The sequence below is a fragment of the Marinobacter vulgaris genome (genome assembly GCF_003344045.1).
GTDB classification, from domain to species: domain Bacteria; phylum Pseudomonadota; class Gammaproteobacteria; order Pseudomonadales; family Oleiphilaceae; genus Marinobacter; species Marinobacter vulgaris.
Map to the genome: position 1 here is coordinate 1 of NZ_QFWX01000008.1, position 57,671 is coordinate 57,671.

Annotated in this window: 52 protein-coding genes (1 of these 52 running past the window's edge); 14 read left to right on the forward strand and 38 right to left on the reverse strand. The window is 56.7% G+C overall.

The window, feature by feature from the left end; all coding sequences use genetic code 11:
* Positions 1-62: 62 nt before the first annotated feature.
* The 11 genes from DIT71_RS15985 to urtA form a co-directional block, all read right to left on the reverse strand.
* The gene (locus DIT71_RS15985; protein ID WP_114614236.1) at positions 63-1,259 is read right to left on the reverse strand and encodes a tyrosine-type recombinase/integrase; all 1,197 of its coding nucleotides are present in this window, start codon (positions 1,257-1,259) and stop codon (positions 63-65) included.
* A gap of 525 nt (positions 1,260-1,784) precedes the next feature.
* On the reverse strand, positions 1,785-2,741 hold the full coding sequence (locus DIT71_RS15990; RefSeq protein ID WP_158538980.1) for an SGNH/GDSL hydrolase family protein: 957 nt from the start codon (positions 2,739-2,741) through the stop codon (positions 1,785-1,787).
* Positions 2,742-3,210: 469 nt separating this feature from the next.
* Entirely contained in the window at positions 3,211-3,564 is a 354-nt protein-coding gene (locus DIT71_RS15995) for a zinc ribbon domain-containing protein (RefSeq protein WP_114614238.1), read from the reverse strand.
* A 5-nt stretch (positions 3,565-3,569) separates the two neighbouring features.
* On the reverse strand, positions 3,570-4,802 hold the full coding sequence (gene fmdA, locus DIT71_RS16000) for a formamidase (protein WP_114614239.1): 1,233 nt from the start codon (positions 4,800-4,802) through the stop codon (positions 3,570-3,572).
* 100 nt (positions 4,803-4,902) lie between these two features.
* On the reverse strand, positions 4,903-5,946 hold the full coding sequence (locus DIT71_RS16005) for an AAA family ATPase (protein WP_114614240.1): 1,044 nt from the start codon (positions 5,944-5,946) through the stop codon (positions 4,903-4,905).
* Between the two features lie 17 nt (positions 5,947-5,963).
* Entirely contained in the window at positions 5,964-7,010 is a 1,047-nt protein-coding gene (locus DIT71_RS16010; RefSeq protein ID WP_114614241.1) for an aliphatic amidase, read from the reverse strand.
* A gap of 14 nt (positions 7,011-7,024) precedes the next feature.
* Entirely contained in the window at positions 7,025-7,714 is a 690-nt protein-coding gene (urtE, locus tag DIT71_RS16015; protein ID WP_114614242.1) for an urea ABC transporter ATP-binding subunit UrtE, read from the reverse strand.
* A gap of 2 nt (positions 7,715-7,716) precedes the next feature.
* A complete protein-coding gene (urtD, locus tag DIT71_RS16020; protein ID WP_167507476.1) occupies positions 7,717-8,475 on the reverse strand; it encodes an urea ABC transporter ATP-binding protein UrtD in 759 nt (252 codons plus the stop codon).
* The gene (urtC, locus tag DIT71_RS16025) at positions 8,475-9,674 is read right to left on the reverse strand and encodes an urea ABC transporter permease subunit UrtC (protein WP_114614244.1); all 1,200 of its coding nucleotides are present in this window, start codon (positions 9,672-9,674) and stop codon (positions 8,475-8,477) included. The genes urtD and urtC overlap by 1 nt, the downstream gene beginning before the upstream one ends.
* 9 nt (positions 9,675-9,683) lie before the next feature.
* Positions 9,684-10,610 (reverse strand): urea ABC transporter permease subunit UrtB, encoded by a 927-nt coding sequence (gene urtB, locus DIT71_RS16030; RefSeq protein WP_114614245.1) that lies wholly within the window; start codon positions 10,608-10,610, stop codon positions 9,684-9,686.
* Positions 10,611-10,689: 79 nt separating this feature from the next.
* Positions 10,690-11,949, reverse strand: a complete 1,260-nt coding sequence (gene urtA / locus DIT71_RS16035) for an urea ABC transporter substrate-binding protein (protein WP_227538181.1) — start codon at positions 11,947-11,949, stop codon at positions 10,690-10,692.
* A gap of 275 nt (positions 11,950-12,224) precedes the next feature.
* Between urtA and DIT71_RS16040 the strand changes: the two genes are divergently transcribed.
* Both DIT71_RS16040 and DIT71_RS16045 read left to right on the forward strand, forming a co-directional pair.
* Positions 12,225-15,605 carry a hybrid sensor histidine kinase/response regulator gene (locus DIT71_RS16040; RefSeq protein WP_114614246.1) on the forward strand — a complete coding sequence of 1,127 codons (3,381 nt, stop codon included), beginning with the start codon at positions 12,225-12,227 and terminating at the stop codon, positions 15,603-15,605.
* Positions 15,592-16,497: a response regulator transcription factor gene (locus DIT71_RS16045; protein WP_114614247.1), complete on the forward strand. Its 906-nt coding sequence runs from the start codon at positions 15,592-15,594 to the stop codon at positions 16,495-16,497. Before DIT71_RS16040 ends, DIT71_RS16045 begins: the two co-directional genes overlap by 14 nt.
* A gap of 27 nt (positions 16,498-16,524) precedes the next feature.
* On the opposite strand, the gene DIT71_RS16050 is transcribed toward DIT71_RS16045, so the two are convergent.
* From DIT71_RS16050 to DIT71_RS16075, 6 genes are read right to left on the reverse strand one after another with little or no spacing between them, the layout of a single operon-like run.
* Positions 16,525-17,271 (reverse strand): TonB-dependent receptor, encoded by a 747-nt coding sequence (locus DIT71_RS16050; RefSeq protein WP_114614248.1) that lies wholly within the window; start codon positions 17,269-17,271, stop codon positions 16,525-16,527.
* 28 nt (positions 17,272-17,299) lie between these two features.
* Positions 17,300-17,920, reverse strand: a complete 621-nt coding sequence (locus tag DIT71_RS16055) for a LysE family translocator (protein WP_114614249.1) — start codon at positions 17,918-17,920, stop codon at positions 17,300-17,302.
* A 30-nt stretch (positions 17,921-17,950) separates the two neighbouring features.
* Positions 17,951-18,820 carry an ABC transporter permease gene (locus tag DIT71_RS16060; RefSeq protein WP_114614250.1) on the reverse strand — a complete coding sequence of 290 codons (870 nt, stop codon included), beginning with the start codon at positions 18,818-18,820 and terminating at the stop codon, positions 17,951-17,953.
* A 4-nt stretch (positions 18,821-18,824) separates the two neighbouring features.
* A complete protein-coding gene (locus tag DIT71_RS16065; protein WP_114614251.1) occupies positions 18,825-19,685 on the reverse strand; it encodes an ABC transporter permease in 861 nt (286 codons plus the stop codon).
* A complete protein-coding gene (locus DIT71_RS16070; protein WP_167507475.1) occupies positions 19,682-20,770 on the reverse strand; it encodes an ABC transporter ATP-binding protein in 1,089 nt (362 codons plus the stop codon). The genes DIT71_RS16065 and DIT71_RS16070 overlap by 4 nt, the downstream gene beginning before the upstream one ends.
* 11 nt (positions 20,771-20,781) lie before the next feature.
* The gene (locus tag DIT71_RS16075) at positions 20,782-21,858 is read right to left on the reverse strand and encodes an extracellular solute-binding protein (protein WP_114614253.1); all 1,077 of its coding nucleotides are present in this window, start codon (positions 21,856-21,858) and stop codon (positions 20,782-20,784) included.
* Positions 21,859-22,092: 234 nt separating this feature from the next.
* Here DIT71_RS16075 and DIT71_RS16080 point away from each other — a divergent pair, with 234 nt between their 5' ends.
* Positions 22,093-22,986 (forward strand): patatin-like phospholipase family protein, encoded by an 894-nt coding sequence (locus DIT71_RS16080; RefSeq protein WP_114614254.1) that lies wholly within the window; start codon positions 22,093-22,095, stop codon positions 22,984-22,986.
* A 9-nt stretch (positions 22,987-22,995) separates the two neighbouring features.
* Here DIT71_RS16080 and cfa read toward each other — a convergent pair whose 3' ends face one another.
* A complete protein-coding gene (gene cfa / locus DIT71_RS16085) occupies positions 22,996-24,078 on the reverse strand; it encodes a cyclopropane fatty acyl phospholipid synthase (protein WP_406565113.1) in 1,083 nt (360 codons plus the stop codon).
* Between the two features lie 212 nt (positions 24,079-24,290).
* On the opposite strand from cfa, the gene DIT71_RS16090 reads away from it, so the two are divergent.
* Positions 24,291-24,803 (forward strand): DNA polymerase ligase N-terminal domain-containing protein, encoded by a 513-nt coding sequence (locus DIT71_RS16090; protein ID WP_114614256.1) that lies wholly within the window; start codon positions 24,291-24,293, stop codon positions 24,801-24,803.
* Positions 24,800-25,720, forward strand: coding sequence for a non-homologous end-joining DNA ligase (gene ligD, locus DIT71_RS16095; RefSeq protein WP_114614257.1), 921 nt, complete (start codon positions 24,800-24,802; stop codon positions 25,718-25,720). The genes DIT71_RS16090 and ligD overlap by 4 nt, the downstream gene beginning before the upstream one ends.
* Before the next feature lie 59 nt (positions 25,721-25,779).
* On the opposite strand, the gene DIT71_RS18440 is transcribed toward ligD, so the two are convergent.
* Positions 25,780-25,908 carry a CBS domain-containing protein gene (locus DIT71_RS18440; protein ID WP_144114509.1) on the reverse strand — a complete coding sequence of 43 codons (129 nt, stop codon included), beginning with the start codon at positions 25,906-25,908 and terminating at the stop codon, positions 25,780-25,782.
* A gap of 87 nt (positions 25,909-25,995) precedes the next feature.
* Entirely contained in the window at positions 25,996-26,298 is a 303-nt protein-coding gene (locus DIT71_RS16100; RefSeq protein ID WP_114614258.1) for a monooxygenase, read from the reverse strand.
* Between the two features lie 124 nt (positions 26,299-26,422).
* On the opposite strand from DIT71_RS16100, the gene DIT71_RS16105 reads away from it, so the two are divergent.
* A complete protein-coding gene (locus tag DIT71_RS16105; protein ID WP_114614259.1) occupies positions 26,423-27,001 on the forward strand; it encodes a Tll0287-like domain-containing protein in 579 nt (192 codons plus the stop codon).
* Between the two features lie 5 nt (positions 27,002-27,006).
* Here DIT71_RS16105 and DIT71_RS16110 read toward each other — a convergent pair whose 3' ends face one another.
* Positions 27,007-28,623 carry a methyl-accepting chemotaxis protein gene (locus DIT71_RS16110; protein ID WP_114614260.1) on the reverse strand — a complete coding sequence of 539 codons (1,617 nt, stop codon included), beginning with the start codon at positions 28,621-28,623 and terminating at the stop codon, positions 27,007-27,009.
* Between the two features lie 205 nt (positions 28,624-28,828).
* On the opposite strand from DIT71_RS16110, the gene DIT71_RS16115 reads away from it, so the two are divergent.
* Positions 28,829-29,482 carry a hypothetical protein gene (locus DIT71_RS16115; protein WP_114614261.1) on the forward strand — a complete coding sequence of 218 codons (654 nt, stop codon included), beginning with the start codon at positions 28,829-28,831 and terminating at the stop codon, positions 29,480-29,482.
* Between the two features lie 5 nt (positions 29,483-29,487).
* On the opposite strand, the gene DIT71_RS16120 is transcribed toward DIT71_RS16115, so the two are convergent.
* Together DIT71_RS16120 and DIT71_RS16125 are read right to left on the reverse strand one after the other, a co-directional pair.
* Positions 29,488-30,111 (reverse strand): L-threonylcarbamoyladenylate synthase, encoded by a 624-nt coding sequence (locus tag DIT71_RS16120; protein ID WP_114614262.1) that lies wholly within the window; start codon positions 30,109-30,111, stop codon positions 29,488-29,490.
* Positions 30,108-30,452, reverse strand: coding sequence for a BolA family protein (locus DIT71_RS16125; protein ID WP_114614263.1), 345 nt, complete (start codon positions 30,450-30,452; stop codon positions 30,108-30,110). Before DIT71_RS16125 ends, DIT71_RS16120 begins: the two co-directional genes overlap by 4 nt.
* Before the next feature lie 123 nt (positions 30,453-30,575).
* Between DIT71_RS16125 and DIT71_RS16130 the strand changes: the two genes are divergently transcribed.
* The 4 genes from DIT71_RS16130 (at position 30,576) to DIT71_RS16145 (ending at position 37,854) form a co-directional block, all read left to right on the forward strand.
* Positions 30,576-32,741, forward strand: a complete 2,166-nt coding sequence (locus DIT71_RS16130; protein WP_114614264.1) for a DNA topoisomerase III — start codon at positions 30,576-30,578, stop codon at positions 32,739-32,741.
* A 114-nt stretch (positions 32,742-32,855) separates the two neighbouring features.
* On the forward strand, positions 32,856-33,581 hold the full coding sequence (locus DIT71_RS16135) for a response regulator transcription factor (RefSeq protein WP_114614265.1): 726 nt from the start codon (positions 32,856-32,858) through the stop codon (positions 33,579-33,581).
* A 1-nt stretch (position 33,582) separates the two neighbouring features.
* A complete protein-coding gene (locus tag DIT71_RS16140) occupies positions 33,583-35,220 on the forward strand; it encodes a FecR domain-containing protein (RefSeq protein ID WP_114614266.1) in 1,638 nt (545 codons plus the stop codon).
* Positions 35,221-35,277: 57 nt separating this feature from the next.
* A complete protein-coding gene (locus DIT71_RS16145) occupies positions 35,278-37,854 on the forward strand; it encodes a CHASE2 domain-containing protein (protein ID WP_114614267.1) in 2,577 nt (858 codons plus the stop codon).
* A gap of 42 nt (positions 37,855-37,896) precedes the next feature.
* Here DIT71_RS16145 and DIT71_RS16150 read toward each other — a convergent pair whose 3' ends face one another.
* Complete coding sequence (locus DIT71_RS16150; RefSeq protein ID WP_114614268.1) at positions 37,897-38,532, reverse strand: Crp/Fnr family transcriptional regulator; 636 nt, start codon at positions 38,530-38,532, stop codon at positions 37,897-37,899.
* A gap of 117 nt (positions 38,533-38,649) precedes the next feature.
* On the opposite strand from DIT71_RS16150, the gene DIT71_RS16155 reads away from it, so the two are divergent.
* Positions 38,650-38,838, forward strand: coding sequence for a YgaP family membrane protein (locus DIT71_RS16155; protein WP_114614269.1), 189 nt, complete (start codon positions 38,650-38,652; stop codon positions 38,836-38,838).
* A gap of 69 nt (positions 38,839-38,907) precedes the next feature.
* A complete protein-coding gene (locus DIT71_RS16160) occupies positions 38,908-39,837 on the forward strand; it encodes a TerB family tellurite resistance protein (RefSeq protein WP_114614270.1) in 930 nt (309 codons plus the stop codon).
* Positions 39,838-39,858: 21 nt separating this feature from the next.
* Here DIT71_RS16160 and DIT71_RS16165 read toward each other — a convergent pair whose 3' ends face one another.
* The 6 genes from DIT71_RS16165 to DIT71_RS16190 form a co-directional block, all read right to left on the reverse strand.
* A complete protein-coding gene (locus DIT71_RS16165; RefSeq protein ID WP_114614271.1) occupies positions 39,859-40,290 on the reverse strand; it encodes a PAS domain-containing protein in 432 nt (143 codons plus the stop codon).
* Positions 40,291-40,298: 8 nt separating this feature from the next.
* On the reverse strand, positions 40,299-42,968 hold the full coding sequence (locus DIT71_RS16170) for an AAA family ATPase (protein ID WP_114614272.1): 2,670 nt from the start codon (positions 42,966-42,968) through the stop codon (positions 40,299-40,301).
* Positions 42,965-44,086, reverse strand: a complete 1,122-nt coding sequence (locus tag DIT71_RS16175) for a metallophosphoesterase family protein (RefSeq protein ID WP_114614273.1) — start codon at positions 44,084-44,086, stop codon at positions 42,965-42,967. Before DIT71_RS16175 ends, DIT71_RS16170 begins: the two co-directional genes overlap by 4 nt.
* Before the next feature lie 38 nt (positions 44,087-44,124).
* Complete coding sequence (locus DIT71_RS16180) at positions 44,125-44,874, reverse strand: CLCA_X family protein (protein ID WP_114614274.1); 750 nt, start codon at positions 44,872-44,874, stop codon at positions 44,125-44,127.
* A 149-nt stretch (positions 44,875-45,023) separates the two neighbouring features.
* Positions 45,024-46,937 (reverse strand): PHA/PHB synthase family protein, encoded by a 1,914-nt coding sequence (locus tag DIT71_RS16185; protein WP_114614275.1) that lies wholly within the window; start codon positions 46,935-46,937, stop codon positions 45,024-45,026.
* Between the two features lie 101 nt (positions 46,938-47,038).
* Positions 47,039-48,256 (reverse strand): polyhydroxyalkanoate depolymerase, encoded by a 1,218-nt coding sequence (locus DIT71_RS16190; RefSeq protein WP_114614276.1) that lies wholly within the window; start codon positions 48,254-48,256, stop codon positions 47,039-47,041.
* Positions 48,257-48,507: 251 nt separating this feature from the next.
* On the opposite strand from DIT71_RS16190, the gene DIT71_RS16195 reads away from it, so the two are divergent.
* Positions 48,508-49,041, forward strand: a complete 534-nt coding sequence (locus DIT71_RS16195; protein ID WP_114614328.1) for a CIA30 family protein — start codon at positions 48,508-48,510, stop codon at positions 49,039-49,041.
* 89 nt (positions 49,042-49,130) lie between these two features.
* Here DIT71_RS16195 and DIT71_RS16200 read toward each other — a convergent pair whose 3' ends face one another.
* From DIT71_RS16200 to DIT71_RS16235, 8 genes are all read right to left on the reverse strand, one after another.
* On the reverse strand, positions 49,131-50,897 hold the full coding sequence (locus DIT71_RS16200) for an ABC transporter ATP-binding protein (protein WP_114614277.1): 1,767 nt from the start codon (positions 50,895-50,897) through the stop codon (positions 49,131-49,133).
* A gap of 10 nt (positions 50,898-50,907) precedes the next feature.
* On the reverse strand, positions 50,908-51,855 hold the full coding sequence (locus tag DIT71_RS16205) for an acetamidase/formamidase family protein (protein WP_114614278.1): 948 nt from the start codon (positions 51,853-51,855) through the stop codon (positions 50,908-50,910).
* Positions 51,855-53,474: an ABC transporter substrate-binding protein gene (locus DIT71_RS16210; protein WP_114614279.1), complete on the reverse strand. Its 1,620-nt coding sequence runs from the start codon at positions 53,472-53,474 to the stop codon at positions 51,855-51,857. The genes DIT71_RS16205 and DIT71_RS16210 overlap by 1 nt, the downstream gene beginning before the upstream one ends.
* A 24-nt stretch (positions 53,475-53,498) precedes the next feature.
* Positions 53,499-54,428: an ABC transporter permease gene (locus DIT71_RS16215; RefSeq protein WP_227538177.1), complete on the reverse strand. Its 930-nt coding sequence runs from the start codon at positions 54,426-54,428 to the stop codon at positions 53,499-53,501.
* Positions 54,425-55,282, reverse strand: a complete 858-nt coding sequence (locus DIT71_RS16220; RefSeq protein WP_114614281.1) for an ABC transporter permease — start codon at positions 55,280-55,282, stop codon at positions 54,425-54,427. Before DIT71_RS16220 ends, DIT71_RS16215 begins: the two co-directional genes overlap by 4 nt.
* A gap of 2 nt (positions 55,283-55,284) precedes the next feature.
* On the reverse strand, positions 55,285-55,875 hold the full coding sequence (locus DIT71_RS16225; RefSeq protein ID WP_114614282.1) for an ANTAR domain-containing response regulator: 591 nt from the start codon (positions 55,873-55,875) through the stop codon (positions 55,285-55,287).
* On the reverse strand, positions 55,872-57,014 hold the full coding sequence (locus DIT71_RS16230; RefSeq protein ID WP_114614283.1) for a transporter substrate-binding protein: 1,143 nt from the start codon (positions 57,012-57,014) through the stop codon (positions 55,872-55,874). The genes DIT71_RS16225 and DIT71_RS16230 overlap by 4 nt, the downstream gene beginning before the upstream one ends.
* Positions 57,015-57,462: 448 nt before the next feature.
* On the reverse strand, positions 57,463-57,671 hold the final stretch of the coding sequence (locus DIT71_RS16235; RefSeq protein WP_114614284.1) for a GMC family oxidoreductase. It continues 1,414 nt past the right edge of the window; the window shows 209 of its 1,623 coding nt (coding positions 1,415-1,623); its start codon lies beyond the right edge, outside the window; the stop codon is at positions 57,463-57,465.

The following is a 57,671-nucleotide window of genomic DNA, read 5'->3' on the forward strand; positions in this document are numbered from 1 at the left end:
CCAATGCAGCAGAGCTGGCCTATTGGAAAGCTCAAAAGACGGTGGCCTAAAACACTTGACCACTACACATCGAATTCGGTCTTTGATGCCGAAAAATTCTTAAAGCAGCTTCTCATCCCATGAGCACATGCGATCAGATTGTACCGTGGGTCGACAAACCCCTTACCCCCAGATTTCAAAGACGCCCGATGGATTGCTTTGACAGTGTTGTTCAGAGCATTCTCGCTTATCTGCTCATTCTCTCCGTACCCCGGAAACACATAACGACCAGACTTCGGCATGCTCCGCAAGATCTCTATTGCTCTCGGCACCAAGGGCACTGTGTGTGCCTCGTTGGGGTCGCGATTCTTAACTTTATCGCCAGGGAGCGTCCAGACCCCCTCTTCAAAGTTGATTTCCGACCATTCAGCAAACTGGACCTCTGTCGGCCGAGCGACAGTTAGAATTTGAAACTCCAATGCGCGGGCAAAGACAGTATCTCGCTTCAAAAGAAGCTTCATGAAATCAGGCAGCTCTTGGTGCCTCATCGCGGGCTTATGCTTAGTCTTGTGAATACGTTTTGCCGGTGCTAACCACCCATCCAAGTTATCATTCCAGTCGGCAGGGTTTTTCCCGGAAACCAGGTTCCGAGAGTCCGCCATCTTCCAGATTTGGGCAATAGTTTGACGGATTCTGGTGGCGGTTGGTGTTTTTATAGTCCACAAGGGGCTAAGTACGCGCACGACGTCCTCAACGGTCAGATCGCCGATTTGGGTATCACCAATTTCCACCATGCATCGGTCTATGGCCTTCCTCAACCTGTTTCGCTGCCTTTGCGGCTTCTTACCACGGAAGGTCACTTCTTTTATTTTGTAATACTCCTCCGCGAGTTCACCAAAGGTGATTTTCTTACGCTGGCGCTCAATTTCTCTGGCCTTTCGCTCTTGGTTTTGCTCAACAGGATCTATGCCATTACGGATTTGCTCCTTTTTTTGGCGGGCCAGCTCTCGCGCCTCTCCAAGGCTCACATCCGGATATCCCCCCAGGCCGATCTCGCGACGACGAAGGCCTACAGTGGTAATCAACACCCACGAACGGGAGCCTATTTCCTGTCCAGCCGTTGGCGGCCGGCATTGCAGTGCGAGACCGTCGACCCCGCCCACTCTGTGGTAGGCGACACACAGCTCTCCAGCTATTCGCTTCTTCCCACCTTCTTTCACCACCCCATGGCGTAAATTACGCACTTGAGCAGGCCCCATTTCTGGTACTTTTTTCGGCATCGTCTAGCTCCACAATTCTTAATACCCATCAACCTACCCCTCATAATACCTGTCGTTGAATGGGCATATTTGTTACTCAACGATACCATTAAAATCAAAGGTCACAATTATTTTTATTTAAAACCAATAGTTTAGTTACCCACTGAGACATTCTGAGACTAACTGGGCCATCAGTGTGGAACCTGCCGGGGGCACCATATGGTCTTCCTCACCGATCTACGATCCTGCCCTGCAACAGCAGTGGCACGTTTCCATCGCCAATTAAAATTACCAAACCATCAATGGCCGGCTGTTCCTTTCTGAATGGAGTCTCATCGCTGGACATTTCAATGCCACACCATGGACTGCGCTTTGCAATTTATCTGAGTATTCGGGAGGCGGATACAGTTGGACGATGGCAACGGCCATCCAGGAAGCAACAACTACGGGTTAGCACTTTATCAATTCTAGTTCTGGGCACAGCTGGCAAACATCTGTGCCAGCTGTGCCAAGGTCGAACTGCAAATTATCGTTAATTAGCTGAGGCTAGGGCTTTAGAAGCTGCAAAAGATCCTGCCCTGCACGCTGGTGTACCAACGTTGTGGGATGGACGTTGTCGAAAAAGACATAGCCCGTGCAGGCTGGTAGCCGACCGTCGGCGATGCAGGAGTCATCCACGTTGGTGAAACCTACGGTTTCGGCGTCTTCAATCTGATTTGAAAGGAACTCGGCAAGGTCCCACTCCAGAATGTCTATGCTGGCCAGGGCCTCGACTCGGGCTACCGCTGCAGCCAGCTCTTTATTAAAGGTTGCAGTCAAACGTGAGGTACGCTTGTTCAGCTTTTCCGCACGTCTTTCCTCCGGCCGAGTTTGAGTGACCGCCAGCAGATTTTCCGCCACAACGTCTGTTTGAGGCGTCAGAGCCACATCCGGGGCATTGCCGACGAGGATGTTCCTAGCACCTGCCATATAAAGCTTAATCACCTGCGCTTCAATCGAAGCGACTGCATCGGAAACCCGATCAAGAGCTTCCTTACGGATGGCCTGACGCTCACGCCCGAAGGACTCAGTTACCGAGCCAGCACGAATTGCCTGAGCGTCGAAGATATCGTTGCCGCCAATAATTACAACGTAAAGTGCGGCAGGGTCGGCGTTAGATCCTGTGAACTGCAAGTATGAGTTCACCTGACTGGGTAAATTGGTGTCAAACTCGCTGTCACTTCCAAGCGCCCGGGCACCACCAATTGCGTAGTTGGTTCCTCCTCCAAAGTTCGGAATCGCCTGCAGGTCGAAGCTGCTGGCCAGGATATCAACCGCAACAGGACCATTAGAGAACCGTTCAGGAGCCACGCCACCGGTCAAAATTGCGGCGTTGCCAGTATCAGAAAGGCTGTCACCAAAAATATAAATGGAGTCAAATGCGTTTGCGCCAGTTGCAGCAAACGCCATACCGAACGTCAGACACAGCTGCTTAAAAAAACGACCGATTCGTGAATTCTTCATAGTTGTTACTCTTTTTGTCATTTTAACTGACCAGAGCTAGCCATTAGGCTTTCACTGGCATCCGGCTTGAGGATCGTTTTGTGATGCTCTATCAACAAGCATAGAAAAAAGATACGCGACCTTACATTTCGAAACAATATGGCTCATCACTCCTTTTCCCGGCGGCATCAGCGGTAATAAGCACTGCGCACCCGCCGAGTCGCGTCATTTAGGTCTATTAGGGTTTCAGTAACCCTTGTAATCCTGAGCTCGAGGGCAAATATTGGTTCGAGCCGCTGCGGTCGGTCCAGAATCGACAGCGAGGTGGCCGACCGACCAATCGCAAGTTATTCGATCTAAGGCACGGCCACTATGTCAAAGTGTCTTGAGAAGATTACACGACTGGTGCTAAAGCTGTGTTCCGGGCCTGGTCGCAAAAAAAGCCCCCGAAAACGGAGGCAAACATCACGTGACATTTCACGGCTACCAATTAGTGACTGATCATCCACGGCCTCATAGAAGGGAACATTTTCTTGCCATCGGCAGTGTAGAACAGCATTGACTTACCGGGCTTCGGGGAACCACAGCCGCAGGCGCGGCTGTGTTCCTTGTCGTGGGCCCGTCGGTCGGCGGTGGAAAACACAGGCTCGTGCCGGGATTTCTCGTTCCGGTCCTGCGCGGCCCGATCCGCTGCATTCAGGGCCACAATTTCCGGCGGCAACACAATCACCCTTGGTGAAAGTACCTTGCAGGTGGGGCATTCCACCGGTTTCGCGCTGTCTGCCATGGTCGCCAGCGTATTAAACAGGCCATGTTCGCGGCATTTGTAGTCATACACGGGCATGGTGTTTACTCCTTATCTTTTGACAGTGGCACATCCATTCCTCCACTGGTCATCTTCTTCGGCCCATCAGCCGAAGGGTTGATGTCGAAGTCGAAGATGTCCGTGGGCAACCACAGGGTGGCGCACGCATTAGGGATATCTACCACCCCGCTGATATGGCCTTCGACCGGTGCGCAGCCAAGGATCGCGTAGGCCTGGGCTCTGGTGTATCCGAACTTGGTCATGTATTCGATGGCGTTCAGGCAGGCCTGGCGATAGGCCACGTGTACGTCCAGGTAGTGCTGACCGCCTTGCTCATCTACCGATATGCCCTCGAAGATCACGTAATCGTCATAACGTGGTTTGATAACGCTGGGTTTGAACACGGGGTTCTTGATGCCGTACTTCTTGATGCCATCCTTGATCAGGTTCACTCGCAGGTGAATCCAGCCTGCCATCTCTATGGCGCCACAGAAGGTGATTTCGCCGTCGCCCTGGCTGAAGTGCAGGTCTCCAACGGATAGGCCAGCGCCATCTACGTAAACTGGGAAGTAAATCTTGGATCCGCGGGAGAGGTCTTTAATGTCGCAGTTACCGCCGTGCTCCCGGGGCGGTACGGTCCGAGCAGCTTCGGCACCCGCCTTTTTAGCGTCCTCCGGTTTCATCTGACCCATATGGGCAGTATCAGCCTGTGGCAGGGTTGCCAGTTCCGGTACCCGGTCAGGATCGGTGGCAACCAGCGCTTTTTCTCGGGTATTCCACTCTTCCAGCATGGACTTCGAAGGCAACGTTCCGATCAGGCCGGGGTGAATCAGGCCGGCGAATTCGACGTTGGGAATGTGACGGGATTTGGTGAACATGCCGCTGAAGTCCCAGATGCTTTTCTGCGCTTCGGGGAAGTGTTCGGTCAGGAAGCCACCGCCGTTCTGTTTGGAGAAGAACCCGTTAAAACCCCACTGGCTGTTATCAAAGGTGCCAATGTCCATAATGTCCACTTCCAGGAGGTCGCCAGGCTCTGCACCTTCCACGGCGATGGGGCCGGACAGGAAGTGAACCTGACTTAGGTCAACATCGCGGACGTCGTCGGCGCTGTCGTCGTTCTTAATCTGGCCACCGGTCCAGTCGTAGCACTCCACAATGAAATCATCACCGGGCTTTACTTTGGCCACCATAGGAATATCCGGGTGCCAGCGGTTATGAATCTTGTCGTTGTCGTAAGCGGACTTGTTCAGGTCAATCTTGATGATGGTTTCAGCCATGGCAGGGGCTCCTTGTTATTGGCTTACTCATTAAATTACGCCCCTACTATCCAAAATCTGGCACCGGCAGTGTATTCGCGAAATGCCCCCGGTACCTACGTCATTCAACGTATTGGTAAACCCTCACCTCTTCATTGTGCATATCTGCTTCGAATCGCTGGCATTCAGGAAATGCCAGCAACGCCTTTGCAACTGCTGGCTCCAGCCGCTGACGAAAAGCACGCAGAATTTCTCGGGCGCCATACCGGCTGTCGTATCCCTGACAGAGTTCGGTCCGTAATAGCGGCGATAACGTCAGTTCCGCATGCTTGCGGGCCAGGCGTTTATTCAGGCCGGCCAGCTCGATATCCAGCAGCGCGCCCAGCCAGTTCTCGGTGAGGTTGTTGAAGGTAAGGATCTGATCGATCCGGTTAAGGAACTCCGGGTCAAAATGGCGGCGTAGGGCGATATCCCGAATCGCCTCGCCATCTCCCGTCGTGAGCCCCAACCATCGGCGCCAGCCGCGCTGGTACTTTTGATGGCTGGCTTCGGCCTCCAGGGCTCCGGCATTGCTAGTCATGAATATCAGGGTGTTGCGGAAGTCAATTTCCCGATTGCCGGAAGGAAATACCAGCCGGCCGGTGTCCAACACGTTCAGCAGGGTGCGAACCACCTCTTTGCTGGCTTTTTCAATCTCGTCGAACAGCACAATACCGGGCTTGCTGAAAGATCCCTGCACCTTCTCCAGATCAAACAGGCTGTGGCCTTCCTTGCTGCCTACGTAGCCCGGTGGTGCACCGGTGAGCGCGGCGGCGTAGTGCTCCTGGGCCAGGGTGTTCATGTCAATACGGCAGAGCCCATCGCGACTTCCGTGAATGGCCTCAGCTATCAGCCGCACGGTTTCAGTTTTGCCGACGCCCGTGGGACCCAAGAACATGTGCACTGCCAGCGGCCGGTTTTCTTCGCCAATGTCGGCTTTCACCCGTACCAGCATTGATTCCATGGCTGCCAGGGCATCGTCCTGGCCCACTATTTTTTCCCGCAGGCGGGACATCACCACATCTGGCTCGAAACGGAACCGGGAAGCACGAACCGGGCCTGAGGCGGCCCGGTTCTGTTCAATGGTTTCCCGGTTTGCTTCCAGCCGTTCATTGATAAACGGCATGAACGCCTCCCGGGTCTTTAGGCCCCCGCCGAATTTTCTTTGCCCTCGAACGGCAAGTCGCCCACCGGGCACTCGGCGGTACCCACGGTCCTGCGCGTCATGGCTTCCACATTCTCCTGCGCCTTCTGGGCGTCCATAACCCAGGTACGGTAGAACTCGAACGGGCAGTCAGCGACGCCCTTGTCACCATCACCGGAGGCATGAACCCCGGAATAACCCCTGTGCAGCAACTTGAACAGGTGGTTCTGGGACTGGTCGTTCTGGCGGGCGTCGCGGATCTGGCTTACCGAGAGCTGAGCGTACTGAATGCCCATGTCTTCCTCGCCGCACTCGCCCAGCGTCCGGCCATCAAAACCAATAATGGCGGAGTGTCCGAAGTAGGAATAGACGCCGTCAAAACCGGCCGCATTGGCGACCGCCACGTAGCAGTTATTGGCCCAGGCCATACTCTTGGACATCATCACCTGCTGTTCCTTGGCCGGGTACATGTAGCCCTGGCAGCGCACGATAAGCTCAGCGCCCTTCATGGCGCAGTCCCGCCAGATTTCCGGGTAGTTGCCGTCATCGCAGATGATCAGGCTGATTTTCATGCCCTTGGGGCCTTCCGTGACATAGGTAGAATCGCCGGGATACCAACCCTCGATCGGGCACCAGGGAATGCACTTCCGGTATTTTTGAACGATTTCACCCTCGTTATTGATCAGAACCAGTGTGTTGTAGGGTGCCTTGTTCGGATGATCCTCATGTCGCTCGCCGGTAAGGGAAAATATCCCCCAGGTATTGGCCTCGCGGCATGCGGCCGAAAAAATAGCGGTTTCATCGCCGGGAACGCTGGCGGCGGTTTCCATCATCTCGTCGTTGTCGTACATGATGCCCATGGTGCTGTATTCCGGAAACACCACAAGATCCATGCCCGGCAGGCCCACTTTCATGCCCTTGATCATTTCTGCAATATTGCGGGCATTGTCCAGGACCTCGGCCCTTGTGTGCAGGCGCGGCATTTTATAGTTCACCACCGCCACGCCGACGGTATCGTTACTGCTGGAAATATCACCGTGTCTCATTGGTCTGCTCCTCGTTAGACTGCCAGATAACTTGCAATTTTGTCCTGATCTGCCTCTTCCCGGCTCTCTTCATGCACAATCGAGCCCTTCTCTATCACCAGGATCCGATCGGCCGCATCCATCACAAAGCTAAGAACCTGTTCCGACACCACAATCGACAAGCCACGCTCATCGCGGATCCGCCGAAGTGTTTGTGCGATTTCCTTGATGATGTTGGGCTGAATACCCTCTGTCGGCTCATCGAGCAGTAGCACCTTGGGCCGGGTGGCCAGGGCGCGAGCAATAGCCAGCTGCTGCTGCTGGCCCCCGGACAGGTTGCCGCCTGGCCGGTTCTGCATTTCTTTCAGCACTGGAAATAGCTCGTAAAGATCTTCAGGCACCTTCTTTTCACCGATTGCGGCCAGGGCCGTTTCAATGTTTTCCCGCACCGTCAGAGTGGGAAAAATCATCCGCCCCTGAGGCACAAAACCGATCCCGGCGCGAACCCGCTGGAAGCTCTTCAAATTGGAAATGTTGGTTCCGCCAAGGCTGACTTCACCACCTTTGGTGGGGGTCATACCCACCAGGGATTTCATCAGCGTAGTCTTGCCCATACCGTTGCGGCCCACCACGGCTACAATCTCGTTTTCTTTCACATCAAGATTGAGATCATCAATGATGGTGCTCTGGCCATAGGCCACCGAATGATGTTTTATGCTCAGCATGATCAGTGCCCCAGGTAGACTTCGATGACTTTCGGGTCCGCTTTCACCTTCTCAATAGACCCCTCGGACAACACCCTGCCCTGATGCATCACCGTGACCCGGTCAGCAATATCTCCGACAAACTGCATGTCATGCTCAACCACCAGCACCGTGTGGTCCCTGGTAATCACTCTGAGCAGTTCGGCAGTTTTCTTGCGTTCCGCCACAGACATGCCAGCAACTGGCTCGTCCAGCATCAGCAGATCCGGTTTCTGGATCAGCAACATGCCGATTTCCAACCATTGTTTCTGGCCATGACTGAGCGAGGCTGCCGGCTCGTACAGTGCATCCGTCAGGAAGATGGTTTCTGCCACCTCCTCCACCGCCTCGATCACTGCTCTGTCCCGTTTGAAGGCCAGTGCCCCCATCACGCTATGGCCCTGTGGGTAGGACACTTCAAGGTTCTCGAATACGGTCAGATCCTCGAACACCGATGGGGTCTGGAATTTCCGGCCCACGCCGGAATGCACGATCTGGTGTTCCTTCAGCCTGGTCAGCTCCTTGCCGGCAAACTTGATGGAGCCAGACGACGCTTTGGTTTTACCGCAGATCAAGTCCAGCACCGTGGTTTTACCGGCGCCATTGGGGCCAATGATGACCCGGATCTCCTTCGGATCGAGATAGAAAGACAGGTCGTCAACGGCCTTGAAGCCGTCAAAAGAAACAGTCAGGCCTTCTACCGCCAGCAGGAAGTCTCCGCTTTTGCGCTTGGCTGCATTCATCACGATTTCTCCGGGCTGTAGTTATCGATCACCGGCTCGTCATCATTCTCATTCGCAGCGGCCGGCTTGCTGGCCGCTGTGCCAGCCACAGGTGCCCCCTTATCCTTGTCACGCCTAAACAGACGGTCTTCCAGCGGCATGACATAACTCCGGTAAAGGCCTGCCAAACCATCCGGAAAAGCCAGCACTACACCGATAAACAAGGCACCCATGGCAAAAGGCCAGAGTTCCGGGAAGGATTCCGAGAAGCCACTTTTTGCGGCGTTAACAATCAACGCCCCGTAGACGGCGCCAAGGATTGACAGGCGACCGCCAAGAGCACAGAAAATGACCATTTCAATGGAAGCGACAATGCCGATGAACGACGGTGACATGAAGCCCACCAGCAGCGTAAACATGGCCCCTCCGACGCCGGCAAACGCAGCTGCCAGACAGAACACAAAGATCTTGAAGGCAGCCACGTCATAGCCGGAAAAACGGACCCGGTTTTCCTGGGCATTCATAGCCATCAGGATACGGCCCAGTTTTCGGTTCTGGACAAGCCGAGCCACAAACAGGCACAGGAAGAGCATGCCAACACAGATGAAATACAGCGTTGTCCGCGCCTCATCTGTGCGAATGTCCCAGCCATTCAGGGTCTGGAGATCGGTGATGCCGTTGATGCCGCCGGTAAAACCCTGCTGGCCGATAATCAGGATGGTCAGGATTGCTGCAATAGCCTGAGTGATGATGGCGAAGTACACGCCACCTACCCGGCGGGTGAACATCGCAAAGCCAATAATGAAGGCCAACAGCACCGGCACACCGATCACCGCCAGCAGTGTAAAGGAGAAGCTGTGGAACGGTTCCCAGAACCAGGGCAGCTCAGTTAGCTGGTTCCAGTCCATGAAGTCCGGAATACCAGGTGTGCTCTGGATCGCTGTGTTCTCCGGCGACGATGCCTCCAGCTTCAGGAACATGGCCATGCAATAACCGCCAAGGCCGAAAAACACGCCCTGACCCAGGCTCAGGATGCCTGCCTTGCCCCAACACATAACAAGACCGAGTGCGACAAAGGCGTAAGTCAGGTACTTGCCCACCATGTTCAGGCGGAACGGGTCCAGAACCAGTGGCAGAATGACTACCAGCAGCAGGGCCAGCAGGAGGTAATACACCCCTTCCCGGGAAACAAACCATTTAGATAAGGCTGAGTTATTCATGACAATCTCCTAGCGGCGAACCTTCAGGGCCATAAGGCCTTCAGGACGAAGCATCAAAATACCGACGACCACCAGCAGGGTAAGTACCTTGGCCATGGAGCCACCCATGAAGAATTCCATGGTGGACTGCGCCTGGGATATTCCGAAGGCGGAGACAATGGTACCGATAAGGCTCTGGGCACCACCGAACACCACAATCAGGAAGGTGTCGACAATGTAGGCTTGCCCGGAGGACGGACCGGTAGAACCGATCATGGTGAACGCAGCGCCGGCGACTCCAGCGATGCCACAACCCAGCGCGAAGGTCGCTCGGTCGATGCCGGCACTGTTGATTCCTACCGCCTCGGCCATCGGACGATTCTGAACCACTGCCCGGACCTTCGTGCCATAGCCGGAGCGATACATCAGCAGATACAGGCCCCCGGCAATCAGAAGTGCAATGATCATCACGAACAGGCCGTTGATGGGCAACTGAACCAGATCGGTTACATTGAAAGCCCCGAGCATCCATTCCGGCAGTTCGACACCCACTTCCCGGGCACCAAAGATGGAACGGTAAGCCTGCTGCATGATCAGGCTCAGGCCCCAGGTGGCCAGCAGGGTATCAAGTGGCCGGTGGTACAGACGTCGTATCATGAGCCATTCCACCAGTGCCCCTAATGCGGCACAGACCAGAAAAGCCAGGATCATCGCAATAAAGAAATAGCCGCCGAAAAGCGACGGCAGATAGGACTGGAAGAAGCCCGACGTCAGGTAGGTTGTGTAGGCACCGAGGATCATGAATTCTCCGTGGGCCATATTGATCACACCCATCTGACCAAATATGATTGCCAGGCCCAATGCCATCAGCACAAACACTGAAAACAGGGACAAGCCGGCAAACCCCTGCATGGCAAATATCGACATCACTTCACTGGTGGTATAGCCATCAAACATGACCCATTCTCCCGTTCAGACCAATATGCTTCAGGTACAGAGGCGGTGAAGCCGGCCCGCGAAGGCGCCGGCTTCATGCTTACTGGTAACCTTCCGGGAATGGATCTGGCTCCATCAGTTCTTCGGTCTCATAAACCACTTTGTACTGGCCATCCGACTGGGCCTGGCCAATGCGGGTCTTGGACCACAGGTGATGATTCTCGTGGATGCGCACGTAGCCTTCCGGAGCCTTGTTGAACTCAATACCTGCAAACTCTTCGCGGATCTTGTCGATATCGAATGAGCCGGCTTTTTCCACGGCTGCCTTCCACAACCACGGGCCCAGGTAGGCCGCCTGGGTGACGTCACCGATAACCATGTCGTCGCCATAGGCTTCTTTGAAGGCTGCCACGAACTCCTCGTTGTTCGGGTTATCCAGGCTCTGGAAGTATTTCATGGAAGCGTAGATGCCCTCGACGTTCTCACCGCCAATGCCCCGGATTTCGTCCTCGGTCACGGAGATGGTCAGCAGCAATGGATCTTCCTCTGTGAAATCAAAACCGGCGGCTTTCATCTGCTTGTAGAAGGCAACATTGGAACCGCCAACGACTGACGCAAAAATGACATCCGGTTTACGGAGCTTGATCTTGTTGATCACAGAGTTGAACTGGGTGTGACCCAGCGGATAGTACTCCTCTCCGACCACCTTCAGGCCACGCATATCTTCGATGTGCTTGCGGGCGATCTTGTTGGAGGTACGCGGCCAGATGTAGTCCGATCCCAGCAAATAGAAGGTTTTCGCGCCTTTTTCCTCTGCGGCCCAGTTAAGACTGGCAAGGATCTGCTGAGTCGCTTCCTGGCCGGTGTAAACAACGTTAGGGGACTGTTCAAGGCCCTCATAGAAGGTGGGGTAATACAGCATGCCATTATACTGTTCGATCACCGGCAGGACGGCTTTGCGGGATGCGGAGGTCCAGGCCCCAAAAATGGCTGCAACATTATCCTGACGCAGCAACTTGCGGGCTTTTTCCGCGAAGGTTGGCCAGTCACTGGCACCGTCTTCCTGAACGTACTCCACCTGACGGCCAAGCACCCCACCAGCCTCATTGATCTGGCTGATCGCCAGCTTTTCCGCCTGCACTGAACCGATCTCACTGATTGCCATGGTGCCGGTAATCGAGTGCAGTATGCCTACGGTCACGGTGTCGTCAGTCACGGCAAGGCCTGTTGTATTGACTTCTTCGGTCGGTGGCGCGGCCGCATTCGCAGTTGCCGCCAGAACCAATGAAGCGGCCAGCAGTTTGAACCTGCCGAGCCCCCACCGTCCGGTGGTGCCTCCCGTCGTCGATTGCTTGTTCATTTTCATGGTAAGTCCTCGCGTTACGTACCGGTCAGAATGTTTGTGTCGTACGCACTGCCCTCGGTTTCGATGGAGCACGCTCGATCATCATTCTGTTCGGGTTCCGCAAAAGAACCCATTCGGCAAACGCACCAGCGGCCTACGTCATTTGACGCATACCCCCGGAATAACTGTCGCGATATAAAACAGGTGTGCCCGGCTCCATATCTGCAGATCGTGCGCGATGGCACGGCTTTTGATACCTCCTGGTAAATCATCTATGAAAGGGTCACCGCATGAGTGCCCGGCAAAGCATTTTCCGCGTCCGTCGGAAATACAACCAGTGGGTCGCCAACCAGACCCTGGAAGACTACGCCCTCCGCTTTACGGCCAAAAGCGCCCGGCGCTGGTCTGCTGGCCGAGTCACCAATACGGCCCTGGGCGCCATTTCCTTTCTGGCTCTGGAAGCGATTGGTGGTGCCATCACCATTCATTACGGCTTCAACAATGCGGTTGCCGCCATCTGCGCGGTGGCGCTGATTATCTTTCTCACGGCCATACCCATCAGCTACTACGCCGCCCGCTATGGCGTTGATATCGATCTCTTAACCCGGGGCGCCGGCTTCGGATATATAGGGTCTACCATCACTTCGCTAATCTACGCATCCTTCACGTTTATTTTCTTCGCCATCGAAGCGGCCATCATGGCCATGGCACTGGAGCTGTTGTTTGGCATACCTCTGGTGATCGGCTATCTGGTGTGTTCGGTGGTGATCATCCCGCTGGTAACCCATGGCATTACTGCCATCAGCAAATTTCAGCTGTGGACTCAGCCTGCCTGGATTATCCTGCAGGTACTGCCGTTTGTGTTCATTCTCTACCAGGACGCCAGCGCAGTATCGGACTGGACCCAATTCGAGGGCATTGCTCCGAATCAGGGCGGTGAGTTTAATTTGCTGCTTTTTGGGGCGGGAGCAGCGGTATTGTTTTCACTGATCGCGCAAATTGGCGAGCAGGCGGACTTCCTGCGGTTCATACCCGAGCCACAACAAGGTCAGAAGTTACGGTGGTGGTCTGCCGTGATGTGCGGTGGGCCGGGCTGGATAGTGATCGGTGCCATCAAGATTCTGGCGGGTTCATTTCTGGCTGTGCTGGCTTTGAATCAGGGTATCCCGGCGGTGGACGCCTCAGACCCAAACCGGATGTATATGGTGGCATTCGGGTATTTGACCTCTTCACCAGAAGCCGCGCTGGCCATCGCCGGCATCTTCGTGATCCTTTGCCAGGTCAAGATCAATGTAACCAACGCCTACGCCGGATCCATTGCCTGGTCGAACTTTTTCTCCCGCCTCACCCATAGCCACCCGGGCCGCGTAGTCTGGCTGGTGTTCAATGTCACCATTGCGCTACTGGTAATGGAACTGGGGGTTTACCACGCTCTCGAAGAAACCCTCAGCTTTTACGGCATTGTTGCCATTGCATGGGTGGGGGCACTGGTCGCTGATCTTGTGATCAACAAGCCGCTGGGTTTCAGTCCCAGACATATCGAATTCAAGCGTGCGCATCTTTACGACATCAACCCGGTAGGTGTGGGGGCGATGATTCTCGCGTCAATCATCGGCATGATCAGTTATGGTGGGGCGCTGGGTGCGATGGCCGAGGCACTTTCGCACTTCATAACACTTGCTGCTGCGTTAGTGATTGCGCCACTGATTGCGTGGAAGACCGGTGGGCGCTATTACATGGCCCGGCCTTTCATCCCCATCGCCAGCGATCATCAACTGGTGGCCTGCTGCATCTGCGAACACGAGTTCGAACCGGAAGACGTTACCGGCTGCCCGGCCTATGCCGGCAATATCTGCTCCCTGTGCTGTTCGCTGGACGCCCGCTGTGGCGACTTCTGCAAACCCGGGGCCGGCTACAAGACACAGATGCGCCGTTTTTTCGGTTTGTTTATACCTCAGCCTGCCTTCGCTTACCTGCACTCCAGACTCGGCCATTTCCTGGTGCTGCTGGTGATGATCAATGGCGTGTCGGGTCTGCTGTTGTGGCTGATTCATGAGCAGACCCTGGTTGACTCCGTAGCCGAGGCGACCGTCCTTTCAATCACCCTCTGGAAAGTGTTCTTCGTGCTGATCATCATCACCGGTGTGGTGTGCTGGCTGTTCGTGCTAGCCCACGAAAGCCGCATGGTAGCGGAGGAGGAGTCCCAGCGGCAGACTCGTTTGCTGACCGAAGAAATTGTCGCCCACGAACGCACCGATCAGGCCCTGCAGAAAGCTAAAGAACACGCAGAATCAGCAAATGGCGCGAAAAGCCGCTATCTGACAGGCATTAGTCACGAACTCCGATCACCGCTGAATGCCATTCTGGGCTACGCCCAATTGATGGAAAACGATGCCTCGATACCAGACAACCGCAAAGATGCACTGGGGGTCATCCGCCGCAGCGGCGAATATCTGGCGGACCTGATTGAAGGGCTACTGGATATCTCTAAAATCGAGGCCGGGCGACTGGATTTGCACCGGGACGCCGTTCGCATTGACCTGCTGATGGAACAACTGGTTCATATGTTTCGGCTACAGGCCGAGGAAAAAGGACTGTCATTTGAATATCACCGAATCGGCACTCTGCCGGAGATTGTCACCACCGACGAAAAACGCCTGCGCCAGATTCTGATCAACCTGCTGTCTAACGCCATTAAGTACACTGAGACAGGCCGTATCGCCCTGACTCTCAAATACCGGAGCCAGGTGGCAGAATTCACCGTCGAAGATACCGGGGAAGGCATTGCCGAGGAGAACATCGATCGCATCTTCCGACCCTTCGAACGTATTCGCACGCCGGGCCAGAGCCAGACCGGCACCGGCCTGGGGCTGACCATCACCCACCTGCTGACGGAAATCATGGGCGGCGATCTGTCCGTGGAAAGCGAACCCGGCCATGGCAGCACCTTCAAGGTCAGCCTGATGCTGTCCAGCGTACACACCCAGAGACCGGAATCCATGACCTCACCGGCCCGCCGCATTTACGGCTACAAAGGCCCGCGACGCAAGATCATGGTGGTGGACGACGAAACCGGGCACCGCCAGCTTATCCGCGCGATGTTGGCGCCATTAGGCTTCGAAATTATTGATATCGGTAACTCTCTAGCGGTCATGGATGCTGTAAACAAAGAGCTGCCCGACCTGCTCCTGCTGGATGTATCCATGCCTGGCTATGACGGCTGGCAGATTCTGGCCCAGCTTCGGGATAACAACCATCATCAGCTGCCCGTGGTGATGGTTTCCGCCGATGCCAGTGAAGGCCGGGATCGCCCGGAACCCATGCAGCACAATGGCTACGTGATCAAACCCGTGCGCCAGAACCAGCTGCTGGATCACATCGCCCGCCTGATCGCGCTGGAATGGCGCTTTGACAAAAGTGCAGAGCCGCTTGCTGCGTTACCCGAACCCGCCACTGAAACGATGGCATTGCCCACCGACCAGCATCGGGCATCACTGGTTGCACTGGCTACTATTGGCCATCGCAAGGGACTTCTGGAAGCACTGCACAGCCTGGAGCATCGGGGCGAGGCCGAACCGATGTTTGTCCAGGAAATAACCCGACTAACCAACGATTTTCAATTCGAGAAGATTATCGATGCACTGAAGGTGACTGATTATGAACACACCTGACGCTCGGAAGACCGTGGTCATGGTAGTGGACGACGCTATCGATTCCATACGCATGATCAGTGATGCCCTGGAAGCTGCCGGCATGACCGTTCTGGTGGCACTGGAGGGCAACCAGGCCCTAACCATCAGCCGCAACATAACTCCAGACATCGTGCTGATGGACGCAATCATGCCGAACATGGATGGCTTCGAGACTTGCCGCCAACTGAAACAGAACGTGGAATTCATCGACACTCCGATTATCTTCATGACCGGCCTGAGCGACACCGAACATGTGGTAATGGGCCTGAACTCCGGCGGTGTGGATTACGTAACCAAACCCATCAACACCGCCGAAGTGCTGGCCCGCATGCAGGTCCACCTGACCAACGCTCGCATGGCCCGCAGCGCCCGCATGGCACTTGATACCGCCGGGCAGAACCTGTTTGCCGTGGACCGCAGTGGCGACATTCTATGGGCCACACCCCAAGTACATTTCCGGCTGACAGACGGTGACACCGACCATCAGTTGACGCTCAGCCAGCATCTGACGGAATGGCTGACGCACAAGCCGGAAAACGGCCACAGCCTGACTCTCGATTTCCTGTCAGAGCCACACTCCGTTGAATTCTTAACGCTGGTGGATAATCGCGAATACCTTCTGAGGCTGCAGGAGGTTCAGAAATCCAGCACCGCCACTGCTGCCCTGCGGGATCGATTCGGCCTGACAGGACGGGAATCCGACGTGCTGCTGTGGATCGCCAATGGTAAAACCAACCGGGAAATCGGACAGATTCTGGAGATGAGCCCGCGCACGGTGAACAAGCATCTGGAGCAAATCTTCCGGAAACTGGGTGTGGAAAACCGTACCTCGGCCGCGGCTCTAGCAATTAAGTGCCTAGCGAATAGTTAAAATAAGAGACCTGATCGCACTTACCGGTCAGAACCCGTACCTCACCCCTATCAGCCCGTAATGCAGCCAAGCGAAGGTATATACACTACCGTTATCAGCGCCACCCTCCAGTGTCCGGTACCCGGCCCGCAGGCTGAGATCCTCATTCAGGAGGTAGTTGAGGCTCAGGCTGGCGTCAATGGCACGGCCCTCGGGTGCACCGAGACCTTCCACGTCGAGTTCGGTGGACCAGCGGGGCGTCCAGAAGCGGGTCGCCTCAAAGGCCAGCAAAGGGACCACACCCAGATCGGGATCCTCAGCGGTGCGGCCATCCTGTTGCAGGCGGATGTTGGCATTGCGGATCAGCAATGAGCCACCGATCCGCAAACGCCAGCGATCTGTCTCGCGCCAGGTGTAACGGTAACCGATTCTGTAGGTATTGAACTGGTAGCTGGCCCGGACCGGGGCGCCAGCGACGAAGGTTTCCCCAGCAAAATTCACATCGGTGTCGAAGGTTCCGGTTCCGCTGGTCCGCACAGGTGCATAAAGCCCTGTCACTGTGTGTCGCTCACCCCAGTCACGTTCGAGCTTCAGGCGCAGGTATGGGTCGGGGCCTTTGCCTGTCAGGTCGAGAAGATCAAACCGATCGCCCTGGCTATTGTTGGGGATCTGCACATCGTTGCGGGAAAGCCAGAGGGCTCCGGTTTCTATGTCCAGCGTCCAGTCACCTGTGGCAGCTCCCGAGGAAACCATAAGCATGGCCGCGACATAAGCGCGAACGGATGGCCTGGTCATAGGAACCTGTCTCCGGAGCCCCTGAGCCCTACTTTCCATGGAGAATACCGAAGACCAGATGACCGGCCAGGCCCAACAGGACCGCACCAAAGAGACGTTCAAACCAGATGGCTTTCTGGCGCAGCATCGAAAGCCATCGCGGGTCTGAGAACAGCCAGGTGACGAACAGGTACCAGGCTGCGTCAATCACCATGGCGGTGGCCGCGTAGCCGAATTTGGCAAGCACGCTGGTATCAGTACCCACCACCTGACTGAATAGCGCCAGAAAGAATACGGCAATTTTCGGATTCAACAGCACAACCAGAAAACCGTCCCGGGCGGCACTTGCCGTGGTGGGCGCCTCTGGTAACGGGGCATCGCGCTCGGGCTTTGCCGACAAGCCCTTTATGCCAAGCCATGCCAGATAAGCCGCACCACCCCACTGGAGGATGGAAAAGGCCACCGGCGACGCAGTAATTATGGCGGCCAGCCCGAGGATGCTGAGAAAGGCATAAACCCCCACCCCCAGACCGTGGGTGACGGCAGTTATCATGCCATTTTGGCGACCACCGGTGAGCGTTTGTTTCAGCACTATAGCCAGTGATGGCCCCGGGGACATGGCGCCAAGTGTGCATATTGTTACGACGGTCAACCAGGTAGCCAGGGTCATACTTGCTTCAAATCTCCGTACATTCGAACATTACTTGTTGGAACGTCCCATCACCAGGGCTGCCAGCAGTGCAGATCCCACCATCAACAAAAGCGCGACCGCATTAAGCACGGGCGTTGACCCTTCCCGCAGCCGGTTAAACAGTGCCACCGTCAATGGTGTATCACTGCCGGTGAGCATCACCGTGGTGTTGAAGTTTTCAAAGGACATAAGGAAAGCCATGGCGGCAGCGCCGAAAATGGACGGCATCAGCCATGGCAGGGTAACCGTGAACCAGGCTACCAGCGGTGTAGCACCCAGGTTCAGGGCTGCCTCTTCCAGTTGGGGGTCAAACTTGCGCAAGCGGGCAGCAATCACCAGGGTACTCAGGGTCGCGATAAAGGTCACCTGCCCCATTACCACCAGCGTCATGCCCGGCCGGAACAGGTCCAGTTCGATGCCCCAGGCTGCAGACACATCGTTGGCCATGCCACTGTAGAACACCAGGATGGAGACCCCCAGAATCACGCCGGGGATCACCAGTGGCAGCAGCATGAGCAGGTACAGGAATTCCTTGCCGCGGAAATGCAGTCGTTCGAACAGAACAGCGTTCACGCAACCGAGACAGACGCTGACCAGAGTCACCCAGAAGGCAATCTTTGCGCTGACCCAGAGTGCCGCAAGCAGGCCGTCATCATGGAACAGTCCGGTGCGCCCGGCAGAGCCATCAGCAGAAGCGGAACCATCAGCGAAATACCAGTCCAGGGTGAAGCCTTGCCAGGGCAGCGACGGAAATGGCGCATCATTGAAAGCGAAAACGGCGGTCACCAGCAGTGGCAGAGCCAGATAGACGAAGAATGCCACCAGATAAACCATATAGAGAGCATCAAACAGGCGGGACCGGGGCACGGAACGAATCATCGGCTCACCCCATCACCTTGCGCAGGGACTGGCCAGAGATTTTCAGTCCCATCCAGACAATGACGGACGACAACACCAGCAGCAAAACCCCAAGCGCTGCCCCCTGCTCCCAGTTAAACCGGGTAATGAACTGGGTAAATATCTGCTCGGTGAACCAGGCGCTGTCCTTGCCACCCATCAACACCGGCGTCAGATAACTGCCCAGGGTGAGCATGAACACCACAATACAGCCGGAAACAATGCCGGGCATGGCCCAGGGCACCACTATTTCCCGCAATACAGTGCCGTGCCCCCCGCCCAGATCGTAGCCGGCTTCCACCAGGTTCTCGTCCATGCCATCCAGGGTCGTCACCAGCGGGACCACCATGAACAGCAAGCCGTTGTAGACCAGGCCTATGATCACCGCGACATCGTTGTAGAGCATTTCCACAGGGCCGTCCACCCAACCCAGCGCCTGCAGCCAGGAGCTGAACAGGCCGCTTTCGCGCAGCAGAATCATCCAGCCATAGGTACGCACCAGCTCACTGGCCCAGAATGGAATAAGGCAAGCCATGAACAGCAGGCTCTTGGAGCGGCCACGGGCAAGCCGGGCAATGTACCAGGCAATGGGGAAGGCAATGATCAGGGTCAGGAAGGTGGTGAACAGGGACATGACCCCGGTGCGCAAAAAGGTCCGCCAGTAATAGGATTCTGTAAAAAAGTTCTGATACTGCTCCACCCCCCAGGCGATCGTATCCCAGCTTTCGCGCACCTGGAACGACACCCGCACCATCTGCAGGTGGGGCAGCAATACAAGCAATACAATCCACAGTAAAAACGGGGTCAACAATAACCAGAGGGACAACCGGCTGGCAGAGGACTTCATGGGTTCTCTGCCCCGAAAACCCTGGCCAGAGCCGGGTCCCAGGCCAGCCCGATTGCCGAGCCGGGGGGCAACCGAGGCGCCGATCCATCCTGGGGCAGGCGGGCATACACCAGCCGGCTGCCATTCTCAGCTTCCAGCCGGCTGTTGGCGCCATCAAACAGGGTGGTGCGCACTTTCGCCTCCATGACAGAAAGTCCGGGGCCGACGCGGTCAGCGGAAAGCACGAGCGATTCCGGCCGGATAAACAGTTCTGCGCGCTGCCCGATTTCCAGTTCGCCGGCGACAACGCGGCCCTGAACCAGAGCACCGTCGTCCAGCCGGATTTCCGCCAGATTGTCCCGGATAGCCACCAGGGCCCCGGAAAGGCGGTTATTATCACCTACAAATCCGGCGACAAACGGTGTCGCCGGCTCCCGGTAGAGCTCTTCCGGCGGTGCAACCTGGTCAAACCGGCCATCCCGCATGACAGCCACCCTGTCGGACATTACCATGGCTTCTGACTGATCGTGGGTGATATACACGAAGGTGGTCCCGAACTGCTTCTGCAGGTGCTTCAGTTCAACCTTCATCTGTTCGCGAAGCTTCAGATCCAGGGCGCCGAGGGGCTCATCCAGCAACAGCAGGGTCGGCTCCAGCACCAGGCAGCGTGCCAGCGCCACACGCTGGCGCTGACCGCCCGAGAGCTCCTGGGGATCGCGGTTTTCGAGTCCCGGCAGGCCGACCTGCTCCAGAACCCGGGCAATGCGCTTGCGCCTTTCCGCCAGCGTCACTTTCCGGCGCTTCAGGCCATAACCAATGTTGTCACCCACCGACATGGTCGGGAACAGGGCCAGGTGCTGGAACACCATGTTTACCGGCCGGCGGTTTGGCGGCACATCGTTCATGCGCTGACCACGGATGTGGATTTCACCTTCATCCGGTTTGTCGAACCCCGCCAGCAGACGCAGCAGCGTTGTTTTACCGCAGCCGGAAGGACCCAGAATGGAAAAAAACGTGCCCGCTGGCACATCCAGGGAGATATGATCCACCGCGGCATTTGCACCGAAACGGCGGACCAGCCCCTCACAGAACAGGTCAGAGTCCATTCCCACAGGAATCAGTTCGCTGCCTGAACGCGATCCAGTACCTGGCCTTCCATGGTTTCCAGTCCTGGCGGAACCGGCGGATACCACTTGATATTGTTGAGGGCAGCCTCATCAAAGCTGACCCGATAAGCGTCCCGCAAATCTGCCCTGACGAATTCATCGGCGCCTTTCGAGGCGGTAAAATTGCCGGAGGTATTGGTAATCCGGGCAGCAATTTCCGGCTGCATCACGAAGTTGATCCATTTATAGGCGGCCTCCTCGTTTTCACTGCGGCGGGGAATGGCAAAGGTATCAATCCAGCCCAGGGCGCCGGATTCCGGAGCTACGAAGCGGATATCGGGGTTCTCGGCATTGAGTTTCCAGCCACCGGCATCCCAGGCCATGGCCGCGGTTACTTCGCCGGTGCGCAGCAGCGCAAGCAACTGGTCGCCACCGGTCCAATAGGTTTTCACGTTGCTCTTGCAGTCGATCAGCTTCTCTTGCACCTTTGCCATGATCGACTCGTACTCCTCCCGCTCGTCGTAGGCGGCAAATGGGTCCATGCCCATGGCGAACGCGAAACCGATCAGGGTCGGCCGCTTGAGCCGGTAGCTGACCTCGCCGGCCACGGCCGGATCGCAAAGGTCCGTGTAATCGGTGACCACGTCGGCGACCGAATCGTGAACGATCAGGCCACTGGTGCCCCAGACCGAAGGTACGCCGTAATAGTCACCATCCAGTTCGGTGGAATCCTGCGTTGCCTTGACCATGGATGGCAGCAACTGGTCGGTATTTACCCGGCTGAAATCGATGGGCTTGTATATATTGAACTGGCGCTGCACGCCAACGATTCGGTCCTGGCTTGGTTGCGCCAGGTCAAAACCTGCGCCACCGGTAGCTCGCAGCTTGGAGATCATGTCTTCATTGTTGGAGAGAGTTATTTTCACATCGATCCCGGTCTCCTCCTCAAACTGGGCCACCACCTCGTCCGGCGCATAACCACCCCAAGTGATCAAACGCAGCTCCTGGGCGCCGGCTGCGCCGGTCAGACCCAGAGACGCCACCAGGATGCCCACAGCCAGAAGTCCTCTACCCTGCCTAGTTTTCATACCAGATTCCCTGTTTAAAATATGGCCAGCCATTGAAATCACACAACTACATGAAAGTTATAGACTACAGATGACATTTTTGTGAAACCGCCGAGACCCGGGACCGACTGCCACGAGGGGTAAGGATGCTTTTAATGTTATGCTTCTGCTAACACGTTCATCCAGACTGACCAGCGCCCGACAGATGACCGTGATGAAGAATTGCCGCAGCCAGAAGATTACAAAATCCGCCCTATGAGCACCCCTGAAATCGTTGCACAGGAACCTGCAAGCTTCTCCGCTGAACCACCAGCTCTCGTGGTGGAAGGCGGTGCCATGCGAGGTATTTTTGCTGCGGGTGTCCTCGATGCCTTCATGGAACACCAGTATCAACCATTCTCGCGGGCCTATGGCGTTTCAGCCGGCGCCACCAACCTGATTGGCTATCTGGCGGGAGACCATGGGCGTAGCCGGAAAATAATCATCGGCCATGCCTGCCAACCGGAATTCATTGACTGGAGGCGGTTTGCCACGGGCGGTCACCTGTGTGATGTAAGCTGGCTCTGGCATCAGTCTTTCAACGATGTACCCCTGAACCTGAAGCACTACCTGTCGGGGACAACCGAGTTGTGGGTGACGACAACCTCTGCGCGAACCGGGGCAGCACATTACTTTCGCGTCGACGAAAACAACATGCACGAGGTGCTGACCGCCTCCTGCGCGATACCCATCGCCTACCGGGATTATCCGATGGTAAACGGCGAACCCATGACTGACGGTGGTGTGGCCGATGCCATTCCCGTGGTCAGGGCCTATGAGGATGGCGCCCGGGATATTACCGTGGTGCTGTCACGCCCGCTGGGGTACCGTAAAAAATCACCGAAATTCGCATTTGTCCCGAAGCGCCTGTTCCGGGAATATCCGGCACTTGCCGAGGCGTCGCTTCGCCGCGCCGAGCGTTACAATGCCACGCTTGCATTCATTGAAAACCCACCCCCGGACTGTACTGTCCGCGTGATTGTTCCGCCCACTGAATTCGCGGTAGGCCGATTGACGCGGAAACCGGACCTTCTGGAACAGGGCTACCAGGAGGGGCATCAGGCGGGGCTGGACTACCTTGGCAAGATGATCCCCGCACACCGGTCGTAAAATCACAGGTCAGACTATCCGTGGATAGACGCCCTGGACCCCGTCCTTCGAAAGTACCCATTGCCAAAGCTGGATATCACGGGCGCGAAACGCGCCGGCGCAAGACAGCAGGTAATAGCGCCACATCCGATAAAAGCGGTACCCGAGTTCATCCTCGAAGCGGGGCCAGGCCTTTTCGAAGTTGTCATGCCAGGCAATCAGGGTTTTTTCGTAATCGGCACCAAAGTTGTGGACATCTTCTACCACAAATAAATTATCGACCGAATCCCCGATCATGCCGACTGAGGGAACCTCTCCGTTCGGAAAGATGTATTTATCGATCCAGGGATCGGGAAAGGATCTCCGGCGATTTCTGCCAATGGTATGGAGCAGGAACAGCCCTCCGGGGTTCAGACAACGATGAGCGATCCGCATAAAAGTACGGTAATTCTTCGGGCCTACGTGCTCGAACATGCCAACACTGGCAATCCGGTCAAACTTTTCATTGATGTCCCGGTAATCCATCAGCCGGAAATCCAGAGATAGATGAGGATAATAGGCGGTGGCCCAGTCTGCCTGCTCCCTGGAAATAGTGACACCAACCGCGTCCACTCCGTAGTGCTCTGCCGCGTGTGCCATGAGGCTTCCCCAGCCACAGCCAATATCCAGCAGGCGCATTCCCGGCTGCAACTGTAGCTTGCGACAGATCAGGTCCAACTTGGCGACCTGGGCTTCCTCCAGGTCCCTGGCATCTTTCCAGTATCCACAGGTGTACGTCATCCGGGAGTCCAGCATAGCGCCGTAAAAGTCGTTACCCAGGTCGTAGTGGGCTTCTCCCACATCCCAGGCACGCTTCTTTGTCTGTCGGTTCAGATATCTGGCCTTGATAATATGGGGCAGGATTTTGAGAGGTTTTATGTGCCTGGGGATCTTTGCGCTGATCAGCTTGTAAAAAAACTGGTCCAGCTCGTCTGCGTCCCAGGCGCCATCCATATAGGTTTCACCGAGTCCCAGGTTGCCATGGGCCAACGCCGCTTCCGGAACCCCTGGAGCATTGAATCGCATATCCCAGGGGCGGGAGCCACCGATCTGAATATCGGCTTTAGCCAGCAAATCAGCGGCATAGTGGTGGGTTTTGTTGTCGGGTTCAAAAAAAGCGCCTCTGGAGGTTGTATCGTTCATACTGAATCATCCTTAGTTATCAAAACATCGTTCCGATCGTGAGCCCGGTGGGAACAGCCGAGAGAATTCGATGTTTTTGCACTAATGAGGTAACGCGATTACTTTTTTGATTGCAGGCTACCATCATCAAGGGAGAGGCACTTATGAGCAAGCAGGACCATGGCACAAAACGCTCTTTCGTCATCCAGAAACATGACGCCAGTCAATTACACTACGATTTTCGCCTCGAGATGAGCGGTGTATTGAAGTCCTGGGCTGTTCCCAAAGGTCCTTCTACCGACCCTTCTGAAAAACGGCTTGCGGTGGAAGTTGACGATCACCAACTGAGCTATGCTGATTTTGAAGGCGTGATTCCGGAGGGAGAGTACGGCGCCGGCACTGTCATGGTATGGGACAATGGCAGCTACCAGAATATGCGTGAGGACGACATGGCTTCGTGTCATCGGGATGGCTTGATCGAGGTCTGGCTGGAGGGTGAAAAGCTCCGGGGAGGCTATGCGCTAAAGCGCATCCGCGGTGGGAAGAAACCTCAGTGGTTGCTGATCAAGATGAACGATGACGCCGCAGACGCAAGACGCAACCCGGTATCGACCGAGCCTGACTCGGTAAAAACGGGCCGGAATCTGAAAACCATCAGGCAGGAGGAAGGCGAATGACTTTACAGAGCTATGGCGGCTATCAGGTCGAGCTTTCCCATACCGACAAGCCCTTCTTTCCCGATGCCGGGATAACCAAGGGCGATCTCCTGGCGTACCATGAGCGTATCGCTGACATCATGATCCCCCATATCGAGGAACGCCCGCTTACGCTGAACCGCTTCCCTGACGGCATCGGCGAAGATGGCTTTTTCCAACAGGCACGGGGAGACTATTTCCCGGACTGGCTGGACACGCTGGATGTGAATCATGGCGGCAGTACCGGCCACGTGCTTCACATGCTGGCAAACCATCCCGCCAGCCTGATCTATCTTGTGAATCAGGGCACGGTCACCTTTCATAGTTGGCTAAGCAGGAAAAGCCAGCTGAAAGCGCCCGACCAGGTGATCTTTGATCTGGACCCGCCGGGGGACGACTTCGAGCTGGTACGCGAGGCTGCCGGCCTGGTGGCAGAGGGCATGCGAAGGTGCAACCTGACTCCCTTTGTCAAAACGACGGGCTCCCGTGGATTGCACGTGGTGGCGCCATTAAAGCCGGAGGCAGACTTTGACCGGGTAAGATCTCTCGCCCGAGAGTTAGCCCGGGCACTGGCCGATGCCTACCCGGATCGCCTGACCACGGAACAGCGCAAACAGAAACGCCGGGGCAGGCTCTACCTGGACATTATGCGCATTGCCTTCGGGCAAACTGCTGTGGCGCCCTATTCCGTTCGTGCGAAACCTGATGCGCCCATTGCCACACCTCTGGAGTGGGATGAGCTGGACAATCCCAAGCTGGGCCCCCGGAGCTTTACAATTGCCAATATTTTCAGACGGATGGGGCAGCGTGACGATCCATGGCAACACATGCATCGAAAGGCAGTCAGCATCCAGAGTTTCGAGGAGGGGGTTTCGGGCTTTAAAGGAGGAGACCAGTGAACTTCCCGTAGCCATTAACCACTGTGCTGGCTACGGGACTGTTCTAGCGATGCCAGAGATTAGTGGTAATGGCGAGCGGCACTGACAACTTTCTTGGCCAACTCATTGTCCTTACAGTGATCGGCAATATCGCCCAGAGTAACAATACCAACCAGGTGCTTGTCTTCGGCATTATTCAGAACCAGCAAACGCTGGCTTCCTCATTCGCCATATTCTCGATGACATCATCAATGCTCACATCTTCAAACGTATATCATGTAACTTCCCGCCCATCTTCAGATCGGCCCATTATCAATCACAGATAATGCTTCATTCACCTGAAACACCTTCCCGTTTACCTGTGGGATTCCGAAACCCTTTAGCCTGGCTGTATGCTTTTCCAGATAGGCTCTGGCGCTGGCTCCATCCTCGAACAGGTAAATACCGCCTGCTTCCCCGGTATCCGGGCTTTCTGTCCAGACCTTCCAGATAAAGCCGGGCTCCTGTGCGATAGACTCGGCGAGTTCCCTCATGGCATTGGTCATACCTTCGCCAAATGGCCCGGTAAACGGGAAATCAATCTGTAATAGAGTTTTCACAACAACCTCCTGTTTTGACTCGGCATCCGGCGACAAATCGTCGCAGACCTGCCTGGCTCAATCTTCAAACCACTACCATGCTATATACTTATGACAAGCATCAAGACCACCAGGGAGGTGTTCAATGGCCAAAACGATCATCACAACCGCAGCGCTGTTTTCGATTCTATCAATGCCAGCCATGGCTCAGTCGCCGGCGCAGCCTACAGAGGAGTTGGTTACCGAGGCACGTTCGATGGTGAAAGCTTTCAGTGGCTCCCTGAAAGAGGCGCTTCAGGCCGCGATCAAGGAGGGTGGCCTCACCAACGGCATCGGCGTCTGCAATACAGTGGCTCCTGAAATTGCCGCCAACAACAGTAATGACGAATGGACCATCAGCCGAACCAGCCTGAGAGTCCGGAATCCGGATAATGCCCCAACTGACTGGCAGGCAATGCAGCTTCACGCGATGGATAAGCAGCCAGTCAAAAACGGGAAGCCGGTTGAGGTCTGGCAGGTTTCCGAAGCATCCGGCCAGCCTGCTTTTCGATACATGAGCGCAATCCCGACTCAAAAGCTTTGCCTTGGCTGTCACGGCAAGTCGATTGATCGGGAGGTGAAAGCCAAACTTTCGGAGCTGTACCCTGAGGACGAGGCTACCGGTTTTTCCGAGGGAGATCTGCGCGGTGCATTCGTCGTGACCAGACAGAGTCCAGAGCCATAATCAAATCATCTCCGGTTGAGCTGAAACTGCTCGATAGCTTTTCGAAGCGTCTCCGCCATAGCCAGCAAATCACCGGCAATTCGCGCCGTTTCCTTGGCGTCCCCGGAAGTCTGTTCCGCAGAACGGCTGATTTCGATGACGTTGAGATTGATCGATTCAGACACTTCGCTCTGCTCGTTGGCGGCGCTTTCCATTTCCTGATTGAGATCCGTAATCTCTCGCACGGCAGCGGCAATGGCCTGGAGCTCCGATTCCACATTGAGAATCGCTGACACCTGCTGCCCCGCCATCTCCGAAGCGTGGTGCATGATGGCCACGCATTCCACCACTTCGCCCTTGAGACCGTTAATGGTGTTGCGAATTTCCTCGGTGGAATTCTGGGTGCGGGAGGCCAGGGCCCTGACCTCGTCCGCCACCACCGAGAAGCCCCGGCCATGCTCACCTGCTCTCGCCGCCTCGATCGCCGCATTCAGCGCCAGCAGATTGGTCTGGTCGGCAATATTGGAGATGACCTCCAGCATGTCCGACATCCGGCTGGTGCGTTCGTCCAGCTGCTCAATTCGCTGGGCACCGCTTTGCACTTCGGTATTGAGGGCTTCTATACCTGCCACCGCGTTGCGGGCAAGAACTTCGCCGCTATTGGCGAAATCGGCCGTCTCCGTGGACTTTCGGGTGGTATTAACGGCATTTTCCCGAACCTGGACGGCAGACGCGGCCATTTCCGTGGTTGCGCTGGCCACCTGATCCGTATTGTCCCTTTGTGCCAGCACCTCACGTTCGGTGGTCTCCGCTTTGCCGGCAATACTCCGGGCGGCCTGCTCAACTCGCCCGGCGTTGTCCATGACCGTATTCATGCTTTCGAGAATCCTCGCCATCATGCGGTTGAACGCCCGGGCGACAGAACCGATCTCGTCATCCCGGGATACATCCAGCTGAATGGTGAGGTCGGAGTTGGTGGCAATGGTTTCCATGCTGTCGTGCAGCCTGCGCAAACGGGCAATCACCAGCTTCCCCAGCACCGCCGCAGTCATGAAAAAGGCCAGTACAAAAATGACGACCTGGATGCCACCGCTGGTCAGGAGCTGCTCTTGCAGGCGGGCATCGCCCTCGGCCAGCGAGTAATCAACCCGAATGGCACCGAGAATGTCCCCTTCGCTGGCCTGGTGGCAGCCCAGGCAGTTCACGCCCTGGTAATTCTCCATGGCACGGACCGGCTCGATCAGCGTGTAGACCCGGCCCGTTTCACCGTCAGATACCTGCTCGATGCGTTCGCCCTGCAAAGCCCTGGTCTCAAGTTCACCGCGGCTCTGCTCATTGCCGTTACCCGATCCGAACATGTCGTTCAGCTGTTTACTGCGAATAACCCGCACATCGAGAACATCCTCTGGCGCGGTGGCCTTTTCCCGGAGCATCTGCCGGTTGTTGATGGTCCCGGTAACCATCATCGTGTTAAGCGCATCGAAATAGGATTTGGACAGCCCCTCAACGTACCGCCCGGTGTAGTCCTCCAGGTGCTGGCGCTGTGAATAGTTGCCATATAGCAGGGTCAGCACAAGGATGAGGGAAAAGGCGCCCGCCAGGGCGAACAACAACACAAAACGAATAGACTGGTTTTTTCTCATAACAGCTCAGCTACGAAAATTGCAGGGATCGGCGATCACGGATAATGGGCGAGGACTTTATAGCAAGGAACGAAAACATTTCATGATCCAGATCAGCAAAAAAACAAAGACGCCTCAAAGCGCCAAGGGCAGGCATGGCCCGTTTTGTGCTTGAACACAGACAATCGTCAAAATTTCCTCAGTGACCATGGGAGGGGAAAGCGCCATGTCGCTGCTTACATCGCTGATCAAAGCCAGCACCCAGTTCCAGCAAGCTCTGGAAAAGCGCCCGCCATCGGCCTCGGGCAACGCGTCAGCGAAGCCGGACGCTCCTGACACACCGACGTCTGCCACCGATGACCGTTTCACGCTGTCCGAGCGGGCAACTGTCGACACGGCCCGGCCCAAATCCACCCGACTCTCGATGGCGGAATACAAGCAAACCGTCGGGCAGGACCTTGCCTACATGCGGGAAACGCTGCGGCATAAACTTGCCGAGTACAAGCTCAACCCGGCAACCAGTGTGGAGGTCTCGAAGAGTGACGGAGGTACTATCAGCCTGGGTGGCAAAATCCCGGAGCAGACTCGCAGCCGGATCGAACAGGACCTGAACAACAGCAAGCCATTCCGCGAAGCGTTCAGCCGGCTCAGCGCCAGCGAGCCAACCCTGCACTTTGTCGACAACGCCCTCAAGCTGAACAAGGCCTATGGCGTAAACAACTCATTGCTGGACACCCTGGTCAGCGACAACCAGCAGTTCAACGGCCTGCAGGACCTGGCGCACCGCTACGACAGCATGCGCCAGACCATCAGCACAGATCAGGCTGGCGGTTACACAGATCGCAAGAACTTCGCCCTCAGCCTGAACACCCGGGCTTGAGCAGGTTAAATCCGGAATGGCTCCGGGTCGCCTTTGCCAACGCGGGTCACTTCCGGCGCCTGACCTGTCATATTCACCACCGTGGTAGCCTCAAGTCCACAGAATCCACCGTCGATGATCAGATCCAGCTCATGCTCCAGCCTGTCCCGGATCTCCTCCGGATCGGTCATGGGGTCTTCTTCACCCGGCAGTATCAATGTGCTGCTCATAATGGGCTCGCCCAATTCAGCCAGCAGCGCCTGAACGATGGCGTTGTCCGGCACCCGCATGCCAATGGTTTTTCGTTTGGGGTGCAACAGCCGCCGTGGCACCTCACTGGTGGCATCCAGGATGAACGTGTAGGGGCCGGGGGTAAACGTCTTGAGCAGGCGATACTGGGTATTGTCCACTTTCGCAAACACGCCGATATCCGAAAGGTCCCGGCACATCAGGGTAAAATTGTGCTTGTCGTCCAGCTTGCGAATGCGCTTGATACGGTCCGCCGCCTGCTTGTCGCCCAGGTGACAGCCGATGGCATAGGCCGAATCCGTGGGGTAAACAATCACTCCGCCCCGCCGCAAAATATCGACAGCCTGGTTAATAAGACGCTTTTGTGGGGTAACCGGGTGGATCTGGAAAAACTGGCTCATTGGCCACCCCCCGACACAAACGCCGGATCATTCTTGGAACCGCCCATGCAGTTGGGAGATTCCGGGGCTGCCTGGCCGCTCGCTTCCCACTCTTTCGGTGAGTAGACATGAAGCGCCAGGGCATGAACGCCGCCGGCCATTTCCTCGGCCAGCACGCGGTAGACGGACTGGTGCCGCTTCACCTTGCCCTGCCCCTCGAATTCCGGCGCCATCAGGGTCACCTTGAAGTGGGTTTCCGAATTGGGCGGCACGTTGTGTTTGTGACTCTCGTTTTCAACCATGAGGTGGTGGCTGTCGAACGCGTTTGCGAGCTTTTGCTCAATGGCTTGCTGTAAAGACATAAACAGGCCTGCTCCTGATCGAATGTGTTATGGAACAGTCTACTACACGTAGCGCTGTGTTACCTTGACAGGATCGGGGCAAAGCGCCATCTTCCGTTCCCACCTGACAATTGCTTCCGACTTATGCGCCTCTATATTGCTGAAAAACCAAGCCTTGGCCGGGCTATCGCCGCCGCTCTCCCAGCCCCCCACCAGAAAGGCACGGGCTGGATTCGTTGTGGCGAAGGGGACAATGCCTGCACCGTGAGCTGGTGCATCGGCCACCTGCTGGAGCCGGCGGAACCCGGACAGTACGACCCTCGCTGGAAAAAATGGCGACAGGAAGACCTGCCCCTGTTTCCCGGCAAATGGGAGGTAACGCCGAAGGACAGTGTTCGCCAACAGCTGAAAGTGCTGGAGTCGCTGATTCGCAAGGCAGACACCATCATCCACGCCGGCGATCCGGACCGGGAAGGTCAGTTGCTGGTGGACGAGGTAATTCGCTATGCCGGCGCCACCTGCCCGGTGCAACGAATCCTGATCAATGACCTGACCCCTGCCGCCGTCGCCAAAGCCATCGACGCACCGAAAGACAACCGGGAATTCCGTCGCCTGTCTCATTCGGCACTGGCCAGGCAGCGCGCGGACTGGCTGTACGGCATCAACCTCACGCGCTTCTATACCCTCTCCTGGCAAAAGCAGGGCGAACAGGGCGTCTATTCCGTGGGGCGGGTACAGACACCGGTTCTGGGGCTGGTGGTAGCCCGTGACAACACCATCGAGCATTTCCAGCCCAAACCTTTTTTCCGGATCCAGGCCCACTGCCATGGAGTGGATGAAGGGGCAGACCCGCAAAGTTTCGGCGCCCGATGGCAGCCTGCTGAGCAATACAGGGCCTATCTTGATGAAGAAGACCGCCTGCTCGATGGTGACATAGCCAGGCAAATCGCCAATGCCGTCGAGGGTCGGCCAGGCAAGGTCACCGAATCCCGGTTTCGGGACCGTAACGAAACACCTCCGCTGCCGCTTTCACTCTCCGCCTTGCAGATTGAGGCAGGGCGTCTGTTCCGCATGGGTGCCAAAGATGTTCTGGATACCGCCCAGAATCTTTACGAACGCCACCAGCTGATCACCTATCCACGCTCCGATTGCCGATATCTGCCAGAGGGCCACTTCGATCAGCGCCAGAACGTGATAAAGGCAATCGGCAAGGTTGCCAATGAACTGGCACCGGCCTGTGACAGTGTGGACCCGAATCGCCGCACGGAGGCGTGGAACGACAAAAAAGTCGATGCCCACCACGCCATCATTCCTACCGCCAGACAGTCGCCCTCAGGGCGGTTGAGCGAGGCCGAAGAGAAAATTTACGGGCTTGTCAGCCGCTATTACCTGATGCAGTTCAGTGCCGATGCCATCCACAGGGAAGGCAGGCTGGCCATCAGGATTGGCGAGCATGACTTCCGGGCCACTGAAACCGCGATACTGCAACCTGGCTGGAAGGACCTTGAGGTCCGCCAGCGTGAAAGCCGCCAGGAAGCCCCCAGGGCACCACTCCCACGCCTGAAAAAAGGCGACCCGATACTGTGTGACTCGGTGGAAGTTGCCGAGCGCGAGACCCAGCCGCCGCAGTATTTCACCGATGCCACCCTGCTCTCGGCGATGACCAACATTGCCCGCTTCGTCAGCGACCCGGAGCTGCGCAAGACCCTGCGGGAAACCGACGGCCTGGGCACCGAAGCAACCCGCGCGGCGATCATCGACACTCTCTTTCGCCGGGACTACCTCTACCGGGACAAGCGCCACATCCGCTCCACCCCAAAGGGTCAGGCACTGATCCATTCGCTGCCGGAATCCATCAGCAAACCCGATATGACGGCAATCTGGGAAGCCACTCTGGAGAGCATCCGCCGCGGCGAGGGCAACCCCAAGCAGTTTATCGAAGACCTCGAAGAACAGATCCGCGGCTTCATTAACACCCCGAGCCCGGAGGCAAAGAACCCTGTCCCGTCCGATGGGCAGCCCCACTGCCCCAAATGCCGCGCGCCCATGCGTCAGCGGGAGGGAAAGTTCGGTGCCTTCCATGCCTGCACCCGGTTCCCTGACTGCAAGGGTACCCGGCCGATCGAAGACCTGGCGCCTGAAGACGGCACCAGCAACAAGCCGGTGCCCTGCCCCCACTGCTTTTCACCACTGGTGCGCCGGAAAGGCAAAAAAGGCTGGTTCTGGGGCTGCAGTAATTTCCCGGGCTGCCGACAAACGGTTGACGACGACAATGGCAAGCCTGCGCTTCGTTTACGCAACACTACATAACGACACTGAAGCTCAATATCGAATTTGCAATAATGTGATGTGGTGTCCAATAAATTTTCCCACGCAAAACCTGCGCTTGGGGTTCACAGTGCTTTTTATGTCGGGAGACCTTTGATGCGTATTGCTTTGCTTGAGGACGAACTTGAACAGGCACAGCACATTCAGGCAATTCTGTCTGAACGCGGTCATCACTGTGACAGCTTTCCTTCCGGCCAGTCTTTTATGAGCGCTGTGCTTCATCGTAGTTATGAACTTCTGGTGCTGGACTGGCAGATTCCCGACATGACGGGCATCGACGTACTCGAAAGTGTCCGGGCCCAGCTTAACTGGCAGATCCCGGTTGTATTCCTGACCCAGCGCGACAGCGAAGCCGACATCGTGCGGGCGTTGGACGCCGGGGCCGATGACTATCTCTGCAAACCGGCCCGGGAAGCGGAACTGATGGCACGCATCAATGCCCTTGCCCGCCGTACCAATCCGGACAATGAAAAGGAAGTGCTGGTCTACGGCCCGTTTGAGATCAACACCCAGTCACGGACCATTGCGCTTCACGGAGAAGTACTCACCCTCACCGACAAAGATTTCGACCTGACCCTGTTCCTGTTCCAGAACCAGGGCCGGCTGCTTACCCGGGAAATGCTTCTTGAGCGCGTATGGGGGCTGGCCCGGGACATCAATACCCGTACCGTGGACACCCATATGAGCAGGCTGCGACGCAGGCTTGGCCTCAACCCCGAAAACGGATTCCGCATCAAGACCATCTACCAGCGCGGCTACCGCCTTGAAGCCATGAAGGCCACCGGCACGGATACGTACCCCGTTGCTGCGGAACAGGCCTGAAATGATTCAACGCTCGACCCGCACCCTGGCTTCCCTTGTCCTGCTGCTGGCAAGCCTTGGGCTCGCACTGCCTGCCCAGGCCGAGCTGTCCATTACCCGCGGCTCAGAAGCGGCAAATGGCCTGGCAGAATCAAACCCGGTGCCCGAGTGGGTTTATACTGTGCGGCCCGGGGAGAGCTTTGACGAGATTGCCAGCGCCCTGCTTGCCGGGAACGTATCGGCAGGCAAGGTGCTTCAATACAACGACATCAACAATCCGGCCACGGTGGCCAGCGGTGACAGAATACGTATTCCGCTGGCTTGGCTTCAGCGCCAGCCGGACCCTGCCCGGATCCGATCGGTTGTTGGCCAGGTACAGCTGATTTCCGGGCGTGATGGCAGCAAGCATCCCCTGACCAGCAACACGCTGGTACGCGTGGGCGACGAGATATTGTCCCACTCCGGTACCGCCACCGTGGAACTGGCAGATGGTTCGGTTGTGAGAATCTCCCCGAATTCCCGCCTGGCGTTCAACCGCCTCACCCAGTACGGCAAATCCGGCATGGTGGACACCAGACTGCGCCTGGACCGCGGTGAAATCGAAACCCGGGTGAAGCCGCTGATTGAAGGCGGCTCCCGCTTTGAAATCGAAACCCCCTCAGCGGTCGCCGCAGTCCGTGGCACCATGTTCACCCTGCGAACCGCGCCGGGCAAAACCGATCTTCGGGTTACCGAAGGGGAAGTGTCGTTCGGGCCGCCCGGGGAAACCCGGCGCATTCCTGCTGGCTACAGTGCCAGCGTATCCACCGTGGGCGTTGGCGACATGAGCATACGCCAGCTGCCACCGGCACCCACCATGAGTCCGCTACCTCCCCGGCTGAAACAGCTGCCCGCCAGACTGAGCTGGCAGCCCAGTGGTGCGGAAGTCCACCGGGTGGATATCTTTGATGCGGAATCGGGCCGCTGGATGGAGAGCAGCCGCGTAGGCGGTGACAGTTTCGATATTGATCTGCTCGATAACGGTCGCTACGAGATCCACCTGGCTTCGCTGGACAGCCGCGGCATTGCCGGCATGCCCGGAATCCTGAACGTAGAGGTTGACCTTCAGGCGCGCATCGCTACTCTGGAGCAGCCAGAGGCCGGCGCGACGGTTAACGATGACATGCCGGAATTCCGCTGGCAGCTCCTTGGCGACAACGAGGTGGCCCGGGTGGAAATCGCTGAAGACCGGGACTTTGGCAACCTGGTGGCCACCAGCGAATGGGCCCCGGATGAGAGCGCACTGCCATCACGCCCACTGTCACCCGGGCAATATTATTGGCGGGTCGTCACCGAAGCCGGAGGCAATTCCGTTGCCACCAGTGACACCCGCTCCCTGGTGGTCAACGGTACTCTGCCACCGGTACGCATCATCAGCGTGAACTATATTGACAGCCAGGTGCGGGTATTCTGGCAGAAGGTGGATACCGCCGCCGAATATCGACTGCAGCTTTCGGAAGAGCCGCGTTTCAACAACATTATCAAAGAAGCTACCCTGTCGGATACTACGGCGGCCTTGCGCCTGATTCCCGGAAGGCGGTATTTTGTGCGCCTGAAAGCCCTTTCTAACGGCCCCCTTGAAAGCCGTTGGGGGCCAGGGAGGGAATTGTTCCTGAAGTGATCCATTGCACTCCCTATTGCACATTCCATTGCAAACCGATATCCGACAGCAGGCCCCATGATCCGGAACTGGCTTCCAATAAAAACAACACCGTGGACACTCGGCCTGCCACTTCTGATCATACTGCTGTTACTGCAGGCCACCACCCTTCCCCAAAGACTGGATTTCTGGCTTTACGACACCCTGATCACCGCCCAACCGGCGGAAATCTCGGACGACGTGATACTGGTCGCTATCGACGAACAGAGCATGAACCGGCTCGGCCGCTGGCCCTGGCCGCGCAGCACCCATGCCCGGCTCGTTGAAAAACTCCACCAGGCCGGCGCAAAAGCCATCGTTTTCGATGTTCTGTTTCCGGAATCGTCCCCTGACGACGCCGAACTGGCGACCGCCATGGACAACCATGGCAATGTTATCCTGCCGCTTCACCTGTCGCCGCCGTCGCGCAATCACCTGATCAGCGAACAGTTGCCCGTTCCCGAACTGGCAGATGCAGCGTCGGCACTGGGGCACGCCCATGTAGAGCTTGACGCCGATGGCCTGGCGCGGGGGGTTTACCTGCTGAACGGGCTTGGCGACCAGTTATGGCCAAGTCTGGCCCTGGCAGCCTCCGGCAAGGCACTGCCGATGACAGAACCCGGTGAAACAGCGCCATATACCAACGTAAGACAGTATTACAGGGCCATCCCGCTGGCCGGTGGCGCCGGTACACTGCCATCTTATTCCTACACGGAGATACTGGAGCGCCCACCCGCGCCGGAAGCCTTCAGCAACAAAACCGTCTTTGTGGGGGCAACAGCTCCAGGGTTCGGCGACATTCTTCCTACTCCGTTTTCCGGACTCCATCAACCCATGTCCGGTGTGGAGTTCCATGCCAACAGCTATTCGGCGCTGGTTCGAGGGGAGCTGATATCCAAGGTATCCAGGGTTACAGCGGTTGGCCTGGCCATACTTACCATTATCGTTCTGGCCGTTGCCCTGCCACGCATGAGGCCGGCAAGTAGCATACTGCTGTGCCTGGCATGTGTAGGCGCACTGGCCATCTTACACGCAGCCCTGCTGTTCTACGGGCGGCTGTGGCTGCCGGTATCCCATGCCATCGTCATGCCACTGCTGGCGCTGCCGGTATCCAGCGCACTGCGGCTGGCCATGACCAACCGCTTTCTCAAACGGCAACTGGACGAACTGGCAAAAGGGCCCACCATGACCCTTCAAGAGCCTTCGCGCCGGCATCCGCCACAGCTGCTCAGCCACTTCCAGGCCCTGTTCCAGCCCGAAGGCTGGCTGCTGGCTGAAGACGGTGAGGTAATTACCGCCTCTGGCCTGGCCCAATCCGACATTCCTCCCCTGGACAAGCCCGGTGAGTGGGTGCATATCGGAGGCCAGAGCTGGATCAGCCTGAACCGCAGCGGCCATACCTACAAGCTGGGCCTGAAGCTATCCAACGATCTGAGTCGCGAGGCCACCCAGCGATATCTGCGCAGGCTGCCGCTGACAGCCATCAATACGCCGGCCAGAGAGCCCCGGCCACGAGAGAACATCTCCGCCCGCATCGAGCGCGTGCGGCTTGCGACCGAGCGCATGAGCCAGATGCAGAAATTCGTACGCCGCAGCTTTGAGCGCATGCCCGATGGCATCATCGTGACTGACGAGCTGGGTGTCATCCGCTTTGCCAATGGCCATATTGAGGAATGGTTCCGCGAGCCCATGCCCAGCCTGAACGGGCTGCCACTGGCGCGACTTCTGGAAGGTCATGATCCGAGAGAGACCCCACCCTGGCACGAAACCGTGTCGGAGACCCTGACCCTGGCCCAGAGCCGAACCGTAGACCTGCGCATTCATAACAAGGATTTTCTGATCCACTTTGCGCCGTTTTCACTGCCGGACAGCGACCAGAGCGGCATCATTGCCAACATTTCCGACATATCCGAACTGCGGGAGCAACAACGCCAACACCGGGAGGCCATCGACTTCATTTCCCACGATGTACGCTCGCCGCTGGTGTCACAGTTGGCGCTGATTGAACAGCTGAAAAGAAACCAGGGCCAGGTGGAACCCGAGCAGCTGGACCAGCTCGGCAGGCTCGCCAGACGAAGCTACCATCTGGCCGAAGAATTTGTGCAACTGGCCCGGGCCGAGCAGCTGACCGAAACCCGCTTCTACGAATGCGAATTTCTGGCCATCGTGGAAAATGCCAGGGACAGCGTCAGCGAACAGGCCGCTGAGAAAGGCATTCAGCTGGTACTGCAGGGAACCGAGGATCTCTGGCTGAAGGGCAATGCAGAATTGCTCGAAAGGGCCGTTATCAACCTGTTGACCAACGCCGTACAGTACAGCCCGCCGCACTCCACCATCAATATACAGGTGTTCCAGGCCGGTCATCAGGCATGCCTGACCGTCAGCGATGAAGGCGAGGGCATTGCGCCCAACGAGCTCCCCCACCTGTTTGACCGTTACCGGCGCCAGCAAAGTAGCGAACTCTCCGGTAATCACGGCGCCGGCCTCGGGCTCTCGTTCGTTAACGTCGTCGTTGAAAAGCACCGCGGCGAGATTCATGTCCAGTCCCGATTGGGAGAAGGCTCAGCCTTTACCCTGAAACTGCCGGTAACCCACCCGATCAGATCGTTCTACTGACCTGCCCGGTTCGAAAGAGCGGGGAGCGGGCAACGCTTAGGGCTAGAGTTGGGCTGACGACTCCAGCAAACCGGTGACCTGAATCTTTCCGCGGGACAGTTTCACCATATCGCGTCTCTCCAGCTCTTTGAGCAGCCGGCTCACCACTTCCCGGGCAGTTCCCAACTCCACAGCCAGCTCCTGGTGGGTTATGACCACAGATCCTCCGTTAGCGCGGGCCAACAACCATTCCTCAAGCCGCGTGTCCATGCGGCGAAAAGCAACTTCCTCCACCAACAACATCAGATCATCCAGCCGGCGACCATAGGACTCCATAATGCCAAGCCGGAACGCCGCGGACTGGTCCATCAGCCGATCGAATACCCCCCGCGGGATCATCAAGGCCCTTGCATCTTCCTCGACCACCGCCTCGGCACGGTAAGGCCGCCCAGTCATCAGGCAGCCGATGGACAGCGTACAGATATCGTCCACTCCCATCCGGTAAAGAACAATGCTGTGACCCGAGATGCCCGTCATCTGCACTTTGACTCTGCCACCTATGACCAGCGGCAGTCCCTGGCAATGCTGTCCCGCACTGAACAGAATCTGCCCGGGTGGAAACTGCATCGCCCGCACTTTATCCAGGGTTTCCTTGCGGAGAGTCTCATTCAAACTGTCGAGAATACTGTGGCGGGCCATGGAAAACGATCCTGTCCGGTGACAAATCTGGGTTGAATGTGACTTTATCACTGAAGTCCCCGGTGATGCTGCCTTACCCTTGAATCATAAACTGACATCACCGAGGGAGACTGAAAAATGACCAGAAATATGGGATCTGCAGACCGAGTTATCCGGGCCATTGTCGGTATTGTTTTACTGGCACTGGTATTCATCGGACCACAAACAGCCTGGGGCTGGATTGGCATTATCCCGCTGGCAACCGCGCTGATGGGTAACTGCCCTGCCTACTCGCTGATTGGCATTAAAACCTGCAAGAAGCAGTAGACATGCAAACGCAAAAAGGCAGATCATGATCACCAGATCTGCTTTTTTTGCGTCAGGGAACAGGGGAAGATGGCTGAATTCGAATCCGGCGACGGCATGCAGGATGTCCGCACTGTTATTCGGGACCCGTTGCGGTTCAAACTGAAACTCGACATTGGTGACCAGGCTTTTTCCTCATTACGCCTGAAGAAATACCTTCTGGATAGCGTCGATGCCGCAAATGGCGCAGCCACTGGCTTCGTGTTTGCAAAATCGTCGCTGGTAGCTTCCACGTTCTTCGCACCCACTGGGTTTCTCGGCGCGCTCGGGATCGGAACAGCCGCAACCCCTGTAGGCTGGGCAATAGGCGCAGGGATAGCTGGCGCTGGCCTGAGCCTGATTATCGGTAAACGCTTTATCCGGGGTTCCTCCGAGCATGTGAAACAGATCCCCGACTTCATCAATACACCGATGGATGTTCTGGCAACCGGGCTGTTCGACATGATTGCGACGCTTGGGGTGAAGCTCGCCAGAATTGATGGCGAGTTCGGCCCCGAAGAGCGTGATTTCATCACCAGTTATTTCGTCGAGGAATGGGGGTATGACCCGCTCTTCGTTCAACAGGGCCTGACGCTGATCGAAGAACATTCGGATCGATACTCGATAAAAGAAATCAGCGAGCAACTGGCGCGCTTCAAAAAAGCCAACCCGGACTGCAATTATCGCTCGATGTCGCAAGAAATACTGATTTTCCTGAATGGCATCGCCGAGGCAGATGGGCCTCTGGACGAGCGCGAGGAGATGGCAATTGAGCGGGTGGAAGCCATCTTCGAAGAGGTCAATGCCATCTCCACGACCCTGTCGGAATCGGCCAGGGCGGGAGTGGAGCAGGTTTCCCGTTATGGAAAATCCACCTTGAACGGACTCGGTTCGGGGCTTGAAGGCGCAAAGAGAAGACTGCACCGACTGAAGACCCAGTCCCGCGAAAAACTGTCGCGACTGCGGTCGAAAAAACAGTAAAAGGCTATTCAGCCGGCGGCATCATTGCGCCGCAATACTGTTAACCAGCACGACAATCCGTTTCACAACGCCCTTATCGGAAAGCACCGGTAGATAACGGGCCTCCAGCCAGACCTTCTGGCCCCTGGCGTTGAGGTTAGGGAAGCGCCCTTCCTTGACGTGGCCCGTCACCAGCTCCCGCCAGAACGCAATGTAGTCCTCGCTCCGTGAATAGTCTTCTTCACAAAAAACCCGGTGGTGCTGACCGATCAGCTGATCTCTCTGATAGCCCAGCCCATCGAGGAAAACATCACTGACCCTTTCGACAAGCCCATCCCGGCTAAGCATCAGAAACGCTACTGATCGTTCAATTGCCTGAAAATCCGCCTCCAGTTCCGCTATCCGGTTTTCGGCCGCTTCCAGTTTTTCCAGGGCAGCCTGCAACTCTTGCTTTCTCTTGTTCAGAAACGCCATCTGATAACCTATCGGTAAGTTTTCTGTAGTGGCCGCGGCACCTGCTCTTTCATCGCCTGGATGTCTCTCGGCGGCACGCCCAGGTCACTCCAGTTTTCGGGATGGCAGGTAAACAGCAGTATCTGGTGACGGTTGGCCGCATCGAACAGAATGCGCTTCATGTCGTCCAGACGGTCTGTGTCGCTATGCACCAGCGTGTCGTCCAATATTACCAGGGTGGGCCTGCCGGCTTCACGCAGCAGGTCGGCATAGGCCAGGCGGCTGATCAGCCCCATCTGTTCGCGGGCGCCAAAGCTCAGCTCGGCAATCTTCCCCAGTTCGGTTCCGCGGGTGAATGTCCCCGGCCTCAGGTGTTCATCCACTTCCAGGGTGGCTTGCGGGAACAGCAGTGAGACGTAGTGGTCCAGGTGCTTTTGCAAGGGGGCCTGCAAGCGACGGGTCAATGCCTGCCTTTTTTCCGTCAGCAAGTTGAGCAGCAGGTCCAGTGCCTGGGCGCGGCGATGCAGCTCCTGATAGCGGCGGCTGCACTGTTCAAGTTCAGCTGTCTTGTTGCTGAGTTGCTCTTCCAGACCCTCCGCGCCCCATGCTTCGAGCCTTACCTGAATATCCCTGAGTTCCCGTTGCCGCTCTTCCTGGCTTTGGCGGAGGTTGCTGATGCTGCGCTGGTAGCGTTCGATATCCTGCTTCAGGATGGCCGGGTGGGCATGCTTTATTTCCTGTTCGCGGGCCTGCACGGTGGCCTCCAGGCGGGTCTGCTTCTGCTGGATTTGAGCCAGCTCTTTTGAGAGGCTCTGGAGCTGTTTCTGCCGCTCGGGATTCTGCACCTCGTCCTGCAATTGCCGCCACTCCGCCTCGGCGTTGTCACGGGTCTGACGGCGGGTCAGGAGCTCCGTCTGGTGCTTCCTTTCCTCGGCTTCTGCTTCTGCAAGTCGCGTTTCAGCTCTGGTGCGTGCAGCTTCCGCTGAGCCAACATCGACTGCCTGATGCTGCCGGCCCGGTTCTGGCGCCGGGCTGTCATGGAGTTCGGTTTTGGCGTTCAGCAGCTGGGATTGAGTCTCTTTCTGCTCCACCAGGAGCTGATCCAGGCCCATGGGCGCAACAGACTTGAGCAGCTCGCGGGTGTGCTGCAGCGCCCGTTCTGCGGCCTCATAGGCTGTGAGGCGACGCTCTGCCTGCTGGGTGGAATCCACGCCAAGCTTTTGCAACTGCTCGGAGAAGTTTTGCTCAAGCGTAAAGAGCTTGCGCCGGGTGCTGGCAAGATCTTCGCCACCAGGGGTGATCCCCAGCTTGCCGATACCCGGCACCACCAGGCGGGCTTCCTCAAGCAGTTGTTTCTCACCCTGCCCTTCCAAAGCCTCGTTATCCAGCGCCAGTTCGGCGCCCGGCTCCAGCTGCCAGGTTAACCGGGTTGCAATGGCCTGGGAGCGAATGGATGCTTCTTTGAGGTGATGCTCCGTTTCTTTAAGGGCTTTTACTGCGTGGGCATCAATCTGGTTCTGCCGTGTCTGTTCCCTGGCGTGTTCGACCTCCTGCTGGTACTGCCGCGCTTTTTTCACATTCGCCGTCAGCGCCTGGTTTTGCTGGTCCAGACGGCGTAGGTCCCGCTCCAACCGGGAGCGGGTTTCACCAAGGCGCGCCTGGTGGACTTGCCTGGCGGCGGATTCATAGGCAGCCTTCGCCTGCTGGACGCTGCTGGCAATGGACGGGCTTTGGGCCTCTGCCTGCTCCAGATCCCGCTGTGATCGATTCAACTCAGCTTTGCGAACGTCCAGTTTTGTGTTCAGGCTCTCCAGCTGTTCCTGGTTCTGCCGCAGCAGCTGCTGGCTGCTCTGAAGGTGGGTCAGGGTTTCTTTTTCCTGGGCCTGTAGTTGCTCCAGCTTCTCTACCTGGCGATACCGTTCCCGCGCCTGCTCAAGCTGGCGTTCGGCCTCTTCCCATGGGCGCTCGCGCTGGGTGCGCTGATAATCCTGGGTCAGTTTGCCAAGGCGGTCTACCTGCTCCTGGTATTTCTGAACGCGAGCCTGCAGCTCATCGATTTGCTGCTGGTGTTCTTGCCGCTCCTTTTCCAGCTTCTGGTAATCCCCGCGGGGCTTGCCGGTGGGTGTAAACAGCTCGTTCCAACGGGCCCGGACCTGTTCGACCAGTTCGTCGCCACCGGTGCTGGCCACTTCGCCGACAAGGGAATTGAGCGCCGATTTCAGATGATCGCCGGCGTGCTCGACTGCCTGCTCTATATTCTGCCCGGTCCCCTGCTCGACCCACAACAAACCGGGCACGCCCCAGTGCTCGGGCTTGCTGACACCTTTGGCGGAGAACTGGAATCCCAGCAACTCGGAGAGCTTTTCCTCCGCCTCGTCTTCACTGTAGCTGGTGGAGTCAACGGTAAGGTCACAGCGTTTTCGCTGAAGAAAACTTTTTACCAGGTGCCAGGATTTTTGCCGGGCTTCAAAGTCCAGTGTGATAGTGGGCGCGGCCGCAGAGTCACCCCAGGGGCGCAGATCATCAACCGAGCTGGTCCGGTAACGCTCGAAGAAAGCAGCACGAATCGCTCGCACCAGGGTGCTCTTGCCGGACTCGTTAGGGCCATGGATCAGGTTGAGTCCGGGTTGCAAATCGTCGATTACAAAAGGCTGCCGGAACTGGCGAAGCTGCTCCACTTGCAGGCGACGCAGTTTCATTCGCTCACCTCCTGTTTCCGGTCTTTCAGCAACCCGGCCAGAATGGCGAGTGCATCCCGGGCCGCTTCGGCGTTGTCGTCCTGCTGTCGGGCCCTGAGATCTTCAATCACTTCCCCTACGTACCCGTCCGCCTTAAGGGCAGCAATGTCATCGTCAGTGGGCTCCAGCTGTAAACCGCTTCGATCGCAGCGGATGCTGCGGAATCTGGCCTCGGCCACGGACAGCGCATTAATCAGTTTTTCTTCCCCTGCCAGAGTGACCGACCCTTCCAGGCGAAGATCAACCACGGACGGCTCGGGCAATGCCTGCAGCCTCTCCAGCAACTGGTCCAGATCCGACTCTACGGCCAGAATCTCCCGCCACTGGTGCCATTGATAACGGGCGGTTTCCACAGCCGTTATGTCCGGCGGTTCGCCCCGCCCGGGCACGTTGACGATCAGGGCGTAGCCGGCGTCATTATTACGGAACCGCTCCGGCTCCGGTGTGCCGCTGTACCAGGTGCGCTCGTCAATCTGTCTGGTACCATGCCAGTCACCAAGGGCGAGATAGTCCAGGCGGGCTGTTTCGGCACGGTTCGGCGATATGGGATTGGCCGAGTCGATTTCGTCAGGCAGCAGGCCTTGAACGCTGCCGTGGGCAAGACCGACCCGGACCAGACCCTCCGCGGTTTCCCAGGTGTTGAGAGATTCGGTGAGGTCAATGTAGGTATTGCGTTGTGTCAGAGGCGCACAGAGAATCGCCAGGCCCTGGGGTTCCAGATTGACAGTACCCGGCTCCAGAGCCAGATGAACATTGCCAGGCACAGCTCCAAGGCGTTTGGCCCGCGTCCAGACACTTTCTGCCAAAGCCGCATCGTGATTTCCCGGGAGCATGACCCAGGGGCCGGTGAATTCTTTGGTGGCATTGAATACGCGGCGGATGGTCCGGTCGGCGACGGTCTGAGCATCAAAAACGTCCCCCGCCACCAGAATGGCATCGCACCGGTGCTCATTGGCAAGCCGTGCGATTCTCTCGATAGACTCAAATCGCGCCTCGACCAGAGCAGCACCGTCCTCTGTCTCGAAGCGGCTGAATGCCCGCCCCATCTGCCAGTCTGCGGTATGTAAAAACTTGGGCATACTACTTCCCCTGGATCAGGACAAAACCGTGGGCAATTCTAGCCGGCTTTAGCCTGTTCCCGATACAGGGCAGCGCCAAGCGCCTCAAAATAACGCTGAAATGCGTCATTGATCTGCTGCCTTTGAGCGCCCTCAGGATAAAGGCCCGCTTTTGCTTCATCAGAATACACCGTACCCCGCACCAGGAAGCTGTTCCGGGGTTGCGCATCTTCAACAAAGGCTTCGAAGGCTCGGGCACACAGTTCTTCCGGCCTGGCGTAATAAAGCACCTTCAGCCCTGCGTCCGCTTTCTTTGATGCACGGAACAGGGCACTGGGTGCGGTGCCGTCTTCGTTCAAAAGGATCCTCTGGAAGCAGGCACTCAGACGGTCATTCAGCGGGTGCTCTTTCTGACTGGCACTGCTCAACCAGCCGCTGGAGGCAAAACCGTGCTTTTCCAGTTGCCGGAATGCCTTGTGGCCCATGTAGTGATCGAACGCGTGAAACCACTCATGTGCGAGGCTTCCGGCACCGGCATTCTTGGCCAGGGCCAGCTGCCGGGTGGCCGGAATGTAGTGAGCCGCTACTCCCGGCCGGCCACCGATGCCATATTGCAGCCCCAGGGTGCCGCGCAGGGAAATCAGGGTTTCAGGGCTCCTGAGGAGCGCCATGAGATCGCATAGCGCCCCATAAAACCGGCCTGCAGCACGATCTCGTTCCTCGGGGGTTACCCATCGACCGACCTCGATGCTGCGAAATTCAAACTGGCGCCTTACCGTAACAAAGGATACCGGTCTCTGCCCTGTCATAACATTCTCCCCGACTGAGCGCCTTAAACGCAGTCGCCGCCCAGAATACTGTTTTTATATACAGTATTCTGGGCGGCGACTGAAGGCGCGTCAACCCTGCAATTGGTGAAACAGGGCTGATGTGGAGATTTACGGTGCCGGGCTGGTCATCAGCCCGTTTTTTCTGACTTGCGGCTACTCTGACTCTGGGAAGAGTTTCCGGTTGCCGGCTTGCGGGCTGTGCGCTTGGCAGCAACAGCCTTGGGTTTCGACGGCGTTTCCGGAGCGGGTTCATTGCGCAAATAGGAGCCAGGCGCTGCTTCAATGATCGGCAATTCTCCCTCACCTGGCGTTCTTGCCGCCACTTCGCCGCCACCGAACTGCTTGGCCCATTCGACCCAATCCGGCCACCAGGACCCTTCATACTCTTCGGCGCCTGCCAGCCATTCATCCGGTGACAGGTCAGTATTTTCGTTGATCCTATAACCGTACTTGTGTTTGTACGGTGGGTTAATGATGCCGGCTATATGGCCAGAGCCACCCAGCACGAAGCGAACTGGTCCACCCAGATAGCGCGACCCTTTATAACAGGACACCCAGGGTGCAATGTGATCCTCAATCGCCGAAGCGAAATAGGCAGGCACTTTGATCTGCCCGAGGTCGATCGGCGTTCCGGCGAGGGTGATTCCACCAGGTTCGACCAGCCGATTCTCAAGGTACATGTTGCGCAAGTAAAAACTGTGCATGGCCGCTGGCAGCCGGGTGGAGTCCGTGTTCCAGTACAACAGATCGAAAGGCGGGGTATCACGGCCCAGCAGGTAATTATTGATGTAGAAGGACCATATCAGGCTGTTGGCGCGTAACATGTTGAAAGCGGATGCCATGGCGGTGCCATCAAGATAGCCCCGCTTCTTCATGGCCTTTTCCATCTTGGCAATCATGTCTTCATCAATGAAAGCCTTGATATCGCCAACGTTTGAGAAGTCCAGCATGCTATTGAAGAAAGTGGCACTCTTCACGCGATCATCACCGCGCGCTGCCAGCCAGGCGAGTGAGCAGCCCAGCAGTGTTCCGCCAATACAGTAACCGACGGTGTTCACTTCCCTCTCTCCGGTGGCTTTCTCGATGGCGTCGAGTGCCTCCACCGGGCCTTCGAGCATGTAGTCCTCGAATCCCTTGTTGGCGTGTTCCTTTCCGGGATTAACCCAGGAAATGACAAATACGGTGTGACCTTTTTCCACCCAGTAGCGGATAAACGACTTTTTCGCGCCCAGGTCCAGGATGTAATACTTGTTGATCCAGGGCGGTACGACGAGAAGCGGTCGACGATGCACTGTCTCGGTTGTGGGCCGGTACTGGATCAGCTGCATCAGATCATTCTGGTAGACGACATCACCCGGCGTGTCTGCCAGGTTCACCCCAACCTCGAAAGCATCCGGATCGGACATCCTGAAGGACAGCTGGCCATCGGCTTTGTCCAGATCTCTGAGAAAATTGGCAAAGCCGCGCACCAGGTTGCGGCCCCTGGTGTCTACCGTCTCCCGCAACACCTCGGGATTGGTCAGAACGAAGTTGCTCGGCGCCAGTGCATCCAGGACCTGGTTGGTGAAGAAGCGGACTTTGTGCCTGTCACGCTCATCAAGACCGCGAACGTCGTCTATGGTGTCATTAATCCACCGATCCGACATCAGGTAGGCCTGCATGAGGAAGTTGAAGTAAATGGTATCGTTCCAGGAATCGTCCTTGAAACGGGGATCACCCCGCTCTGGGGCCGCCACCCGCATGGGCTCCCTGCTGATCAGGCTCATCAACGCGCTACTGCTCAGAATGGTTGTGTTCTGCAGCAGCCGCATCTCGGCAGTAATAACCGCGTCCGGCTGAGTGGCAAACTTCGCGGTGAAGCGGACGAAGGGTTTCGCCATACTCTTCATGCTTACCGGATTGGGACGGCCACCTTTCAGGCGCCTGAGTACCGAGCGGGTAACCAGGCGGGTACCATGGGCCCCCGCACTCACCAGAGACTGGCGTACCGTACGGAGCTCCCCTCCACTGTCAGGCACTGACTTTACAGACTTCTCAGACATCTTTGTTCTCCCTGATTCACCGCCACTGAGATACGGTGAGCTCTTTTTTTCCGAATTAGCAGAGGGCAACGATTGCAACAAGAGGCCTGAGCAACTGCGACTCAGGCGCTGCGAATGAACTTCTGCAGCCTTGGAGCAATTTCCTCGCGCCAGCGACGGCCATTAAACGTGCCGTAGTGTCCAACTCCGGGCTGCAAGTGATGAACCCTGCGGCCGTCGGGAATGTTGGTACACAGTGCGTGGGCAGCACGGGTCTGCCCCGGGCTGGAAATATCGTCCTTCTCGCCCTCAATGGTCATCAACGCCGTTTTGCGAATGGCTTCCGGCTTTACCAGCCGGCCGCGGTGCCTGAAAGAGCCCTTGGCAAGCTGGAATTTCTGGAAAACACGCTCGATGGTGTCCAGATAATAAGCGTCTGGCAGATCCATTACCGCTAGATATTCGTCGTAGAACTCCCTGTGGCGCGCAACTTCCTCCTTGTCATCATCACGAATGGATTTGAACAGCCCCCGATAGGCATCCACGTGGCGATCGAAATTCATGTTGATAAACCCCGTCAGCTGCAAAAAGCCGGGGTAAACCTTGCGCATGGCACCGGGATAGGGCGCCGGCACGGTGTGAATCAGGTTACGTCTGAACCAGGACAGTTTGTGCTTCTTTGCCAGCTCACAGGGTTCTGTCGGATCAACCCGCCCATCCACCGGGCCGCTCATCAATGCCAGAGAGCGAGGCGCTGAAGGATGATCATCCTGGGCCATCAGTGCGGTAGCCGCCAACACCGGCACTACCGGCTGGCAGACCGCCAGAACATGAGTGTCTGGACCAATGTGGTTAATAAAATCAATAACGTAATCAATATAGTCGTCGAGCCCGAAGTTGCCTTTCGTGATCGGGACCATGCTGGCATCACGCCAGTCCGTAATATAGACGTCGTGATTCGGCAGCATTGCTTCCACTGTTCCTCTGAGAAGCGATGCAAAATGGCCAGACAGCGGCGCTACGATGAGCAGTTTGGGGTCATCCGGACGATTCACGTTACGCTGGAAATGTTTCAGCTGGCAAAATGGATTGCGCTTGACGATGACTTCGTTGACCAGAACGGTCTCGCCGTCGCAAACCGTGGTATCCAGATTGAAGGCCGGCTTGGGATACCGCTTGGTGAGATCCTCAAACACCTTGAGTGCCGAGGCGATGCTGCGTGTACCGGGGACTCTGGAGAAGGGGTTCAGTCGGTGGCGAAGAATCTTGCTCTGACCACTGGCCAGCATGCGCGCTGGAGTCAGCGCGAGACGTCCCAATTCGTGGGTGTAGTACATCATGATGCGATTTATCCTGAGTGAGTAAGGTTAATCTTTATCTGTGCCGCTACTCCGCTCCTTTGGATACTGACTTTCAGGCTCGGCGGCCCTTAAAGTCCGGGCAATAACCACCATCTTACGCCTGTTTTTCGATCAGCGCGATAATTCGGGTGCTTGTCCGGATTATCTGGTCCAGAATGATCGGCAACGTCATTCACGGGACAGCGCCAACCTCTATCAAGTATCAAGATCACGAAGGTCATTTCATGACGATGCTCAATAGCCCGGGCCCAATCAGCCGCGACGATGCCCATACACTGGTTGCGTTTGGCCCTCAGAACCAACCACTTAGCTGGGAGTCGCTCGGAGATCGCGTAATGGGCGGACAATCCGACGGCAGGGTTGTCAGCTCCGAGGAAGGCTATGGCGATTTTTATGGCACCGTTCGCCTTGAAAACGGCGGAGGCTTCGCCTCTGCCAAAGCGGACCTGGCCGAACCCGTCGATGCTTCCTCCCGGGCAGGTATTGAACTGCTTGCCCGGGGTGATGGTAGAACCTACAAAATCGGCCTTCGCAACAGCACCGACCGTCGCAGCATTGTTTATCAGCACAGTTTTACACCGGATACGGAACAATGGAGCCGCATTCAGCTCCCCTTCAGGGATTTCATCCCCACCTGGCGAGGCCGGACAGTGGCGAACGCGGGACCACTGAACACCCGCCACCTGGCATCGTTGAGCCTTTTTGTGTCGGGTCGTCAGGCTGGTGAATTTCACCTAAGGATGCAGAACTGGATTCTGTTCTGAAAGAAACTGAAAGCACGAAGCAAAGATCGTCCTCACTGGCTATTGCCCGCGCCGTCGACCCGGTTTTACCACCAGATCCCACATTTAAATCAGACTGAAACAGCAACAAAGTGTCCCTCCTCCGGCTGTTCGTAGCGTACCGCAGGAGGCACATGCCCCTTCGCTTTTATAGGATTCGGTGCTTCGGTCTCGTCAAGCGGCGCTGGCGTAAGCTTACGGTCCAGCGCCGGCACCGGAACAGCCGCTAACAGGCGCTTGGTATACGGGTGACGTGGATTTCGCAGAACCTGGTCGCGGCTACCAATCTCCATTATGCGACCGGAATACATGACCGCGACTCGGTGACACAGCCTTTCGACCACGGCCATGTCGTGGGAAATGAACAGATAGCTAAGCTCATAGTCTTTTTGCAGCTCTTCGAGCAGGTCCAGCACTTGAGCCTGCACTGAAACATCGAGCGCAGACACGGGTTCGTCAGCAACGATGATGCGAGGGTTCAGAGCCAGCGCCCGGGCAATACATATGCGCTGGCGCTGGCCACCGGAGAACTGATGAGGGTAGCGTGTCATAGCATCCGCCTCGGGCAGCCCCACCTGCGCCAGCAGTTGAGCTACTCGTCTCTCACGTTCTGCGGCTGTACCACGGCGGTGAATCAGCAGGGGCTCGCCAACCAATTCAGCAATATTTTTACGCGGGTTAAGAGCGGCGTAAGGATCCTGGAAAACCATTTGGATATCCTGACGCTGTTTTTTAAGCGCAGCACCCTTGAGCCCTCGGATATTGGTGCCCATGACTCGAACGTCACCCTCGAAATCCACCATGTTCATGAGAGCCCGCCCGGTGGTGGACTTGCCACAACCGCTTTCGCCAACAATTCCCAGGGTCTCACCCTGATGCAGGGTAAAACTGATGTCCTCTACCGCCATCACTTCCCGGGCCGGGGCGAAGAGCCCTTGGCTTTTCATCGGGTAACGCACGCGCAAATTACTAACCTCCAGCACCGGCTCACCGAACACCTGGGGCACCCGGGTCGGCGCTGTGCCGAGGCGCGGAACCGCAGCGAGCAATTTCCGGGTGTATTCAGCGTCGGGACTGGTGAAGATCTTGCGGATATCTGCGGTTTCCTCCACCACGCCCTGGTTCATGACGACTACCTTATCCGCCATTTCCGCTACGACTCCCATGTCGTGAGTAATCATCAGGACAGCGGTTTTGAATTCGGCCTGAAGCTCACGAATAAGGTCGAGAATCTGGGCCTGAATGGTTACATCCAGGGCCGTGGTTGGCTCATCAGCGATCAGTATCTGAGGTTGGCACAGCATCGCCATGGCGATCATGACGCGCTGACGAAGACCACCAGAAAGCTCGTGGGGATACTGCCGGACACGGTCTCCGGCGCGTGGAATCTTGACCGCTTCCAGCATGTCCCGGATGTGTTTATGCGCACCAGCCCCTGTCGCAAGCTTATGCCGGCGCACAGTTTCCAGCATCTGGTCGCCGATACGCATGGTCGGGTTGAGAGAGGTCATGGGTTCCTGGAAAATCATGCCAATTTCCCTGCCCCGCAGGTGCTGCAGACGGCGCTCAGACAGACCCACCAGGTCTTCATCGTGGAACAGGATGACACCTTCCGGCACCCGCGCCATTTTCGGCAGCAACCCCATGATCGCAAGTGCCGACAGAGATTTGCCACTGCCTGATTCACCGGCGATACATAGGGTTTCCGAAGGGTTCAAGGTGAAACTGAGATCATCCACAACGCGTTTGCTTTCCGATCCCTGACCAAACTCAATGGACAGCTTTTCCACCGACAACAGCGGGCGCTTCACAACGGATCCTTTTATTGGAGCATTCATGGGGCTGCCATTACTCGAAAACGAGCCGAGGGACGTAAAACGCCACCACCCAGTTGGGCATGTCGACGATTTCGCTGATACGTAGATCCCCACAGACCGAGCACAACATATAGGCCTGCTCAGGAGGCATGTGATGCTCCCTGGTGATCCAGTCGATTGCGCCACTGAGCGCATCCCTTGCCGCCTGCATCAGGTCCGGACCGATCCCTGTGAAGACCTCGTAGCCGGCTGAATCCAGATGTCGGGTGACCGGCCCCGCAGTTGTGAAACGGGGCATGGCCAGAGCCGTGTCCTTGATCAAATCGACTTTAACGGTCACGTCCATAGCGCTCTCGATGGCCGTTCCGCAAACCTCACCATCCCCTTGGGCGGCATGAGTATCGCCGATTGATAGAAGGCCGCCGGCGACCTCAACCGGCAGGTAGAGCGTTGCACCTGCGTTGAGGTCGCGAATGTCCATATTGCCCCCTACTCGTCTGGGCGGCACCACCGAGTGCAGCCCTGGTTCAGACAGGGCAAGCCCAATCGTGCCGGCGAAAGGTTTCAGTGGAACCCTGGCAAACTTTCCGAACGCAGCAGGTGCCATACTGCTGCGATCATAGCTCCAAAGCATCAATGCCGGATCCTGGAACTGGTCAGCCAATAATCCGAAGCCGGGAATGTTCGCGGTCCAGCCAAAACCGGACGGTCGAAAGCTATCGATAGTCAACTTCAAAACATCACCAGGCTCGGCGCCTTCCACATAGATCGGTCCGGTTACGGGATTGATCTTGTCGAAGGGCATCGTTGTTACCGCCTCTACCGTCGAATCCGGCGTGAAATGGCCGTTGCCCGAATCACGACATTCCAGCTCGACCATGCTTCCCGGGATAACCCTGGCGACGGGAGCAAAACTGTTGTCCCATCCATGGTGGTGATGGGCGCCATGGATGGTTTTAACAAGCGTCTGTTCGCACATTATTTTACCCAGATATAGTCATAGTTGACGGGGACATGGACTGGATCCACATACAGCGATTCATCACCAGCCATGCGCTCAGAGCGCACAGTGAAGCGCTGCTCATTGAAGATAGGCACCCATGGCGCATCCGCCATGGCCTCAATAAATACTGAGCCCCAAAGCTCAGCACGGTCGTCCCGTTGATGTTCGGCCACCATGGCATCTGCCGTGTCGCCCATCTCGTCCAGCTCTTCGTTACAGTACCAGGCCCAGTTCCAGCCTCCGGGAACGGCGCCCTCACAACCAAGAATCGGACCCCAGAAGTTGGCCGGATCCGGGAAGTCGGCAATCCAGGCCATACCACCAGACCAGACCATCGGCGCTTGATCTTGAACCCCGCCGGCCTCAATTACATTAGCCTGAGCTAGCGACCGGATCTCGGCGGTGATGCCAATGTTACTCAGATCCTGCTGCATGGCCTGCGCAATCCGGGGTTGGGGATCGGTGTTCATCACGAAGAGCTCGGTTGTAAAACCATCTTCATAGCCAGCTTCACGAAGCAAGGCCTTGGCCTTCTCGGGATCGAAGGGGTAGCCCTCATAACCTTCATCATAGCCCGGCATCGCTGGTGGCAGAGGCTGATTGGCCGGGGTGGCACGGCCGTTGATGATGCGTACGATCCGGTCCTTGTTGATGGCCATGTTGATGGCCTGGCGGACCTTCAGGTTATCCAGTGGCGGAATGGTAACGTTCAGAGTCAGGTACCCGGTGTGGAGCTGGTCGCCGACAACCATTAGCCCTTCATAAGCGGGATTGTTCTTGAACTGGAGGAACTTCGCAGGTGGAATGCCGTCGCCGGCGATATCCACGTCGCCCCGTTCCAGGCGCTGCAAGGCGACCATCGGTTCCTGCCCCACCTCAAAGGTAATGGTGTCGATGTAGGGCACGCCTTCCTTGTAATAATCCTCATTCTTCTCGAACACCAGGTGCCGGCCCAGAGCCCATTCTCCAAGTTCATAGGCGCCGGTACCGACAGGATTTTTACCAAAGTCGGCGCCATGCTCCTCGACGGCCTCCTTGGGCACGATAGAAGCGAAATTGAGCCCCATCACGTGGAGGAAGGTCGCGTTGGGCGCACTGAGCTCGATGGCGACGGTGTAGTCATCCACCACCGTAACCCCCTCCAGTTCCGTGGTGTCACCGGCGGAAACTGCGTCATAACCGAGAATCGGTGAGAAGAAACCAGCTCCCGGGCTCTGGGTTTTGGGATTGGCAGTGCGCTCCAACGAGTATTTGACATCACTGGCCTTCATTTCGCGGCCATTGTGAAATTTAACCCCCTCCCGCAATTTGAAGGTGTAGGTCTTGCCATCATCTGACAGTTCATAGCTTTCCGCCAGGTCCAGCGCCAATTCCGTGGTGCCCGGCTTATAATCCATCAGGCCATCGAAAAGACTTTTGATCATGGACCAATTCTGCCAGTCGTAACCAATGGCAGGATCCAGTGTGGCGACGTCGTTCTGGTAGGTGACAATGATGTCACCACCAGGCTTGGGATCAGCCGCAAAAGCGGTAACAGGCAGTATTACCGAAGCGATGGCAGTAGCCAGCAGGTTACGGGTCAGCGTGGTTTTCATTGGTTGTACTCCTATGACTCAGGGTTAGGATTTGTCGAGCTCTATACGCGGGTCCACCAGTGGTACCAGCAGATCCGCAATCAGGTTGGCGATGACAATGGCGACAGCAGAAATCATGGTGACTCCAACGATCACGGGGATGTCGACCCGCTGGATGGCCTGCCAGGCGAGTTGCCCCAGGCCGGGCCAGCCAAAGACAGACTCCACCACCACCAGGCCGCCGATAAATATGCCAATGTCAATACCGATCATCGGGATGACGGGAACGATGGCATTGGGCAAAACGTGACGGAACAGCACCCGGAGACGGGTGAGACCTTTGGAACGTGCGGTGCGGATAAAATCCTGCTCCAGAACTTCGATCATCGACGAGCGCACCATGCGGGAGTACCAGCCGCTGCCCAGCAGCCCAAGGGTGAGCGCCGGCAGCAATACATGCTCAAACTCGCCGTAACCGCCAAGGGGGAACCAGTCCAGGTTGACCGCAAACAGGTAAAGGAAAAGCATCGAGGCAATGAAGTGCGGGGAAGATACCCCCACAAAAGATAGCGCCATGAGAAACCGGTCTATCGCGGTGTTTCGCTTGATAGCAGCGAGCATTCCGAGGCTCACGCCGATCAGTAGCTCGAAACCGATACCCCACGCCATCAGCTCCATAGTGGGCCCCAGGCGCGAACTAATCAGCGCAGATACTTCTGTGCGCTGTATGTATGAGCGCCCAAGATCTCCCTGGATCAGGTTCATCAGGTAATGAAAGTATTGCTGATAAAAAGGCAGATCCAGGCCCAGCTGAGCACGGATATTGGCGACGGTCTCTGCTGTGGCACTACGTCCCGCCAGTTGCCGCGCAGGATCCGCAGGGATCATATAAAGCAGCAGGTAGGTAATAAAAGACACACCAAGCAGGATCAGGACTGCATAACCCAGACGGCGCAGAATATAGATTGGCATCATCCGCGTCCTTTCAGTGAGGGATCCAGTTCATCCCGCAGGGCGTCGCCCACCAGGTTGAAACTCAGCGCCAGTAGAATGATGGCCAGTCCCGGAAACAGAACAAGCCAGAACGCCGAAGTAAAGTAGGTCTGACTCTCGAATATAATGTTGCCCCAGCTTGGGGTGGGCGGTTGTACGCCAACACCCAGAAAAGACAGGGTGGCTTCCAGAAGCACTGTTGTGGAGATGCCCAGAGTTGCCCATACCATGATGGTGGGCAGCAGGTGTGGCAGGAGATGGGAGAACAGAATCCGCAAAGTGCTGGCGCCGAGAGTACGCTCTACCGCAATAAACTCCCTTGAAGAGATGGCAATGGTCTCTGAATAAATCACCCGCGCCACCTGGACCCAGTTCACCATCGCAATTACCAGTGCCACGATCCAGATGCTCGGTTGCAGAATCGCGGCCAGAGCAATAGCCAGCAAAAGCGCGGGGAAAGCCATCATCAGGTCGGTCAGGCGCATCAAAATGGTGCCGGTCCAGCCGCGAATAAAGCCTGCGCTGACGCCTACAAGGGTACCGATGAGGATCGCAATTCCGTTGGCTACAATTCCAATAATCAGCGAAGTCTGAGCGCCATAAATAAGTCGGGAAAGCAGGTCCCGTCCCAGCAGATCAGTACCCAGGAGGAACTCATCATTCGGGGGCAGGGGTGCGCCCTCCATGGTCAACCCATCGAAATACTGCATGTTTGGATCGTGGGGTGCCACCCAGGGGGCCAGTACTGCAACGCTTATAACTGTGACAATCAGTACAAGCGATACGGCCACTGACTTGTGCCGGCAAAGGTTACGGATCACTGTCGGAAAGGACATGTTCAGCTCCCCTGCCGCCGGAGCCGGGATTGGTTTTCGATGTCGTGACAGATAGCTTCGATACTCTGGTTCAGAGTCATGGACAGGGTACGGACCCGCTCAAAAGCTTCATCTTCGTTGATGCCGCAATCTAGCATCAGACGGGCGATGGACTTGGCGATCAGTGGTCGTGCCTTCAGTTTGCTGTAAAGGTCGCTGTTGTCACTTTCCAGTGCTGACAACTTATTCCGCAGACCCTGAGCCATCATCAGCGTTGTGTAGACAGAAGTCTGGGTAATGGGCTTGTTAAGCATAGCGGTTGCCCCCATCCGGATTGCGCACTGGATTTGGGAGAGGGTTTCGTGATGGCTCAGAGCAATAATGGGAAGCCCGGCGGCGTCTGCCTGAGCCAGAAGATTAGGGCTTTCGAAATCGTCCAGCTCCACAATCAAGGCTACGATTCCCGGCGGCATGGATCCCTGATCCTGCCGCAAAGCTTCTGCGGCAATGCCCAGACGCTGCAGGCTTTTGCATAGCATGGCTTCAGTACGCTCGTCGCAGTCAACGAGGAGCAGTGTGCGGGCCGGGTGGGTGGATGATGTGGTGGTTTTCATTTCACAATCCTCAGATCACCGGCGGCACGTTGCTGCGGTTGGGGCAAGCAGAAGTCATTCAGGTCTGTCTGAACCAGGTAGGGATCAGCCTCCAGGTTATTCCGCGCCTTGTGGACAACCTCGAAGCTCTCCCCTGCTGCTTGTGCAATAACGCTAGGCAAAGCCAGGTGATTGTTGCGGGCGGAGAGAAAAACCTGTCCCAGAACGGTATCGCTATGGTCCTGGTAAAGCGCTTCACGAATGCGGTCAGGGTCGTCGCTACCAACCTGTTCACAGGCCCGGGCGAAAAGATGCATCGCGTTGTACGCACAGGCGTAGTAGTGGGAATACGGCTGGCTGCCATGTCGTTGCCGCTGGCCGTCAACAAAAGCCGGATTGACCGCCTCAAAAAATGCGCCACAGGATAAGAGCCGGATATGATCTGCACCACGAACACAGGGCAGCTCGGCTTCCGTAAAATTACAGCTCAGCACCGTCGCCTGCACTCCCCTACTGGCGCAAGCGTCACTTAACTGATGGAGAAAATGATAGGACGATTCCCCTACAAGATTGTTGAGAACGAACGTTGTTGGCGCCGACAGAATATTGCCAATCAATGGACCGAAATCCATGCAACCAAAGCGATAATATTTTTCCCCCAGAACCCGACCGTGGCTCATCTCGATCAGCTCGCGGGCGATCCGGTTACTTTCCCAACCCCAGACATAGTTTGACCCCACCAGGTAAGCGTCTGCACCAAAGTGCTTGAGAGCGTAGCTCAACAGGGGTACCAGGTTCTGATTGGGGCAACCCCCGAGATAGAGAACGCTTTCGCTGCACTCAAATCCCTCATAGGGACAGGCATACCAGAGCAGGCTGTGGGTATGCTCCAGATCGGGAATGATTTCCTTGCGGCTAGCGGAGGTAGTGGTGCCGAAGATGTGGCTGGCGCCACCGTCAATCAACTGCGCGATACCGCGGCTATATTCCTCGAGCTGTCCCGCCGGGTTATAGCTGCGGTAGCTTATTCGAATCTGACGAACGGGGTCCTGGTTGATTTCATCAATGGCATTCTGGAGGCCAGCGAAAGTGCTGGCTCCCATTCGCCGATAGGTGCCCTCCGTGGACACCAGAATTCCGACTTCTACCGTCTGCCGCATAAAATTCCGTCCCATAAAAAAAGCCCGAACGACCGCCAAGTACGGACATTCAGGCTTCGACACCCGGGCGTTAGGGCTAACGCATTTTGTGTAAAGACTTACGGCCAGTGGCCAGCTTCATCAACTACTGGGTAAAGTATAGAAAGAACTGTGCCAGAATCCATTAATGACTTATAAATTTTTCATCTCTTTGAAAAACCTTACGAAATAGGAGGCGCGTACTGGGGCAATGGGTAAAATCCGGACCTGTCGCTTGCTGAATCTGCGCGTCAGGACAGTGCGTTTTTGCAATAAACCGCCACATTCTGGAGCATGGTGCTTAGCATTGAGTTCCTAGACTCAAGCCAGTACACGCTTTCACATTCAATAAACAGCTCAGGCACAAGGGGCACGATGCGAGCTGCCGCCTCAAGGCTCTACAAAACAAAACTTAATTATCAGCTCGAAATTACAAACGGTTCTTGCCAGCTCTAATCACGTCAGCAATCTTTTCTGCAATCATGATCGTTGGCGCATTGGTATTTCCACCAACCAGGGTTGGCATCACCGAGGCGTCCACGACACGGAGCCCTTCAAGCCCCCTCACCTTCAGGTCCGGATCAACCACGGCCAGATCATCGACACCCATCTTGCAGGTGCCGACCGGGTGGTAAATGG

What these genes read in the sequence shown, in the direction of transcription:
- ligD (WP_114614257.1), top strand. Translation starts at nt 24,800, where the DNA reads ATGACTTTACAGAGCTATGGCGGCTATCAGGTCGAGCTTTCCCATACC.
- DIT71_RS15985 (WP_114614236.1), bottom strand. Translation starts at nt 1,259, where the DNA reads ATGCCGAAAAAAGTACCAGAAATGGGGCCTGCTCAAGTGCGTAATTTA.
- DIT71_RS16160 (WP_114614270.1), top strand. Translation starts at nt 38,908, where the DNA reads ATGGCTGAATTCGAATCCGGCGACGGCATGCAGGATGTCCGCACTGTT.
- DIT71_RS16195 (WP_114614328.1), top strand. Translation starts at nt 48,508, where the DNA reads ATGCTCAATAGCCCGGGCCCAATCAGCCGCGACGATGCCCATACACTG.
- DIT71_RS16125 (WP_114614263.1), bottom strand. Translation starts at nt 30,452, where the DNA reads ATGTCTTTACAGCAAGCCATTGAGCAAAAGCTCGCAAACGCGTTCGAC.
- DIT71_RS16080 (WP_114614254.1), top strand. Translation starts at nt 22,093, where the DNA reads ATGAGCACCCCTGAAATCGTTGCACAGGAACCTGCAAGCTTCTCCGCT.
- DIT71_RS16175 (WP_114614273.1), bottom strand. Translation starts at nt 44,086, where the DNA reads ATGCCCAAGTTTTTACATACCGCAGACTGGCAGATGGGGCGGGCATTC.
- urtB (WP_114614245.1), bottom strand. Translation starts at nt 10,610, where the DNA reads ATGTTTGATGGCTATACCACCAGTGAAGTGATGTCGATATTTGCCATG.
- DIT71_RS16190 (WP_114614276.1), bottom strand. Translation starts at nt 48,256, where the DNA reads ATGATGTACTACACCCACGAATTGGGACGTCTCGCGCTGACTCCAGCG.
- DIT71_RS16200 (WP_114614277.1), bottom strand. Translation starts at nt 50,897, where the DNA reads ATGAATGCTCCAATAAAAGGATCCGTTGTGAAGCGCCCGCTGTTGTCG.
- DIT71_RS16230 (WP_114614283.1), bottom strand. Translation starts at nt 57,014, where the DNA reads ATGCGGCAGACGGTAGAAGTCGGAATTCTGGTGTCCACGGAGGGCACC.
- DIT71_RS16215 (WP_227538177.1), bottom strand. Translation starts at nt 54,428, where the DNA reads ATGATGCCAATCTATATTCTGCGCCGTCTGGGTTATGCAGTCCTGATC.
- urtD (WP_167507476.1), bottom strand. Translation starts at nt 8,475, where the DNA reads ATGAATGCAGCCAAGCGCAAAAGCGGAGACTTCCTGCTGGCGGTAGAA.
- fmdA (WP_114614239.1), bottom strand. Translation starts at nt 4,802, where the DNA reads ATGGCTGAAACCATCATCAAGATTGACCTGAACAAGTCCGCTTACGAC.
- DIT71_RS16140 (WP_114614266.1), top strand. Translation starts at nt 33,583, where the DNA reads ATGATTCAACGCTCGACCCGCACCCTGGCTTCCCTTGTCCTGCTGCTG.
- DIT71_RS16165 (WP_114614271.1), bottom strand. Translation starts at nt 40,290, where the DNA reads ATGGCGTTTCTGAACAAGAGAAAGCAAGAGTTGCAGGCTGCCCTGGAA.
- DIT71_RS16045 (WP_114614247.1), top strand. Translation starts at nt 15,592, where the DNA reads ATGAACACACCTGACGCTCGGAAGACCGTGGTCATGGTAGTGGACGAC.
- DIT71_RS16170 (WP_114614272.1), bottom strand. Translation starts at nt 42,968, where the DNA reads ATGAAACTGCGTCGCCTGCAAGTGGAGCAGCTTCGCCAGTTCCGGCAG.
- DIT71_RS16145 (WP_114614267.1), top strand. Translation starts at nt 35,278, where the DNA reads ATGATCCGGAACTGGCTTCCAATAAAAACAACACCGTGGACACTCGGC.
- DIT71_RS16225 (WP_114614282.1), bottom strand. Translation starts at nt 55,875, where the DNA reads ATGAAAACCACCACATCATCCACCCACCCGGCCCGCACACTGCTCCTC.
- DIT71_RS16205 (WP_114614278.1), bottom strand. Translation starts at nt 51,855, where the DNA reads ATGTGCGAACAGACGCTTGTTAAAACCATCCATGGCGCCCATCACCAC.
- DIT71_RS16005 (WP_114614240.1), bottom strand. Translation starts at nt 5,946, where the DNA reads ATGCCGTTTATCAATGAACGGCTGGAAGCAAACCGGGAAACCATTGAA.
- DIT71_RS16130 (WP_114614264.1), top strand. Translation starts at nt 30,576, where the DNA reads ATGCGCCTCTATATTGCTGAAAAACCAAGCCTTGGCCGGGCTATCGCC.
- DIT71_RS16060 (WP_114614250.1), bottom strand. Translation starts at nt 18,820, where the DNA reads ATGATTCGTTCCGTGCCCCGGTCCCGCCTGTTTGATGCTCTCTATATG.
- DIT71_RS16055 (WP_114614249.1), bottom strand. Translation starts at nt 17,920, where the DNA reads ATGACCCTGGCTACCTGGTTGACCGTCGTAACAATATGCACACTTGGC.
- DIT71_RS16050 (WP_114614248.1), bottom strand. Translation starts at nt 17,271, where the DNA reads ATGACCAGGCCATCCGTTCGCGCTTATGTCGCGGCCATGCTTATGGTT.
- DIT71_RS16105 (WP_114614259.1), top strand. Translation starts at nt 26,423, where the DNA reads ATGGCCAAAACGATCATCACAACCGCAGCGCTGTTTTCGATTCTATCA.
- DIT71_RS16090 (WP_114614256.1), top strand. Translation starts at nt 24,291, where the DNA reads ATGAGCAAGCAGGACCATGGCACAAAACGCTCTTTCGTCATCCAGAAA.
- DIT71_RS16110 (WP_114614260.1), bottom strand. Translation starts at nt 28,623, where the DNA reads ATGAGAAAAAACCAGTCTATTCGTTTTGTGTTGTTGTTCGCCCTGGCG.
- DIT71_RS16150 (WP_114614268.1), bottom strand. Translation starts at nt 38,532, where the DNA reads ATGGCCCGCCACAGTATTCTCGACAGTTTGAATGAGACTCTCCGCAAG.
- DIT71_RS16155 (WP_114614269.1), top strand. Translation starts at nt 38,650, where the DNA reads ATGACCAGAAATATGGGATCTGCAGACCGAGTTATCCGGGCCATTGTC.
- DIT71_RS16065 (WP_114614251.1), bottom strand. Translation starts at nt 19,685, where the DNA reads ATGAAGTCCTCTGCCAGCCGGTTGTCCCTCTGGTTATTGTTGACCCCG.
- DIT71_RS16185 (WP_114614275.1), bottom strand. Translation starts at nt 46,937, where the DNA reads ATGTCTGAGAAGTCTGTAAAGTCAGTGCCTGACAGTGGAGGGGAGCTC.
- DIT71_RS16135 (WP_114614265.1), top strand. Translation starts at nt 32,856, where the DNA reads ATGCGTATTGCTTTGCTTGAGGACGAACTTGAACAGGCACAGCACATT.
- DIT71_RS15990 (WP_158538980.1), bottom strand. Translation starts at nt 2,741, where the DNA reads ATGAAGAATTCACGAATCGGTCGTTTTTTTAAGCAGCTGTGTCTGACG.
- urtE (WP_114614242.1), bottom strand. Translation starts at nt 7,714, where the DNA reads ATGCTGAGCATAAAACATCATTCGGTGGCCTATGGCCAGAGCACCATC.
- DIT71_RS16180 (WP_114614274.1), bottom strand. Translation starts at nt 44,874, where the DNA reads ATGACAGGGCAGAGACCGGTATCCTTTGTTACGGTAAGGCGCCAGTTT.
- DIT71_RS16120 (WP_114614262.1), bottom strand. Translation starts at nt 30,111, where the DNA reads ATGAGCCAGTTTTTCCAGATCCACCCGGTTACCCCACAAAAGCGTCTT.
- DIT71_RS16070 (WP_167507475.1), bottom strand. Translation starts at nt 20,770, where the DNA reads ATGGACTCTGACCTGTTCTGTGAGGGGCTGGTCCGCCGTTTCGGTGCA.
- urtA (WP_227538181.1), bottom strand. Translation starts at nt 11,949, where the DNA reads ATGAACAAGCAATCGACGACGGGAGGCACCACCGGACGGTGGGGGCTC.
- DIT71_RS16220 (WP_114614281.1), bottom strand. Translation starts at nt 55,282, where the DNA reads ATGTCCTTTCCGACAGTGATCCGTAACCTTTGCCGGCACAAGTCAGTG.
- DIT71_RS16115 (WP_114614261.1), top strand. Translation starts at nt 28,829, where the DNA reads ATGTCGCTGCTTACATCGCTGATCAAAGCCAGCACCCAGTTCCAGCAA.
- DIT71_RS15995 (WP_114614238.1), bottom strand. Translation starts at nt 3,564, where the DNA reads ATGCCCGTGTATGACTACAAATGCCGCGAACATGGCCTGTTTAATACG.
- DIT71_RS16075 (WP_114614253.1), bottom strand. Translation starts at nt 21,858, where the DNA reads ATGAAAACTAGGCAGGGTAGAGGACTTCTGGCTGTGGGCATCCTGGTG.
- DIT71_RS16210 (WP_114614279.1), bottom strand. Translation starts at nt 53,474, where the DNA reads ATGAAAACCACGCTGACCCGTAACCTGCTGGCTACTGCCATCGCTTCG.
- DIT71_RS16010 (WP_114614241.1), bottom strand. Translation starts at nt 7,010, where the DNA reads ATGAGACACGGTGATATTTCCAGCAGTAACGATACCGTCGGCGTGGCG.
- DIT71_RS16040 (WP_114614246.1), top strand. Translation starts at nt 12,225, where the DNA reads ATGAGTGCCCGGCAAAGCATTTTCCGCGTCCGTCGGAAATACAACCAG.
- urtC (WP_114614244.1), bottom strand. Translation starts at nt 9,674, where the DNA reads ATGAATAACTCAGCCTTATCTAAATGGTTTGTTTCCCGGGAAGGGGTG.